Genomic DNA, 56,686 nt, shown 5'->3' with positions numbered 1-56,686 from the left:
CGTCTACTCTGCCGAGGAGGGTGCAGGTCTGCTTGGCGTTGTCGACAACACCACCGGAAGGACCTACGCGCTCAACCTGCCCAATGTCTTTCAGGTCGTCGTCAACACGGGCGACACGGTCGTACTCGCCATGGTTCGCAACTCGAACTCCCTCTATCGCGTCATCAAGCTGAACGCCAACCAATACCTCACCTCGACCGCAGCCATCGCAGGCATCGGCGCGGTCGACTGCCAGCCCTTCAACCTGCCAATCTACTGCGTCATCCCGGTGAACAGCGTGAATCCCGCCGCTCCCACCGCAAGCACCTTCGACCGTCCTGTCGGAGCCTATGTCTCGCTGGACGGCAGCGTCGTTTACGTTCTCAACTGCGGTGCCGAGTGCGGCGGAACTACCTCCAGCGTCACCTATCTCTCCCCCGGCGCGCTTCAGGTCAATAGCTACACCGACAGCACCACTCCAGCTCAGCAGAATCCAAACTCCTTCCTCTCCAATGTCCCAGTCAAAGGCGGAGTCACAGCCGCGGTCTCTGACGGGACGACCCTCTACGTGGCTGGCCAACAGCTCCAGCCCGATGGTCTCTTCGCCGGCAACCTTTCCACCATCAGTCTTGCCGCCAATACCGTCACCAGCACTACCTCCATATCCGACGGCAGTCACACCAAGATCCTGCTTGCCGACGACAACACGCTCTGGATCGGCTCTCAGTTATGCGCCAGTGGTGAGCGCGCAGCCCGTGCCGCGCAACAGATCGCAGCAGGACAGGCCACCGACCAGACTGCGAACTACAACTGCCTCACTGTCGTCACCCTGCCCTCAGGCTCTACCGGCATCAGTGCTGCCATTGTTCCGGCAGTTACACAAAATGGACCCTCGCCGGTCGTTGTTCCTTATCCCAACACCAACCAGAACCAGTTTTACTACGGCGACCTGACCGGCCTCTGCTGGGTCCAGGGTCAGCACAAGGTCTACACCGCCTACGGTGGTCAGGTCCACGCCTTCTACACCGGCGGAACGATCACCGCCCCGAACGATCCCGCCATTGGCACAACACCCGCCGCCGGCTCTGAGATCAACAACGCGAACATCATCGTTCAGGGCACAGCCCTCGACGTCGCCTACATGGACGCCGTCACCGACGCAGCAAACTAATGCAAATGAAGGGCTCAGGGAACAGGGCTTAGGACGTCTCCAACCGAGCCCTACCTCAAAGCCCTAAACCCTGAGCCCTTCACCCTATGTCCTCACCCCAGCAACTCGATATTCTTGCCATCGCAGCCCATCGCGACGACGTCGAACAAACCTGCGGCGGCACTCTGCTGGCGATGCACGCCCGTGGCTGGACTACCGGCATCCTCGATCTCACGCAGGGAGAGTCCGGCACCCGCGGCACCGCCGCCGACCGCGAGGCCGAGGCCAACTCCGCCGCACGCATCCTCAATGTTTCCCATCGCGAGGCGCTCGACCTGCCCGACGGCAACGTCGAAAACACGCTGGTCAATCGTCTAAAGCTGGCCGCCGTCCTGCGCCGTCTGCGTCCCCGTGTCGTCATTCTTCCCTACTGGCAGGGCCGGCACCCTGACCACTACACCACCGCCACGTTGGGCTATGAAGCCTGCTTCGTCAGCGGCCTCGCCAAAGTAATAACCCCAGGCGAATCTAACCTTCCGCATCGGCCCTTCAAGATTCTTTACGCCAGCCTCTATGCCGACGTGCGCCCCAGCTTTGTGGTCGACATCACGCCCTTCGCCGAACAGCGTCTGCAATCTCTGCTGGCCTATCGCTCGCAATACGGCACCCAACCTGAAGGCACCGGCCTGTTCGTTCCCGAAGAAGAGATTCGCGAACGAACCTTCGCTACTGCCCGTCACTACGGCCTGCTGGCTGGCGTCCGTTATGCAGAGCCCTTCGTTCAAAAAGAAGTCGGTCTGATTGATGACGTAGTACTAATTCCGGTTCAATCGATCTAAGTAATATTCCCAATATTCCCTCAAATCCATTACACTCCTCCGTACGTCATCAAAATATAGATGCAACTGCAGTACGTTCTAAGGAGAGGTTAATTGTGGAGAAAAAGCTAAACGACCTTATTGATAAGGCTCTGTCACGTCGTCAGTTTCTGGCAGGTGCAGGAACGACTGCGGCGGCAGCGCTCGTAGTTGGGTGCAACAGCAGTACAACCACGCCGTCGCCAACACCAACCCCGACGCCGACCCCGCTCGATATTCCCGACAACGACATTCTGAACTTCGCCCTCAACCTCGAATATCTTGAGGCCGAGTTCTACCTGTATGCCGCTACCGGCTCTGGCCTCTCCACAGCCGATGCACTCGCCGGCGCAGGCACCACCATTGTCCCGGCCAATACTGTTGCCGTTCCATGGACGACGCCGGCTCAGTCGCAACTCGCCGCAGAGCTCGCCCAGACGGAACTCGATCACGTTCGCTATCTCCAGGGTGTGATCACAAAAAACAGTGGCACCCCTGTTCCACGCCCCGCAATCGATCTCACCTTCTTTGCTCCACTCGCGGTCGCCGCTGGCATTACCAATCCGGCGACATTCAACCCGTTTGCCGATCCCAACAGCTTCCTCGTAGGTGCCTTCACGTTCGAGGATGTGGGCGTTACCGCCTACGCCGGTGCAGCTCCCTTGCTCATCAGCAATATTATTCTCTCAGGCGCAGCCGGCATCCAAGCGACTGAGGCCTACCACGCTGGCACGATCCGCACCCTCATCGCGGGGAATGCGGCAAACACTGGCGACGCAACCTTCCTCAATGACGCCAACGCAGTTTCTGCACTTCGCGCCACCCTTGGCGGAGGAAACGAGACCGCACTCAGCCTCTCCAGCATCGTTGCTGCTGATCCCACCAATGCCATCGGATTCTCGCGCACAACCGACCAGGTCCTGCACATTGTGTACGGCAAGGGTGGCGGAGCAGGCCTGTCCAAAGGCGGCTTCTTTCCCAATGGCCTAAACGGCAGCATCACAACAACGGCATCCTAAGGACGGAGAGATCATGGCAACTCTAGAGACACAGCAGCTCGACGAAATCATCGTAAATACCCGCCGTAAGATGCTCACCATGGGAGGCGCCGCTCTCGCCGCGCTGGCCTTTGGCGGTACAACCAAAGCACAGGCGCAGTCGACCACCACAGGCGATCAGGACATCCTCAACTTCGCTCTTAACCTCGAGTACCTCGAAGCACAGTTTTACAACCTCGCCGTCTCCGGCGTCACCATCGACCAACTCCCGACACCGATTCCTGTCGCTGTCAACGGAGGAACAGCTGGTAGCGTCACCGTCAAGTCCAACCCCAAGGTTCCGTTCTCATCTTCCATCATTCGGTCGTATGCGGCAGAGACGGCCACCGAAGAAGGCAAGCATGTCCTCTTCCTGCAGAAGACCCTCGGTTCCGTCGCAGTGTCGATGCCCGACATCAACCTGCTCGATTCGTTCAACGCACTCGCAGCTCTGGCAGGCATCGGCAGCACCTTCGATCCCTTCGCCAATGATGCGAACTTCCTCATCGGCGCTTACATCTTCGAGGATGTTGGGGTGACGGCCTATCATGGCGCTGCTCCTCTGATCACGGATAAGACAGGTATCCTCCCAGCGGCTGTTGGGATTCACGCGGTCGAGGCCTACCACGCTGGCCTGGTCCGCACCACAATCAACGCCGTAGACGCTTCCGCTCAGTTTGCACCGGTCGGAACGCTCATCGGCTATACACAGGCGATCTCGGCAGCTCGCTCCTCGCTGGCGAATCCCGATCCCAAGAACCCAATCACGAGTCCCTTCACGACGTTTGCCAACTTGACGGCAGACGATCAGGGAGTCCAGACCACTGCGGTCAGTCTCAATGGTTCGTCGGCGTCCTTTACGGCATCCACGATTGCTGATACTGACGTCAACGCTTTGGGCTTCGGTCGCAGTACTACCCAGATCCTGGCGATCGTCACAGGAAATCCCGCGACCGCCACGTCCTTTCAGGGAGCGTTCTTCCCAAGTGGTCTCAACGGCAACATCGCATAACCTTAACCATCCGCACCAAACAAGAGCCGCAGGCGATCCCAGCCTGCGGCTCTTTTGTTTTGGACACAAATTAGACGGCGGCCCTGGTCCGCAGTCGCTCTCTCACAAATCTCACAACTTCCTCAGTCACATAAACCGGCGGGCGCATTGCCAGCACCGGGGTGCCCGCCACCAGTTTCAACGAAACTCCCTTCCACTCGGGCCTTCCCAGGACACCTTCCACAACCAGCACCGCGTCGGCCCTATCCAGAAAATACTTCGCCGACTCTTTGAAGTCCGCCGTCTCGGGATCGAGCACGCTCAGGTAAAGATCAGGTCCTAGAAATCGCATGATGCTGTTCGACTCGATCACTGCGTTCTCCGCTCGTTCAATCTCTTTTCGAATGCGCGGCATCGCCTCCGACAAGTCTCCAGCCCGAGTCCTCACCCAGAACGACCGCACCGCTCCCGCCGCCAGATACCGTCCGGAGTCAGTTTTAGCGTCCCCACCGACACGCTCCTCACTCACTGCAACCGTATGCTCCGCCGTTTCGCAGTCACACGGCTCCCCGTTTGCCGAGCACATCCCATGGCCAAACTGCGTAATCTTAAACGCGGTCCAATGCATCTCCGGTATCGCGGCGATCAGCCCCGCCACCACGCTCGTCTTGCCGATATTTCGCGTATGCCCGCCGACCACAACAATCGCCATCACTCACCACACCAATCCGCCGCGCATCACCTGTGCTTCAACCTCGCCAGATCCCGCAGATACTCCTTCAAGGGCCGCGCCGGCCTTCCCCAGAAGACCTCTCCAGGCCCTCGCATCTTCTTCCCACTCAGCACCCCGGCCCCACCGCCGAGAATCACGCCAGCACCAACCGTTGCGTGCTCTCCAATCCCAACCTGCCCACCAAGAATCGCACCATCCTCGACCACGCTCGACCCCGAGATCCCGGTCTGCGCCGCGATGATCACGTTCTTTCCGATCACGCAGTTGTGTCCAATGTGCACGAGATTATCGATCTTCGTCCCCCGCCCGATTCGCGTCTCGCCCAGCGCTCCACGATCGATCGTCGTATTCGCACCAATCTCCACATCGTTTTCGACGATCAGCTTTCCCTGCTGCGGAAAGATCAGGTACTCCCCCGTCTCGTCGCTGCGCACATATCCAAACCCCGTTGACCCCAGCACCGCACCCGCCTGCACTACCACGTGATCGCCCAACACCGTCCCCGCGTAGATGGTCACCCGCGGACCAATCTCGCAACCACTCCCAATCATCACGCCATCTCCGAGCACAGCGCCGGGGCCAACTGAAGTCCCTACGCCAATCGTTACCTTCTGTCCCACCACCGCCGAAGCATGCACTCCCTCGCGCACACCAGCGCCGGCAAGCCTGCGCGCCACCACCGCAAAGGCATACCTGGCATCCTTCACCCACAAGACCCGCGGATCGAGCGGAAGGTCCGCCGACTCTAGCTTTCTGCTGGCAAGAATCACACCAGCCTTCGACGCCAACGCGCGCCCAAGCGTCTCGCCCTCGACGGCGAACACAACCGAGTTCTCCTGCGCGCTCTCGATGCTTGAAACCGCCGCAACCTCCACCTCCAGCAGCGGTGCGCTCACCCCAACCCAATCCGCTACTTTGCTCATCGTCGCCATCAGTAGATTCCCTCTTCTCCCGGCGGCCGCGTCTTCCATCGCCTATGCATCCACAGCCACTGATCAGGATACTGCCGGATCGTCCGCTCAATCGCCGCAGTAAACGCCGCAGTATTTGTAACTACATCCGTTTCAGAATCCCCAGTACAAACCACCTCAAGCTCTTTGGCAAAGCGCAGCACGTACTTCTGCTCGCTCTCCTCCCACAACAGAAACCCCGGTACCACCGCCGAGCCTGTTTTCGCCGCAATTCGCGCCATCCCCGATGCCGTACACGCCTCCACTCCAAAGAACGGCACAAACACCCCTTGCGGCGGAGTCATATTCGTGTCCATCAGAATCCCTACGGTCTCGCCCGCTCGCATCGACGCAATCAGCCCCCGCGCAAAGTCATCTTTATGAATTACCCGATTGCCATGCAGACATCGAATGCGGTTCACAAACTCATCCACCAATCGATTATCCAGCCGGCGAATCACCATCCCCATCGGCATCCCCATCAGCGAGTGATAAAAACTCGACAGTTCCCACGCCCCCAGGTGTCCGGTCAACACCAACACGCCCTTCCCGCGCTTGCGGGCCGCCAGATAGTTCTCGAGCCCCTCATAGCGAATAAACCGGCTCGCCCCCTCCGGCGTATATCCCGGCATCAGGCAGAACTCCGCCAGCAGCCTCCCCAAATTGCGGTATACCGACCGCAAAATCTTCTCTCGCTCCCCTTCCGGCATTTCCGGAAATGCAAGCTTCAGATTCTGCGTCCCCACTCCCCGCAGCCGACCCAACAGGTGAAACGCAATCCCAGCGATCCCTGTGCCGACCAACCTGGCAAATCCCCACGGAAGCAACCGCATGAAGTGGACCGCCAACCATACGACGGCAAACTCAACCCGTTCGCGGAAGGTTACGTCCGCGTCAATCTCCTCTTTTTGCGTGACTTTGCTCAAGCCTCTAGTCTACCGATTCCAACCCCTGCCGCAGTAAAAACAAGAAGGGACGGCCATGAGCCGCCCCTCTGCAATCAAACAGGAACTTCGTTACTTATTTCGAGCAGCGACAAAGTACTTGGCCACCGTACGGACAAAAGGACGAGCCTCGACCGGCGTCACCTGCTTGCCGCCGAGAATCTGTTCGAACTGAACATCCGATCCATACAGAGCGCGTGTGTCATCCTGGTTCTGCGACAACACCGTGCCATCCAGATCAATACCCGCAAACAATCCCTTGCTGCGCGAATAAGTCAGGAACTCTGCATTGAGCTTCCAGTCCGTGCCAGCCTGTGCATTACGTCCCACAGGTCCCGCCGAAGCCGCAGCATCCGCGCCCAGCTTGAACTTGTTCTTCAGCATGGCCTGCAGACCCTGCTGATTCATCGCGATCAGCACCAGGTCGGTTGCCTGTCCGCCGATTTGGAATCCAAAGCTGCCACCGGCCAACTGAACACATACCGGGGCGCTCCACTTTCCACTTGGCGTACGGCACGTCGCAACGCCCTGTCCATACTGGGCACCGACAACGAACGCGCCCTTCTTGTAGCTAGGAATCACCACAACGCAGGAAGCTCCGGCTAGAATGCCGCCTGGAATCGACTTATCCGGTGTCGCCATGATTTGGTCAATCACCAGCCCCGCAGCCGTAAAACGGTCCGCTATCTTCGCCTTATCACTCTGCGCCTGTGCCGACAGAGAACCAGCAATCATCGCCAAGCCACACACAGCCACTGAAATTTTCTTGAGCATTATCGTTATCCCTTTCACGTCTAATCGTTCTATATTTTGGAGGGGGGCCCAACAAACTGCCTATTTCCAACAATATATAAGACGGGGAAAAATCGTTCGAGGTTGTACCCCTGCGCGACGGGATTAGCATACGCCGATACACAACACACACACGCAAAAAAATGGGGGTTGTAGAGATAATGTCGGTAGAACTCCGACGCTATCTCTACAACCCCTCTCCCAGGTCTGTGTTGCTTGTTAGTACTTTGCCCCACATTACCTTCGATCACAACGGTACGAAGGTGGGTACACCTTTGAGCAGGTTTTGTTAACTCAATAGTTAACAGAAACTGAGCGCCGAAATTAGCGTAACTGGATCTTTACCAACACTTAATAGAAATTCAGCAAAAGGGGAAGCGCCACGCGACCAAATTCTTCAACAGAATCTAGGTTAACTGCTTCAGCAACAGCTTCTCGTTTACCACCTGAACCGACAACGCGATCCGGTTATCAACCCCCACCTTCCGCATCAGGTTGCCGACATGCTTCTTTACGGTATTCACGTCGATCCCAAGCGCACGGCCGATTGCCGGATTAGGATGTCCCGCGGCCAGTAACCGCAGCACCTCCAGCTCCCGCTTGGTGAACTTAGGCGCCTTCGCGGGCTTGGCAGTCGCCTTTGATTCTGCCGAAGTCGACTCCAGCAACCGCGCCATCACCTTGCGCGGAGCCCACACCGACCCATCCTGAACAATATCGATAGCCATCCGGATCTCGCTTTCCTTGGCAGAATGGGCCAGATATCCCTTCGCCCCGGCGCCAATAATGCGTTGGATATGATCGTGGCTCTCATCAAGACCCAGCACGATTACCCTGAACCGCGGACGGCTTCTACGAAACGTCTCCAGCAGCTCGAAGATGTGCTCCGTACAAGCCGAATCGATCAGGATCAGCGATACGCCCGACGCATCGAGCGCCCCCGGGACCGACAGAGGAACGATCTCCACCGTGCCCCCGTCGGGGAAGATCGTCTGCAAGCCCAAAACCCGCATTGGATCTGCCGCCACAAGACCGACGCGCAGACCCCCCTTGTCCTTCTTAACCTTCTTGTTCTTCATCGACTGCGCAGCCCCTTTACTCAGCATCCTGCATTTAGTAGGCCGTCATCAGCGCTTCAGAAGATCGTAACCCGTCTACAACTTCGGCAAAACGATTCCCTGCTGATTTTGATACTTTCCTTTACGGTCCGCGTAACTCACCTCACAGACCTCATCGGACTGAAAGAACAAAATCTGACACAGCCCTTCGTTTGCATAAACCCGAGCTGGCAGCGGAGTTGTGTTCGAAATCTCGAGCGTCACAAAACCCTCCCACTCCGGCTCGAATGGCGTCACGTTTACGATAATTCCGCATCGCGCATATGTGGACTTACCAACGCAGATCGTGAGCACATCGCGAGGAATCTTGAAGTATTCAATCGACCGAGCCAGCGCAAACGAGTTCGGAGGAACGATCACGCTATCGGCCTGCACCGTCACAAACGAGCGCTCGTCAAAGGCTTTCGGGTCAATGATCGCGCTGTTGACGTTGGTAAAGATCTTGAACTCGTCCGAGACCCTCAGGTCGTAACCGTAAGAAGAGAGCCCATACGAGATAACACCCTCTCGAACCTGTTTTTCGCTAAATGGAGAGATCATTCCGTGTTCGTTCGCCTGCTGGCGAATCCAACGGTCGCTTTTAATTGCCACTCTGGTGTTCCCCTTCGGTCCTGCTTTTTGAAATTTCTTCAATTGTCGCAGAAGGTGGTATCCCTAATTGTCGCAGAAGGGTGTAAATTGGGTGCGTTGGTCTCCCAGGTCCCATTGCGTCATTAGATTCTTCATCTTACGGTAGCGTTCTTTCGTTGACAATCTGAGTCTGAGTTTCTAACATCACCGTACTACCAGGTCAGCACCCAGCTTCAAAAAATTACAGCCCAAGGGCGGCCCAAATGATTAAGCAGGATCTCATACAGAGGGTGGTAGAAAGAACCGGCCTTCCAAGGACAAAAGCAGAGTCGGCTGTCGATGCGATCTTTGAAAGCATGAAGGCGACTCTCATTGCGGGCGACCGCATTGAACTCCGCGGATTTGGTGTATTTACCGTCAAGCCGCGCAAAACCGGAATCGGTCGCAACCCACGGACCGGAGCCGAAGTCACCATCGCTCCAGGCAAAGCAGTCCGCTTCAAGCCGGGCAAAGAGCTCCACCTGCTCGACTAAGCACCTCATCAACCACCCGCCGCGACAGCGACCGGGTTGTTCGCAACAAACCTCCCCAACATTTCAACGCAGTCGATGCAGGGTCACATCAGGTGAACCGCATCCACGTCGACCACAAGGTTCCGACGCGCGATTCCCTGCGTCTCGGCATACGCAAGCATCGCCCGCAGCGTCTCGCCCAGCGTCTGCCGCCGCTCCGCCTTCAATACAAAGTGAAAACGATAGATCCGCTTCAACTTCACAATCGGCGCGGCGGCCGGACCCAGCACCCTCACCTTATCCAGCCGGGCTTTTTGAAACCACCGCCCCAACGTTCCCGCCCACGCTGTAGCTTCCTCCAGCTTCTCGCTCTGTATTACCACGTTCGCAAGCACCGCAAACGGCGGATAGTGCATCCACCGCCTGTACTGCATCTCCTTCGCAACAAACCCCGGATAGTCATGCTTGGCCGCAAACTGAATCGCGTAGTGATCAGGATGATAGGTCTGCACCAGCACCTTCCCGATCAGATCCCCACGCCCGGCCCTGCCTGAGACCTGCGTCAGCAGTTGAAACACCCGCTCTGCCGCACGAAAGTCCGGCAGCCCCAACGCAAAGTCCGCCCCAATCACTCCCACCAGCGTCACTCCATGAATGTCATGCCCCTTGGCGATCATCTGCGTGCCCACCAGCAGGTTGATCTCGCCTCCATGAAGCCTTGCCAGCAGCCGCTCCATGTCGCTCCTCCCGCGCACGGTATCGCGATCCATTCGCCCAATCCGCGCCGTCGGAAACAGCTCCTGGAGCCGCTCCTCTCCCTGCTGCGATCCCGCTCCAAGAAAATAAAGATGTTCGCTCTCGCACTTCGGACAAGCCTTCGGCACCGGCCTACGCGACCCACAGTAGTGACACTCTAACCGCTGTCCCGGCTGCGCAATCGCATCGTTGCCGCTTACGGGCTTGTGATAAGTCATCGACACCGCGCAGTTCTCGCACTCGATCTTCTCCCCGCAACTGCGGCACAGCACCGTCGACGAATACCCCCGCCGGTTCAGCAACAAAATCACTTGCTCTCCACGGTCCAACGTAGCCTGCGTCTCTTCAATAAGCCTCCGCGAAAAGATCTGTTCCTGCCCCGTCTCGCGAAACTCCTCCCGCATATCCACCAACTCCACCAGCGGCATCGGCCTGTCCGCCACACGCGCGCGCATCTCCACCAGAGCGTACCGACCCTTCTCCGCATTCGACCAGCTCTCAAGCGACGGCGTCGCCGACCCCAGCACCACCACCGCCTCATTGAACTTCGCCCGCATCACCGCAACATCGCGTCCGTGATACCGCGGCGTCTCCTCCTGCTTGTAGCTCGAGTCGTGCTCCTCGTCGACGATGATCAATCCCAGGTCCACCATCGGCGCAAACACAGCCGACCGCGTCCCCACCACGATCCTCGCCTCGCCCCGCCGAATCCTGTGCCACTGCTCAGCCCGCTCATCCGGCGTCAGTTGCGAGTGCAGTAGCGCCACCTCGCCCGCAAACGCCGCGACCATCTGCCCCGCCATCGCGGGCGTCAATCCAATCTCGGGCACCAGCAACAACGCCGACTTCCCCGCATCCAAAGCCCTCTGCATCGCAGCAAAATAAACCGAGGTCTTCCCGCTTCCCGTAATTCCGTAGAGCAGATGCGGCCGAAACCCACCCTTCTCCATCGCCGCCGCAATCGTCCCGAGCGCTTCCATCTGCGCTTCATTCAAAGCGTGTTCATGCGCATGCTTCTTCCCCTGCACCCCCACGCCGCCCAGGTGAAACTCCTCCGCAACTTCCTCCACCACCACCAGTCCACGCTTCACCAGCGTCCCCAACGTAGACTCCGGCACTCCTGCACGCGTCAAACTCAGCCGCAGATCCCGCACCCGCATTCGCCCACCCACCGCCGCAAGCTCTGCCAGAATTGCTGTCTGATTTTCATTTAACTTCGGCAGCCGGGCCTCAGCAACCAGCACCGCCACCTTCTCCAACCGCCGCGCGTCTCGCTCCTCCGCCACCACCTCGCGCACCAGCCACTTCTTCCTGACCATCCCCTCCAGCAATCCTTTATTAGCCCCCGTTGCCGAACGCAGCGCCGACATCTTCTCCGCCTCACCACCCTCCAAATAATTCAGCACAGAGTACTCGCGATTCTGTTCCTCCACTGTCAGCTTTGACCGCCGCGAAGAACCCTTCATCGCGCCCTCATACAGCACCTTCCTCCCCTGCTCAGCGATCCGATAAGAAAAGTGCCGCTTCACCTCCGCCGCCAGCGGTAACATCCCCCGCAGCACTTCACCCAGAGGCGCGACATAGTATTGCGCGATCCATCCCGCGAGCTTCATCAACTCTTCCGGCAGCAGCGCGGCGTCATCGAGCACCTGCTGCACCGGCTTGATCTCAAACTCCTCCACCGGCGCATCCTCATGCACCCTCACCACCACACCCATCAGCCTCTGCCCGCTGAACGGCACCAGCACCCGCGCGCCCACGACTGGCACCACACCGTTCACCGCATAGGTAAACGTCTGGTCCAAAGGCACCGGCAAAGCAACATCGCAAAACAAAGCCATCCCACCAGCCTAACCGACCAGCCCCACAACCGACCTTCACCCAGCCCGCGCAGAATCTAAGAAAGAGCCTTCTCTCGCTGCGCTCCCCGCCAGTGCGCCGGCGGAACACCCTCCCACACCCGAAACGCCCGCACAAACGAGTTCGAATCCTCATAGCCCAGCAAGTGCGCTGTCTCGCTCAACTCCAACAGAGAGTTTGTAAGATAGTGCCGCGCCAGCTGATGCCGCGCCTCCTCCAACGCCTTCTGAAAGTTCAAGCCCGCATCCTGCAACCGCCGCTGCAGAGTCCGAGAGCTGATATGAAGCTCACGGGCGATCTCCCCCATCTTGGGACGACTGCCCGTCAGCTTCCGCTGAATCGTCGCGCGAACGCGCTCAGGAAAACTCTCCTCGCCCTTATGCTGCTTCAAGTCTTCGTCCAGTTGCGGCGCAAGCATCGCCAGAAGTTCCGCATTGCGAGTCACAAAGCGTAGCTCAGCGTCCGCCGCACGAAACACAATCGCATTTCGCGCCGCGCCAAACACAACCGGACAGCCAAAGTGTCGCTCGAGCGATCTTGCACTCGCACGCGGTCGTTGCAGTTCAAGACGCACCGGCGAAATCCGCATTCCCGTGCCATGCCGCGCAATCGAAAGCACCCACGCGAAACAGAGATCGGTCAGCACCGCAGGCTCCTCTTCATTCGCCAGCAGCCAGCGAAACTGGATCGTCCACTCCTGATCCCCCGGCTCAAGCACAACCTCTTCCGGGCAGGAGAGTTGTTTGTACCGGGCGATCTGCCGCATCGCCTCGCCAAAATTGCCCGCCGAAAGAGCAGCGAGCACTACCGGATCGAAGTGTTCCGACTTCTCCGCCGTGCCCAACGCAAGCCCAATGGCGGGGTCCGGACTTACCTGCCCGATCCCCCGCCACAGCGCAAAAAACTCTTCTGTCGTTACGAGAACGCGAGGTTGATCGAGCAGGCCCGAAGGCAACCCCGCACTCTGCAATACAGAAGACACATGAACTCCCGACTCTTTCAACTTCGACGACAGACGGCCGGGAACCCGAAAGTGCTTACTCATCGAAAACTACGCCCCGCCCTTCAGAGATGCCATATCGATCACGAACCGGTACTTCACGTCAGACTTCAGCAACCTCTCATAAGCGTCGTTGACCTTCTGAATCGGAATGATCTCCACGTCAGAAGTAATGTTGTTCTTGCCGCAGAAATCAAGCATCTCCTGAGTCTCCGCGATGCCTCCGATCGGCGAACCCGACAGGCTCTTGCGACCGAATAGCAGGCCGAATGCAGACACCGCCAACGGCTTCTCAGGTGCGCCCACCAGGCAGAGATTCCCATCGCGACGCAGCAGATTCAAATACGCGTTGATATCGTGGTCAGCCGAAACAGCATCTAGGATGAAGTCGAAGCTACCAGCATGCTTCGCCATCTCATCGGCATTGCGAGAGACCACAACCTCATCCGCTCCCAGGCGAAGAGCATCGTCCTTCTTGTTAGGCGAGGCCGTAAACAACACGACGTGCGCACCCAGCGCATGAGCGAACTTCACACCCATGTGGCCAAGGCCGCCAAGGCCCACAACACCGACCTTCTTGCCCTTCGTCACACCCCAGTGGTGCAACGGAGAGAAGGTGGTGATTCCCGCGCAGAGCAGAGGCGCAGCGCCTGCAGGATCAAGATTGTCCGGCACTCTCAGGACAAATCGCTCGTCCACAACAACGCTGTCCGAGTAGCCTCCATACGTGACGCCGTTCGTATGCTTGTCAGGAAAGTTGTAGGTGAGCGTTAAGTTGTGGCAGAACTGCTCCAGACCCGCCTTGCACTCCTCGCACGTACCGTCGGAATCGACCATGCAGCCAACCGCGACAACGTCGCCGGTCTTGAACTTCTTCACAGCGGAGCCGGTCTTGGTCACACGCCCTACAATCTCGTGGCCCGGAACGCAGGGGTAAACCGTGGGCATTACACCGCTCCACTCATTACGGGCCTGGTGCAGATCAGAGTGACAGATTCCACAGAAGAGAATCTCAATCTGCACGTCTGTTTCGGTTGGATCGCGCCGCGCGATCGTAGTGGATGCAAGCGGCGATGACGCACTGGCAGCAGAGAATGCTTTTGCGTTGTACATGGTTCAAATGTAGACCTTCACCGCAGGTCCCTGATATGCGAAACACGCCATTCTATATGCAGAATACGCCGTCATTTTTCGATTCAAAAATATTCCAATAAAACGGACGGACGCAGTCCGCGCCCCGATAAGGCGAACGAATGACAAGCCCTGACCACTGCCTCCGAAGACAGAAATGCAGAACCAACGCATCGGTCCTTCGCTGGCGTGATCCCCTCACAAACGCTATCCTTCTCCCACTATGAAGAAGAAAGCCGCGCCCTCGCTTCTGATCCTTCTTCTCCTCACCGCCTGCAACCCGCCCCCTCGGCCAACGCCTGAGCCTACCCCCCGCCCCACTGCGGCAGCAGCGCAGACGATCGAACCTGCAACCGCCGCCCAGCCCTTCGACTACTACCTCCTCAACCTCTCCTGGTCGCCCGAGTTCTGCCACTCGCATCCCAACGCAACCGAGTGCACCCAGCGCCCAGCCTTCGTCCTCCACGGCCTCTGGCCCCAGAACACCAACGGTGGCTATCCGCAAAACTGCTCCACGGACCCCGGCCCACGCAATCCATCTTCCTTCTCCGATATCTACCCCGACCCCGGTCTCCTCCGTCACGAGTGGCGCACCCACGGCACCTGCTCCGGCCTCTCCCCCGACGCCTTCTTCACCCTCGCCCGCACCGCCTACAAATCTTTCTCCATCCCGCCGACGCTCGCCCAGCTCGACCACCAGATCTCCCTCACCCCCAACCAGCTCATCGACCTCTTCCAGACTGCGAACCCCTCGATCCCCGCCGCCAGCCTCGCGATCAGCTGCGGCAACAACTACCTTACCGCCGTCGAGGTCTGCCTCGACAAGCACGCCCAAGCCACCCCATGCGGCTCCATCCGCTCCTGCCGAGCCAACTCCGTCCGCATCACTCCGCCATAATCTCGCGGCGAACACCTGCAGTCGCAATCCATCGTCTCTCGCGCGGACAACGCACTACTTCGCTACAGGCACTGGAGCATCAAGCTCCTTGAGCTTTTCCGTAGCCTCAGAGTTATTCGGGTCCTTCTTCAGCGCTTTGTTGTAGTTCTCACGAGCCAACTGCTTATCACCCGACCTCGCATAAATCTCACCGAGAGTCGTATAGGAGCTACTCGAATCAGGGTAATTCTGGATATTAAGCTTGATCAGCGCAGTCGCTTCAGACAGGTGCCCACTTTGCATGAGGTGATACGCCCAGTCATTCATCGCGCTCTCGTCGAGTTTGAAATCCGGCTTCTCCTCTTTCATCGATGCGTAGATCTCAGAGGCATGATCGAACCCCAGCCGCCCCAGCTCTGCGCGAAATGAATCAAGCGATGCTGGTATTCCCTTCGCGGCCCGAAAATCCACTTTCAGCAAGTGCGGCGGTGCTCCGTTCTCCGCTGGCGTCTTCTTCAAAAAAGCGAGCGCAGTCGCATCATGCTTTAGGTAAGCGTCGAGAAAATTGACCGTATAACGCGATATCCAGGCATAGCCAATGATTCCGTCTTCGCGGCTGTAATCTCCCTTTTGCGCCTCGGCGTAGCCCTTCCAGATATCTTCGTTTCGTTGAAACATCGAGCTGTGTTCCGTGTGCGTCAGAGCAAGATCGTGAACCGTGATAAGGTCGCCATGCGTCCACGCGTTAAGAGCGTTGGGGCCTGTCTGCGAAGGACCAGAATGATTCCGTTCGATATTTTCAAGCGAGATCTCACCCTGCGTAAAGAACAGCAACGGAAGAGTCATGTCGTCAGGGTGCACATCTCCCGAATCCTTGATGAGTCCAGGAAAGTAACGCATCGAACCGTCGAGTGCCACAAGCGCATCAATTCGCGAATCTTGCGCAGCGGCAAAGAGATTCGAAAGCCCTCCCCACGAAAAGCCTGCTACTGCGACCTCTGACATATCGGTGTCAGGTAACGTCTGAGCGTATCCGATAAGAAAGGAGATATCGCGAGCCTGCGTGCGCACGCCGGCTACGTCACCCGACATATCGCGAGTCGTAGTGCCCATATCAGGGCTTGCGATCACAACATATCCGTGGCTCGCAAGATACTCGCACAGGTCCGCGTTCTCCCACGACATCGAAGAGAAGCTCGGCGCGTAGATCACAACCGGAAAGCGTCCTGCGGCAAGCGGCGCATCGCGTCGAGACCACATGGCGTCTTTCAGCGTAGGCTTTATCCCGTCAATCCACTCCTTCCAATCAGGCGACAAGTCGGGTTTGCCGAAGCTGGTCTCGGTCGCCGCCAACTGGGCATAGTCGCCTACGGTCATCGCCTTCTCAGAAGTTGATTGTGCGGGATACCAGATAAGCGTCTGAAGCGGTCGCGAACGTTCTCCGTTCAGTGGCTTGCCAAGCTCATTGGTCGCGGGCCGATAGGTTCGCGAAGTATCGTACTGTTCAACGACCTTAAGACCCACCGCATGTGGACCCGGTTTCTCGGTGAAGTGAAAGGTAGTCTGCGCGCAGGCCATGGAGGCCAACAAAAAGGGAGCGATTCTAATACCGTTCAAGCGCACCGGTTCTCTCCGATGTCCACGGCAGCGAAGGTTGGCATGCGACTCATTCTATAGGCAAAAATCTAAAGTCCCGGTACGTACGTTCGCACCAGAATACCTGGCAGAATACATTTTGAGCTCCGGCGAAATCAAAGTTATCTCTGGTTCCGATCGTGGCCGCCAGCATCGCTGCCAGCAATCGCACCGAAGATCAACGGGAGAATCTCACACTCAGAGTCGCAGTACGACGATTGTCATGTCATCGTGCTGCGTAGCGCCGGCAGCAAAGGCGTCGGCCGCACGAAACAAATGCTGCAGCAGCTCCTCGGCATTCAGGTCCGCGTGCGCTTGCGCCTCGGCGATCATTCGGTCTTCGCCCCACTCGTCTTCTGAGACGTTCATGGCTTCGCTGATGCCGTCAGTGAAGGCCAGCAGAATATCGCCGGAGAGGAGGTGAAGTATCTGCTCCTTGTAGAGCGCGCCGGCGAGCAGCCCGATGACGGGGCCGCCGTCTCCCAGGCGGAGCACTCGCCAGGCGCCGTCTTCTTTGCGCAGCACCGCAGGGGGATTGTGTCCGCCATTGACGTAGTGCAATGTGCGCGAGGCGCAGTCCAGTTCGGCGTAGAAGAACGTGGCATAGCGGTTGGAGTCGGACGCGTTGTAGAGAAGGCGGTTGACATTGGCAATCTTGGTCCCCAGATCGCCAGCGCCACTCAGCACTTGACCGCGCAGGCTGGCGTGAAGGCTTGCCATCAACAGGGCGGCGGACATGCCCTTGCCACTAACGTCGCCAATCGCGATACCCAGACGGTCGCAGCCATGTGCCGTTGTTCCGCTGGCGGAAGAGATGTTTTCTCCGGGCGCATGCCCTGCTTCGGCCAGCGAGCTCTCACGGATGTCGATGAGGTCGTAGTAGTCGCCGCCGACTGCCTGGGCGGGTCTGCAGTGCGCGGCCATCTCTACGCCCGCAACTTTGGGGAAGGTTTGCGGGAACAAGCGCTCCTGCACCTCGCGGGCAATCTCGAATTCGCGTTCCAGCTTGGCGCGGGACAGGGCCTCCTCGGCCAGCGTGGGAATAAGCTTGTAGACGTTGACGAGTATGCCTGACGGGAGAGCCATGGTGCTGCCCAGCGCAAATCCGCGTGGCAGTGATCCGCCCTCGAAAAAGCGTTTGCCTTTGCCCAGCACAATAGGATTGACCAGCATAACCACCTCGTCCGCCAGTCCGTTATCCAGCAGCACGGAAATCAGCGTCGAGCTGCCCGCGACGATCAGGTCCGGGCCTTTCCTGGCCTTAATGCGTCGGACGTTATCCACGAGGTCCGATCCAATGGCCTCGAATGGACCCCATTCCAGACTCTCCGGTCTGTGAGTTACGACGTATTTCGTGGCCGCATTCAGGCGGTCCGTCATCGGACTCTTTGGCGCTTTAGGCCAGAAACTCGCCAGTATGTCGTAGGTTCGGCGGCCAAACAGCAAGTCGCAGGTCTTGCCGTACATCTCGTTTACTATCTGTAACCCGGCAGGCGAACGATACGGCGCGGTCCAGTCGCCGTATGGGAAATCGTCCTCCGGACTGCTGGTCATCTGGATGACGCCATCGAGCGAAATATGCTCGATGATTTTGAGTTTGCGCATATAGATCTCCTATAAATGCCCGGTTTGCGCCTCCGTGAGGGACTACCCAGGACCGAATGAACGAAGAGCAAGAGCCGGCGGACAATAGTTCAACGAGGCTTTCATCGCCAAACGCGGCAAGTGACAGACTGTGCGAACTGGATCCAGCGAACAACGAGACAACAGCTTCGACCAGCAATTAAGTATCGTATTGCCTTGCAACCAGCGCACCGCCGTCTGATTTCTGGACTGATGTACATCCTCAGCGGCTGTGCATCGACGGACATAGTCGAAGTCTACTGGCGGCGGTCCGCTGACTTCTCTCCATAAACGCGCTTGTGTTTACTAATTCGACCGGGGTTCCCGCAAAATCGCGTTCTCGGAAACGTCGGGTTCTCATTCCAAACTGACATTAGTTTTCAGATTCCAAATATGGTCTTACCTAGTGGTTCGGTATCGACAATAGATGGCGCGCTCGCCCCGTTCCCATCAAGACGAAAACATCTGTCAAGCCCCATAAGCCCATAAGCTAAACCGAATCATAGACATAGGCGTGGCGTATCAGTTACCTCCAATCACGTAAACTGGATAGAGATGGAAAAAGCCTGAGCTTCTGCTCGGGCTTTTCGTCATTCATCCCTAAACCCTTTGATTGGACGAATTTAGCCGCAACCCTTTTATTTAGACGAATTTAGCGAGGCGATGAACGTGTATATCATTCAGAATAAGCAACTTATACGCAGGCAACCAGGGGGGGTACCCCACCCTCAGCCTCGACTCGCGCCTTTTAGCCCCATCTCCGCCATCACCCTCTGCAGATCCTTCCACGCTTCACCCTTCATCCCCGGATCGCGCAGGAGGTATGCCGGATGGTACGTCACCGCAAGCTTCGCTCCCCTGCAGCTGTGCCATTTGCCCCGCAGGGCGCTCAGGGACTGCTTGACCCCGAGAAGGTACGTCGCAGCCGTAGACCCCAGCGCCACGATCACCTGGGGCTGCACCACGTCGATCTGCTGCAACAGAAACTGATCGCAGGTATTTGCCTCGACCGGCTCCGGAACCCGGTTCGCCGGCGGCCTGCACTTCACGATGTTCGCAATATAAACCTGCTCCCGCTTCAGGCCCATCGCCTGAATCATGTTGTTGAGCAGTTGCCCAGCCTTGCCGACGAACGGGATTCCCGAGGTATCTTCATCCGCGCCCGGCCCCTCACCGACAAACATCAACCGCGCATTCGCATCGCCATCGCCGAAGACAATCGTTCGCCTGCCCGCATACGCCAGCGGGCACCGCGTACAGTCACCAATTTCAGCACGAATGGCAGTCAACGCCTCCGCCTTATGCTCCGCATCAACCCGAGTCGCAGGCAGGGGTACAAGATCGTCGAAACTCACAAGCTTCGCAATCGGAGGCTCCAGAAATTGTGGTCGACTTGGGACAGGAGAACTTTGGGCAGCAGCAATTGGAACAGAAGCAACTTGATGTTCGACGACCGCCGCCTTCGTGGGCAGCGATTGCGTCTCCACCATAGATTCGACAACGGCAGCTAGATCGACTGTCGCGACCGAAGGAACAGCCGTGGCACCACCGTACACCGGCTCGCCCTGACGATAGAAGTCATGGACGCCCATGTCGCGAAGATATTCCACGTAAGCCCGCAGCTGCTGCTCTGCTTCACCTGCCATGGCTCTATGGTATCGCGGTTATTGCGGAGGAAGATCGAGCACTGGCTCTACAACACGCTCCGGCAGAACAAACTTCACATGTCCCTGCTTGATCTCATCCTGTGCTACGCGGCAAGCCTTCATCGACTTGGCCACGATCAGAGGAGAGGCGCCGGACTGTAGCTGCCGCGCACGACGCGCGGCACCTTTAACCAGGCTGTACTTATTGTGGAAAGCATTTTCAATCGTCATGCGTTTCACCCCGATGCAGAAGTTATAACTCACCACAGTAAAAAGCCATACACAATTCGTAGTGGATAAGTAGCACTTATTCGTGAAAGGTACTCAATGCAGCTCGTAGACGAGGAGAAGCAGCGTCGGTCCTGCAACTCGATGCCAGCGCCTGCACTCCGTCCCGCTCGCCGCGCTCGCACAAAACAATCGCCCGCATCTCTGAAACAGCCTGGTCGAGAACATCATTCACCAACGCATACTTGTAGTCCCACATCCGCTTCAACTCTGTCCGAGCCTCGGCCAACCTGCTCTGAATCACCTTCTCAGAGGTCACATGTTCCGCCTCGCTCCGGTTTCGCAGTCGCATCTCCAACACCACAGGACTCGGCGGAAGAACGAAGATCGATACCGCGTCCGGCATCTTCTTCATCACCTGCATCGCGCCCTGCACATCGATGTCCAGCAACAAGTCTTTCCCCGCATCCTTCGCATGCGCCAGCGCGGACACTGCCGTCCCGTAGTAGTTCCCGAAGACCTCCGCCCACTCCAGAAAGTCTCCCTCCGCAATCATCCGCTCGAACTCCTGCCGGGTCGTAAAGTGATACTCGCGTCCGTCCGTCTCCGACCCCCGCGGCGCACGCGTCGTATACGAAATCGAAAAATCCAACCCCTCCACCAGCGTCCGTAGCTGACTCACAAGCGTCGACTTCCCCGAACCCGACGGCGCCGAAATGATAAAAAGTATTCCTGCCATGCGCCTCAATCACCTATTCAACTTGTTTCTGCCAGTCTAACAATCGAATCCAAAGAACTACTCCAGATTCTGAACCTGCTCCCTCGCCTTCTCGATCTCCGCCTTCATCTCGAGTCCCAGCTCGGTAATCCGCAGACTGTTCTCGCCCGCCGCGCCGCTGGTCTTCGACAACATCGTGTTCGCCTCACGGTTCAGTTCCTGTAACAGAAAGTCCAGCCGCTTGCCTAGCTCTCCGCCTTCGTCCAACATCGCCACAAAGCGCTCCACATGCGTCCGCAGACGAACGATCTCCTCCTCGATATCGCTCTTCTCCGCCAGCACTGCAGCCTCCGCCATCAGCCGCTCCGCACCTACCGGAACGCCCTGCGTCAACTCCATCAGCCGACTACGCAGCCGTTCGAACTGCGCCTCGCGCACTCCATTCCTCAAGCCAGCCATCTCCTCCGCAAACGCCTGCAGCCGCAACATCGAAGCCTTCAACTCCGCAGCCAGCGAAGCACCCTCCAGCGCTCGCCCCTCGTTCAGCTTCAAAATCAACGGCACAACCTGCGATAGTACTGCCGCTTCAAGACCCTCAACCTCGGCCGCTCCACCGACGCTCTCAGTGCTCATCACACCAGGTATGCGCAGCATCGCATTCAGGTCCGGCTCGCTTGACACACCATGCATCGACGCAGCCTCGCGAAAGGCGTGTACGTAGGCCTCCAGCAATCCCGGGTTCAGTTGAATCTCGACGTTTGCCCTACGCTCCACCTGCAGCGTCACCTCGATATGCCCCCGCCGCAGATTCTCCTTCAACAGCCTGCGCATCTGAACCTCCAGTCCGTCGCAGGAAGAAGGCAGCCGGAGATGAAGATCCAGAAACCGGTGGTTCACGCTCTTCATCGTCAACGTAAAGGCGACGCTATCCCGCACCGAACCGCGCAGATTGGCGTACCCGGTCATCGAATAAATATCCTTCACGCAATCCCCTCCAACCCGACCTGCAAAGCACCTTCGCTGCTGGCAGGCGCAATGTCATCCTCGCTGAACTGCATGTTGTAAAGCCGTCGATAGGTCCCCGATTGTTGCATCAGCTCGTCATGCGTACCAATCTCCGTGATTCTCCCGCCTTCGATCACTGCGATCCGAGAGGCTCGACGCACTGTCGACAGGCGATGAGCAATCACGAACACTGTCCGTCCCTGCATCAGATTTGCCAACGCCGCCTGGACAAACTGCTCACTCTCCATGTCGAGTGCAGACGTCGCCTCATCCAAAATCAAGATCGGCGCATTTTTCAAAATCGCCCGCGCAATCGCGAGCCTCTGGCGTTCTCCACCACTCAGTCGAGTCCCCTTCTCACCGATCATCGTGTTGTATCCATCGGGCATGTTGAGAATGAACTCATGCGCGAGCGCCATTCGCGCCGCTTCTTCCACTCTGCTCATCGGAACATCCGGCTGACCATACGCAATATTGTTCCGCACCGTGTCATTGAACAACACCGTCTCTTGCGTCACCTTCCCAATCTGTTGCCGTAGCGACGCAATCGTCACATCGCGGAGGTCGTGTCCGTCCAGCAAAATCCTTCCTTCGTTGACATCAAAGAATCTAGGAATCAGGTTCACCAGCGAAGACTTCCCTGCGCCACTCGGCCCTACAAACGCAATGACCTCCCCAGGCCTCACGTTCAAATTGATCCCTTGCAGAACCTGCCTCACCTCTCCATCGCTTTCATAGGCAAAGCCGACATCTTCAAATCGAATCTCTTCTTCGAATCCCTTCAACGCAAAAGCGCGCTTCTTCTCCTGCACGTCATCCTGCGCATCCATAAATTTGAAGATTTCTTCGCTCGCACCCAGCGCCTGCTGAAAGCTGTTATAAAACAGAGCGAACTTCCGCACCGGATCATATAGCGTAAACACGGCGATCAGAAAAGAAATAAACGACCCAATCGTCATCGAGCCGCTCTTGATGCGCTCGCGCCCGAGCAGTAGTAACAGCGCTATCGCAACCGAGCCCAACCCATCCATCAAAGGAGAGCTAATGGCCTGCACGCTCACCGACCGCAAGTTGGCGCTGAATAACCGCCTTGCGGCGCGCCGAAAGCGGTTCATCTCCCACAACTCCATCCCGAAGGCCTTCACGATTCGATTGCCCGTAATCGTCTCGTGAAGGATGTTTTGTATCTCCGCCAGTTTGTCCTGTCCCTTGCGCGTAGTCTGTCGAACCCTCCTTCCAATACGTCGCGCCGAAGAGATCACCACGGGAACAAACAGCAGCAGCACCCAGGCCAGCTTCCCGCCATAAAAAATTGCTACGCCGATCATAAAAATCAGGGTAAAGATCTGCTGCAGAAATTCACCGAGCACACTCGACATTGCCGTCTGCACGCGCTCTATATCGTTGATCAGCGTCGACAGCAAAGTGCCGGTCGTATGCTTCTGAAAGAAGCCCACCGATCGTCTCAACACCGCGTTGTATAGGTCATTGCGCAGGTCGGTAATCATCCCGAAGCCCGCATAATTCACAAGGTACGTGCCTACATAGTCACAGACCGACTTCACCAGCGCAGAGACCACCAACGCGTACGCCACCACCGTCCACGCATTATGAAACGAACTGGGAACTAGAAAGTGCAGATTCAGAGGTCTTCCAAGAATGGGTACGTGAGGAAACACCAGCACATCATGCGTATAAGCATCCGGACTAAGCACATTGTCGAAGATCGGCTTCACCAGCAGGACGCGGAATGCAGCCATCGCGCCTACCACTGCCATCAAAACCACCGACGCCAGGGAGTAAAGAGCATACGGACGAACGTACAGCAACAATCGCCAGATGCGCTTCAAGCCGTCACTCTCCCGATCATTGCCATCGCACTGCGCATCTTACTATTCTATTGCGCTTCAGAAATTTGCGGTCTGCTACTTCGGCATATCGCGGTGAGCGGTGTTCACGCGATACCCCTCTTGCGCCAATCTCTTTTTCATCTCTTCCGCAATAAAGACCGACCGATGCTGCCCTCCTGTACATCCAAACGCCACCGTTAAGTAACTCTTCCCTTCCTTAATGTAGTGAGGCAACAGAAACTTCAACATCTCCGTAGTCTTATCTAGGAACTCCTTCGTCTGCGGAAATTGCAGCACGTACTTCGCCACCTTGGGATCTTTTCCCGTCAGCTTGCGAAACTCCGGTACAAAATGAGGATTCGGCAGAAAGCGCACGTCGAATACCAGATCCGCCTCTGTGGGAACACCATTCTTGAACCCGAAGCTGTTGGACGAGATCACCAAACCCCGGCCAGTCTCCTCGCGTTCGAACTGCGAATTGATATGCGCCCGAAGATCATGCACGTTGAACTTGGTCGTATCCAGCACGATATCGGCTACGTTGCGAATCGGGTCGAGCCGCTTGCGTTCCGCTCGAATAGACTTCACCACCGTATTGCTACGTCCCATCGGGTGCGGCCGACGGGTTTCAGAAAATCGCCGAATCAGCGCGTCCTCACTAGCCTCCAGGAACAGCACCCGTGTCGGAAGCACCTTGCGAACCTTCTTTAGAATCGCCGGAAACTCATCCAGCCGCATTCCCTCACGCACATCAACCACCAGCGCTGCACGTTTGATCTCTACGGACTGCCTCACAAGATCCGCGAAGCGAGGCACTAACTCAAGCGGAAGATTATCTACCGAGTAATAGCCGAGGTCTTCAAAGGTCTTGAGCGCCGACAGCTTTCCCGACCCGGAAAGCCCAGTCAGAATAACCAACTCTCCCTGATGTTTCGGAAGCACGGCCGCTATGACCTTCTTGCTTGCCTTCGCGGACGACCTCACAGAACTCTTCGTGACCTGCTTCCTCGCCATGCAGAAATCCTAGCACCTCGGTCTAAGGAACTTCGATCAGCTCCATCTTTCCATCACGCTTGCGATAGAGCACCATCGCTTGCCCCTTGTGGTCACGAAACACAAACACCTCACGGTCTCGAAACGCGGCCTCCTTTACCGCCTCCTCTACCGACATAGGCCTTAGCGCAACGGCTTCGTTCGAACGCACCACATGCGGCTCCGCAAGCGGCGAGTGCGACGGAAAGGAATGCACCAGCATCGGCACCGCCTTGCGTCCCACGCTGGTCTTAGTGGCCACCTTTACCAGGGCAGCCTTACGCGTAGGCGACGCCACAACCTCAGCCGCCGCGGACTTCGGATCTGACTTCGGATGCCGCTTGATCGTCCCATACCTCTTCTTATGGCGGATCGCCTGTTGTTCTATCTTCGCGAGCGCGTCATGCAACGCGACGATCATCTCCGTATCCTCGCACCGCGCCACCATCTTCTGGTGCTTGGTTTTCACTGTCACTTCGGCGATCTGACGATATTTGTCCGTGGAAAGAATCACATGCACGCTGGCGGAGTTGCCGACGATCTTTGCAACCGCAGCCAGCCCTTCCTCCGCCTGCAACTTCAATTTCTTTGTGATGGTGGTCTGTCTGCCGGTGTACTCCACGTCCATACGTTTCACCTCGTCCCTGCGATCGATCCAGATCTCTCGCAGACGATCAGCGTACACGACGTTGGTGCGTGCTTGGAATCTGCATATCTTCCCGGTACTTCGCAACCGTTCTTCGGGTCACCTGAATCCCCTGCCGCTGCAGTTCAGCCGCCAGCTGATCATCGGTCAGAGGCTTCCGCTCATCCTCTTCTTCAATCAGCTTCTTCACCTTGCGCTTCAACAGAACCAGCGGCAGATCGCCGCCCTCCGGCCCGTTCACTCCTTCGGAGAAGAAAAAGCGCAGTTCGAATACGCCCTGCGAAGTATGAACATACTTGTTCGCCACCGCGCGGCTGACCGTCGAAGGATGCACTCCTATCTCCTCCGCAACCTCCTTGATCATCATCGGCTTCAGCGCATTCACCCCGTGCTCCAAAAACTCCTGTTGCCGCCTGACGATCACTTCGCAAGTCCGCACAATCGTATTCTTCCTCTGCTCAATATTTCGCAGCAGCTGGATCGCCGACTTGTACCGTTCCTTCACATACTCTTTGACTTCCTTCTCCGTCTGCTTCTGCTGCAGCATCTTGCGATATCCCTGATTCAACCTAAGCGTAGGCATATCCTCTTCGTTCATCAATACGACATAGACATCATCGCGCTTCACAAACGCAACATCTGGCTCTATTAGCCGCGTTTCGCTTTGGTTATAGCGCTGCCCGGGTCTCGGATCGAGCGTCCGGATAAACTCAACCGCAGCATTCACGTCATCGGCCGTGCGTCCGCAGCTCCGTGTCAGCTCGCGCATATCTTTCTTCTGCAACAACGGCAAGCAGTTCGTCACAATATGCGTCGCGATGCTAAACACGTCTTCGCGACCGGGGTTGTCGACAGCTGCAACCACCTCTACCGCGCCATAGTCCTCTTCACTGGCCTCATCGTTTTTTGCAGCCGCAGCTGCCGCGTGAGCCTGGCGCCGCCGAAGGACCAACGATGCCTCACCCTGCTGAGCGCATATCTGAATCAGCAAACATTCGCGCAAATCTCTCGATCCCACGCCCACTGGGTCGAGAAAATTCACCACTTTCCGCGCCTCGCGGACAGCAGCTAAAAGCGCCCCGACAGTCTCATCCGACGCTGCCGCTAAATCGACCGACCCGTCCTGCACAGCGTTGTCTTCGCCCTCAGCGCCCTCCGGAACATCCCACACGTGCGGTGGCCTGCTCTTGGTCCCGCGTTCAAACGGAATCGGCGCCGTCCGTTCGGGCTGTTGCATCTGCATGAGAGCCTCGACCAACTCTTCGTCGCTGGCCGTCAAGTAGCCATTCTCATTCAGGTTTCCCACGACCAACTCCGCCGCGGCTCGAACCTCCGGACTGAGCGTCAACGAACCCAGCTGCCACGCCAGATGGTCGCTCAAGGTACTCGGCTGTGAAAGAAAGTTCTCGAACGACGGCTTGTCATACTCTTCAAAGTTCGAGGCGGTACGAAAACCCGGATCGAGATAATCCTGAAAGTAGCTGCCAAAATCGATCTCATCGAACGGGTCTTTTTCTACCCTTTCGCTCTCCGCCGCAACCTCTTCGGCCGATCGCTCCCGGTCTCCTTCAATCCCCGCTCTCTCGTCGAGCGAGACGACCGTCTCCTCCAACTCCTCCAGCACCGGATTCTCCACCATCTCGGTGTTAATCATCTCCCTGAGCTCAAGCTTGTTCAGCGCGAGCACGCTGACCATCTGCACCAGTCCAGGCGTCAACACCTGTCTTTGCGAGACTTTCAAGTTCAGCTTCGGTTGCAGCAGCACTTTAACCCCTCTTCGACTAGATCACTTCGACTCTGTTCTGAATGTGCCGTTTGGCACGTCTCGTGCTCATTGTGCAATTAATTACAAAAGAGCGCTATTCCCTGGGCTTTGCCATAGTCTACCGCCTATCTCGATCTCGCTGTAAGTCTAACCCTGTCAAAGGCTCAGCGCCCTCCACCGATAGCATCTCAGTCTTACAACAGAAGTTGTAAGATCGCAGTCTCTCAACCCATCGAGAAGTTTTCACCCAGATAGATCCGCCGCACCTCAGGATCCCGTCCCAGTTCCCCAGGCGTTCCCGTCTTAAAAATCTTCCCTTCCGCAATGATATAAGCGCGATCTGTCACCGATAGCGTCTCCCGCACATTGTGGTCGGTGATCAGCACCCCAATCCCACTCTTCTTCAATCCGAAGATAATCTCCTGCAGATCCAGCACCGCAATCGGGTCGATTCCCGAAAAGGGCTCGTCCAGCAAAATAAAAGCCGGCTCGATCGCCAGGCACCGCGCAATCTCCACCCGCCTGCGCTCTCCCCCACTCAGCGCATAACCCCGTGTCTTCCTCACATGCCCCAGATTCAGCTGTTCAATCAGCTTTTCTGTCCGTGTGCGACGACTCTCCCAGCTCAACTGCTGCGCCTCCAGCACCGCCAGAATATTGTCCTGCACCGTCAGTTTGCGAAACACCGAAGGCTCCTGCGGCAGATAGCTGATGCCATAGTTCCTCGCCCGCAGATACATCGGTAATCGACTGATATCGTGGCCATCCGCCAACACTCGCCCGGCGTCCGGCCGCACCAGTCCAACGATCATATAAAAGCTCGTCGTCTTCCCCGCACCGTTCGGGCCCAGCAGCCCCACCACCTCGCCCTGCTCGATCTGGAGGCTCACCCCCTTCACCACCTGGCGGCCGCCGTACGACTTGCCTATCTCCTCCGTCGATAACGTCTTCATTACTTGTTCTTCACCCGCGTCTCCGTGCGCACTCGCTGCCCCACGCCACTGTCTCCTTCATTAGAAACCACGACGTTCTCATCTCCCGCATGGAATTGCAAAGACGTACCCGTCACGGTCCCTCGCTGGTCGTCCACAACCTTCGGCAGCACCTTCGCTGTTCCAGTCAAAACAAACATGCCATCACTGGCCGTATACACAAGCTGTTCTCCGCTCGCGTGCCTGCCGGGCTGCTGTATCTCGATATGCCCACTCGCCACGACTCGCTCTACACTGCCGCCCATAAACCCTTCCCCAGCAGCACTGTCCGTCTTCTTCACGCCGTCAGCAGAAACACCCCCCGTCTTCGCCGCCTGTAGATAAACCACAGCCCGCTCCCCCCGCATACTCCCATCAGCGCTCTCCACCTGCATCCCGCCCGTGAAGTCTGCCCTCCGCGCTTCATCCGAATACACCAGCTGACGGCTGACCACCCGCAACACGCTCGTCTTCCCCCCACCCACCTGCTTGCCAGCCTTGGCGGCCTCTGGTTTCGCGCCAGGCCCGCCACTCACCAACACCGTATGCACTGCCCCGGGGGCACCAAGCCCCGCGCCATGCGCCAGCAGTCTCTTATCTTTCTGTTCAAACTCAATCACCGGAGCATCGACCTGCGAAGCCCCCTGCCACAATCGCGCAGGCTTGCCAGCCACTCCGTAAAATATCGCCACTTGCGAGTCATGCTTCAGCTCTGCTCTTGCCGCCAGTACATGCGCCGGCTCTTGCGCACTACCCGCCTGACTAAAACTTGCCTTGACCGAACCATCAGCGGTGGCGTCCCCCGTCTTCTGCTCGCTCACCACACGATCCGCCCAAAGCACACTCGTTCCATCGCTCACCTGCACATTCCCGGTCAACGTTGTCCGCTCCAGTTCCCCGTCGTAAACCGCTCGCTCCGCCGTCACGCGTTCTTCAACCGGCGCGGCAGAATCCCCCGGCTTCTTCACCGGCAGCTCCGTCATCACGACATGCCCCTGCTCAGTTGCGCTCGAAATCTCATCTGCCCCCTGCCCCTTGCTGGCAACGTCCGAGCCACGCGCCGTACCCGCAGTCACTGGACGGAAGTACGCCACCAGCGAATCCCCAGAACTCGTTTCGACCACTCCCTTCGCATCCACTCTGTGCATCGAGGTGTGTCCATCTCCATGCACCTCCGCAAGATGGTCTGCATCTCCCACCCTCACAAAATGAGACGTCAAAACGTCCCCCGCTAAGGCGCTGCTAGTGGCCCCGCCACCTCTGACAGCCGGATTCATCACCTTCAACTGCGCATTCCCCGTGGCCTTCGCATCTCGCAGCAGCGTTTTCCCCGCCTTATCCGAGGACAATGCCACATCCATCTGTCCAGCGTTCAACTCGCGCTCTCCCCATTCGTCACCCATCGCATCCGTCCGAACCCGCTCCTTAAAATGCACCGCACCAGTCATCACCACATGCTCCGGGTGACCCGCCTTGTCAAACGCAGTCCGTACTTCAGCCGCCTCGCCCTTACCTTGCCGCAGCTCTTCGTCCGCCGTGTACTTCACCCCGCCCTGCATAACCGCCGATTGCGGCTGACTCTGCGCACTCAACGTCATCTCCCCCCGCGGAGCCTCCATCGAGCTGCCCAGCCCGTTAGTCAGCTTCACCTCTCCCTCGGCTTCAACCCGCTCAACCGTTCCATCCGGCCTCAAATGCACGACAACATCTCTCGCCTGCGCGGTCTCTCCCGCACCACCCTTGTCGCCCACCGCGACATACTTCGCCTGAGTCAACAAGGCCCTCTCATGCTGTCGGTCCAGCTCCGCCCGGGACGCCGTCAACAGCACCGGCCTGCCACGTTCCAGCCCATTCACCTTCACCGCCGAGTGCAGCACCACTATCCCCGAATCCGAGTTGTAATCCGCCCCCACGGCATGTCCTGTCAGTCCACCTGTCTCAAACTCGATGTCATTGTCCGTCGCCGCCACACCCTGCTTTTGCGAAAACACCAGCCCGCTCGTCGTCACATGAATCAGCCGCCCATCCTTAGCCTCATGCTCTTGCTTTTGCTCAGGCGTGTGATGCAGATCCTTTCCTGCCGAATAGTCCATCTTCGCGTTCGCATCTGCCGCCGCAGGGGCCTGCAGATCGATATGCACCTCCCCGTCGGCACGTATGACCTCGTTCTTCTGGTCATACTCAAACTCTTTTCCGTAGATCCGATCGGCCCGATCTTCCTTCCGCCCATACAAGACGATTCCCACGTCATGCAGCGTCACCTTGCCATCCGCACGTTCCACCGCCTTGGCCGCATGAATCGTGTAGATCGTCCGGCCCTGCACCGACTGCGAGTACGTAAACCCATTGGTCTCTCGGCGGACGTTCACTCCAAGCTTCTTTGGCAGATTCGTCAAAAACCGGTGCGCTCGATAGTGCGCATACCCCAGAAAAGAAGCGATCACCAGCACCAGCAGGCCAGCGCCCGCCAGCAACCAGACCCGCAGCCGCTCTACCGAAACGTTCATTCACCTTCTATCTTCTCATCCCTACGTGTCTTGCTAGACGGCCCACTTACGCGTGGGGCGGTCACTTCGTGGCTCTCCACTGGTCGGAGCAAAGATGGAGCCGACCAGCGGGAGGCCCGATGCTGCTTATCTTGCCCAGACGGGTATACGCGTCACGAAGTGACCGCGCCACGCGCAGTGGGCCCGTCCGGCAGGACAAGTCATCACACGACTAAAAGGACTAAACTAGACCCATGGCCGATCAGCTCTACCTCAGTCTCTGGTTTCCCAACTTCCGCTTCGAAACCCTCCCTGCGACGATGGTCTCGGTCATGCGCCAGTTCGCGCTCATCAGCGGAGAAAAGCGCGTAGTTGCGGCCAGCGTCTACCCCATCAGCTTTACCGAGGCCCCAACCTACCAGCGCATCTACGTCAACGACGACCGCGCCGAAGAAAATCAGGATACCTCCGGCTCCATCATCGAAAACGCCGTCGCCGAAGCCACCGAGCAGCTCCACGACGACATGGCCTACGAGTTCGAGATGCACTGGAAGCTTTGGTCCCCCGAAGTCACCTCCGGCTACCCCACCATCAATCCCGAATCCGACCCCGACTACGACACCGATCCTGAGTACGAATCCGCCTCCCTCGATCCGCTCTGGAAACTCCAGCCCACCACCGTCCGCATCCTCGGCTTCGGCCCGCAGTTCGACGACGCCAGCTTCGACCAGAACGGCCATATCCGCATCGACTTCGGCCTCGACACTCCCTGGCTCGCCGAAACCCTCGAAGACGAGCAGCTCGATGAAGACGCCACCAAGCACATACAGCAAAATGTGGAGATGCTATTAGCCTTCACCCTCTCGGTAGAAAAAAACTGCGGCATCAGCAGTCGTCTCCTGTGGACCGAGTCCGGAGAGCCCCTCGCCCAAAAGCTAATCGACCGTCTCCAACGCGTCAACTAGCGCTCTCGACCACAGCCGCCTGCCCTTGTGCCGACGCATTCTTCGCTGCTGCAGCCGCGGCTTTCGCCTCCCTGCGCAACCTCACCTCCCGCATTGCCACAAGCATCAGCCCCGCAAACGTAAGCGACAGCATCCCATAAGCCCGAGCACCATGCAGCTGAGGCACGTCCTCATACAACAGCGTCAGCCCCACGAAGACAAAGAACACATGCGCGCAAAACACTTGCAGTGAAGCCTTCCCTAGTGTCAAGAACGGTTCGACCGAAATTAGCTTCACCAGGTACCGGCGCATCCAATACCCAACAATTAGAAACGCAGCCAGATTGACCACCCGCATCGGTCCGATCTGCCACTTGTCCAATCCAATTCCCAGCGACTCCTGCGTCAGTACGGGCCCAAGCCAGTGATGCCGCACCGCAAGAAAGAACACGCAAACCACACCGCACACAGCCACTACATATCCCGGAACCCGCTTCAGCGGCATCTCGCCCTGAGCACTCTTCGCCCCCAGCCATAGCCCCGCGATCCAAACCCCTTGCCACGCAAACAGATTAAAAGCGCCAGTCTCCTGCAGGGGAATCTGCAGGTGCGTGATCCGCATGATCCACGTATGCACCAGCTCCCTCAATCCGAACTGTGCTGCAGCCCAAAGCAGCGCGCTACCACCCAGCACCCACCTCCAGCCATAGCGCACGCCCACCGCCAACGCAATCGGAGTCAGAAACATAAACAACACATACATCGGCAAAATATCGAGCAGCGGAGGACAATAAATCAGCAACACTCCTCCGATAATCGCGGTCTTCGGGTGCGCCAGATAAAAATTGATCAGGTTATAGATCGCCGCCCGGTGCGTCTTCTCTGCAAACAATGCAGCCACGGTAAACGCGAACGCCAGCATCAACAGGTGATAGCCGTAGATCTTCAGCGTCCGTCGCCATAGCTTCACAATCACACCGGAGACGTCCTCCATCGCCTCCCGCAGATAGACCGTGCCCACCAGCATCGCCGACAGAAACACAAACCCCTCCGCCGAAGACACGAATCCAACCGGCTGATTCACAAGGTCGCTGAAGTGCGTCGGCATATGGGTGAAGGTCATCCACACCAGGAACAGCCCGCGCAGCGCGTCCAGCTCCGGCCTTCTCTGCGTCTTCGGATCACTCACAATCACAGGTCAAACCCTCGCCGGAAAAGAGGCACACCTTCAGCATAGGCGACTAGGCAGCAGAGCCATCGTCACAAATTCACTTCTTATTTGACCCGGCTAAAAGCCACTCCGCCTCTCAAATGAGACGGTCGAACAAGCAATCCGCTTCAGCCCCCCGAAACCTTCAATCCCAATTTCAAGACCCCGACGGCACTAGGAAACGAAGAAAACAAAGACGAAGTTCTTTACGAACTTCATCGAAATCTCTTATGCCATCTTTACGAAAGCAGTGCTGAAATATATCAAGTCGACGAGAGCAAAAGCCGACAGGAGAGTTTGATGAACACCTTCCGTACCCGCAGACCCCTTCTCGTAAATGCAACCCAGTGCCTCCACCCCACCCTCATCCTTACCGACTCCGGCCAGCGCAAAGCCTATCCCGGCGACTGGATCATCGAAGGCGAAAACCACGAGCGCTACATCGTAGACAACACTTTCTTCCAGCGCACCTTCGCCCCCATTCCCTGGGAGTCCTCAAGCGAAGGCCGCCACTACGGCAGCTAAGCGACTCCTCCAGCCAGAAATCCAACCGTAACCTTCACCAACCGGCCCCGGCCCACGATTCACCAAAGAGAAAAGCGCAGTGTCCTATGGCATTGTCCCCTGTATTAGAACCTCCGAGCTCCCAATCCCCCATCGCGTCAACAACAACACAGATTCATTTCACCCCGCCGCAACACCGCTCCGCCACCCTCCGCAGTGACCTCAAAAGCATCTTCCTCAGAACGCGCAAGGCGCAGTTGCAGGACGCCAGCGCCATCCATCAGCTGATCGACAGCTTCTCCCACGACGGCACTCTTCTTCCCCGCTCCTACGCCGAAATCTGCGCCAACATCCGCACCTTCACCATCGTCGAAACTCACACCCATCAGTTCCTCGGCTGTGCCGCCCTCCACGTCTATGGCCCGCATCTCGCCGAGATCCGCTCCATCGTCGTCCGTCCCGATATCAAAGGTTGCGGAGCCGGGGGCCAGCTCGTCCACGAGCTCATGCGTCAGGCCGAAGCACGTGGCATCAAGTGTGTCTGCCTCTTCACCCGCATCCCCAACTTCTTCGAGCACTTCCACTTCAGCACCTACGATCGCCAGGCCTTCAGCGACAAGGTGCTCAAAGATTGCCTCCACTGCGCCCGTCGCCATGCCTGCGACGAAACCGCGATGGCATTCGGCGAGCTTCCAACCCCACAAGATCTGTCACGAACCGACTTCTTCCCGCACTATCAACCCACAGAGCTGGTACAACTGCAGGTCTGACCACTCACCCGGAAGTGTCATTCAAGGCACTGCCTTTTCAGGTTACCCTTGCCGTCAACAGTTTGCGCATGCATCATGACAAACAACGTAAAACCCGCGTAGAATGGCAACCTTCACTACATTCATCGCATCTCGCATCCAGTACCTTTGTGCGAAACGAACCTTGCAGTGCTTTGTTTAACCGCTCTGCCGGAGCAACGAATTTCAAACAGGAAAATAAAATGAACTACATTGACTCACAACAGATCCCACCCACCTTCCAATCAAACTCCCGCGCCGAAGACGGTCAACTCGACGGCAATCGCTGGAGCGGCCTCTGCGAAGGTGTCCTCATTCCCTTGGGCTCGCTCTTCGCAGTCTTCCTCTTCATGCTCGGCGTCATGCTCATCACCACCTAGCCTGAGACCACAATCTCCGAAAAGTCCGCGATCCCTGAGAAGTCTCCCAGCACCTTCTCGAGCAGCGCCAACCGATTCGCCCGCACTGCCTCATCGGGCGACATCACCATCACCGCCTCGAAAAACGCATCCACCTGCGGTCGCAGCGTAGCGATCTGTTCCAGCGCGGCAGAGTAGTTCTTCTGTGCTCGCAGCGCGGAAACCCGATCAGCCAGTTCTGCCGACTTCTCCGCCAGCGCCTTCTCAGTCGGCTCCGTCAGCAGCGCACGGTCGACAGTGGCTCCGGAAGCAATACCCTTCTCCTTAGCCTGCGCCAAAATATTCTTCATCCGCTTGAAAGCCGAAGCCACGGCAGTAAAGTCCTCGCTGCTGCGAACCTCCGTCACCGCCTCCGCACGCGCCACAGCATCCCGCACATCGTCAGAGCCTGTCGCCAGCACTGCCTTCACCACGTCATACGACTGTCCACGCGCCTCCCGCAGATAGAACTCCAGCCGCTCCGCGAAGAACGCGCCGATCGTCTCTCCCACGGCCTCGAAGTCGGCAGATGATCTTGCAATCAACCATAAACCCAACGGCACTTTGCCCTCTGCCAGAATCTTCACAATCCCATTGGCCGCCCGTCGCAACGCAAACGGGTCCTTTGAACCGGTAGGAACTAGCCCCAACTCAAACATCCCCGAGATCGTATCTGCCTTATCCGCAATCGCCAGTAACTGACCCTCGGCGGTATGTGGGATTCTGTCCTCCATCGATGTCGGTCTGTATTGGTCATAGATCGCATCGGCCACAGCGACCGAGAAACCTTGTGCCCGCGCATAAAGTCCACCAACCTCACCCTGTAGCTCCGTGAACTCCTTCACCAACTCCGTAGTCAAGTCGGTCTTTGCCAAAGTCACGGCCTCATCAAGCACCTTCGCATCAATCTCCGCGTCACCCAACCGCTTTGCATCATCGGCCCACCGTGCAGCTAGCACCCGCACCCGCTCCGTCTTCGCAAAGTAGCTCCCCAGATCCTTCTGGAACGTCACATTCTCCAAAAGCGCCACACGATCCATCAACGGCACCCTCTGGTCGAACTCCCAAAAGAACCGGGCATCATTGAACCGCGCCCTGAGCACCCTCTCATTCCCATGCCGAATCACCGCAACCCCCGCGTCATCGGCCTCGGTATTCAGCACCGCCAGAAAGTGCGGAGCCAGCCTCCCATCCTTATCCTCCACCGCAAAGTAGTTCTGGTGATCCCGCATCACCGTCACCAGAACCTCCTCCGGCAGCGCCAGATACTCTTTCTCAAAGCCACCCAGCAGCACCGAAGGCCACTCCGTCAACTGAGTCAGTTTATCGACAAGCTCATGATCCTCACGCCACAGAAGCCCCGAACCCGTGGGGTCGCCAGCCCGTGTCACCCTATCCAGAGCTTTCCGAATCTTCTGCCGACGCGCCTCCACCTCCGCAATCACAAAGCCGCCAAGCAGCGCGTCCTCATAATCACCAGGATCCTTCAACTCGATCTCCCGGTCCCCAAACAACACCCGATGCCCATACGTAACCGTACCAGCTACATATCCACCGAACTCCACCGGCACCGTCTCAGCACCCAGCATCGCCACCATCCAACGCACGGGCCGCACAAATCTCTCCGGTCGCCCAGCGCGCCAGTACATATTCTTAGCCCAATAGATCCCCGCCAACTCCTTCGCCATCTCTGCGGCAATCACCTCCACCGCACCCCGCCCAGCCTTCACCGAGGTCGCCGCAAGATACTCTCCCTTGGCATTGGTAATCGTCTTCAACCCGGCAACATCCACGCCTGCCTTCTTCGCAAACGCCAGCGCCGCCGGCGTCGCCACACCGTCCTTGTAAGCCACCTTCACCGAAGGCCCCACCAACTCCTCAGCCATATCCTCTTGACGCTCCGCAACACCGGCAACCCGCACCGCCAGCCGCCGCGGCGTAGCGAAACTCTTCGTCGCCGCACCCGAGCGCACCAGTCGTTCGCGCTCCAGCATCTTGACCACACGCTGTTCCAACTCCAACTGCGCCCCTGCAATCATCCGCGCCGGAACTTCTTCCAACCCAATCTCAAACAAAAAATCCGCCATGCGCTACGCCACTTCCCTTCCTGCCGCACGCAATTCGGCGGACAGCTTTCGATCCCTACCTGCGTAACAAATCCAGTCAATACAAATGACTGATAGGACATCGCACACGTTCACACAAATTTCCAGTACGACCTCGCCCATCGCTAACCCACTTCCTGAGTTTGCAACGACGTCAACGCTTCACGCTGCGCCGCATACGCCTTCGCCACTCCAACCACAAGCGCGCGAATCCGCGCCATCACACCAACCCGCTCCGTCACAGAGATCGCTCCACGCGCATCCAGCAGATTAAACAAATGCGAGCATTTCAACGCCAGCTCATACGCCCCCAGCACCGGAAAGCGCTTCAACTTCAGCTCGTCCATCTCGCCAAAATCCTTCACCTGCGACAACAGCCCCAAACATTCAGCCTCATACAAATTCAAATGCTCCCAAAGCTTCCCCACATCCGCATAGTCAAAACTGTAAGCCGAAAACTGCTCCTCCTCAGCCAACCGCATCTCGCCATAGGTCACCTTACGCCCGGTATCCGGCTCCACTGCCCACACAATGTCGTAGATAGAATCCACATCCTGCAAAAAGCCCGCGATCCGCTCCAGCCCATACGTAATCTCCCCGCAGATCGGATCGAGATCCATCCCGCCGCACTGCTGGAAGTAAGTGAACTGGGTAATCTCCAGCCCATCCAGCATCACCTGCCAGCCCACGCCCCACGCGCCACCGACAGGCCACTCCCAGTTATCCTCTTCAAACTTGATATCGTGTTCCTTCAGGTCGATCCCAATCGCCACCAGCGACTCGAGATACATCTCCTGAATCCGCACCGGCGGCGGCTTCAAAATCACCTGCAGCTGCGTATGCCGAAACAACCGATTCGGATTCTCCCCATACCGCCCATCCGCCGGCCTGCGCGACGGCTGCGCATAAGCAATCCGCACCGGCTTCGGCCCCAGCACCCGCAAAAATGTATCCGGAGACATCGTCCCCGCCCCAACCTCCACATCGTACGGTTGCTGCAGCACGCAACCCCGATCCGCCCAAAATCTCTGCAGCGTAAACAAAAGCTCCTGAAACGTCAGCGCGCGCTTCTTCTTAGCAACCTCAGAAACCGATCCAGTCATATATCTCTCTTCGATATCCGCAATCCTTCGATTCTAACCGCTCAACGGAGGCACCTCCCAAAGCAACGCCTTCGTCTCCGGTGACATACCCACCCCTGACGGCCCACTTCACCGAGGAGTTTCGAGTATGTGCCGGGTTCCTTCCTCGGGCGCCGGATTTCCATCCGAAGGAGTCACAGTCGTAGGATCGGCCAGCGCCTTCGCGTCCGGTAGAGGCACGGAAATCCCCGTCGAGCGAATAAATGCCTTACTTTTATCGATGGTCACCACGAACTGGTGCTGCCCCTTCGTCGAGTTGCGCGGCCGGGGAAACTCGACGATGTAGCGCCCGCGAACCATTGCCACAAAACCTTGTAGCCTCTTCGCCACATCGGTCCTATTCGTCGAAAACACCAGGCCACCACTCAGCTCACAGATCGAACGAAAGGGATCCTCCATGGTGTTGCCCATAGCTGGAGAGTCATCCGAAAGCCAAGGCACATATCTCATGCCAAAGACCGCAACTGCACTATTCTGCGCGAACGCCCTTACCTCATTCCATTTATGTTTGCTTCCTTTATCCTGCCCATCACTCACCGCAAGAATCACCCGCCGCCCAGAAAGCCCGGACAGTTGATTCGTCACGAAGGCCAGAGCATCCCACAGGTGCACCTGCGACTCGCACTTCGAACCGTGTTTTACATGTCGTCGGTCACTCGCAGCCTGCAGCGCCTCATGAATCGACTTCTTCAAGCGCTCCTCATCTGCTGGCATGTCACTCGCATACTGCGTGAACTCGCAATCCAGCCCATAGATGGAAACATGATCCTTGGCACGCAGAGACAGCGGCGCAAGCTCAGCAATCGCGTTCTCAAGCTTCGTTGATAGCTCCAGCTCCGACCCGCTCATATCCAGCAGAATCGCGAGCGAAATCGGATCGTCTCCCTCTAGACGAACATGCGAGGCACGAAACGGAGGCCCACCATCGAAGGTCACCTTGAACCTATCCGGCGCGATCGGCGCAATCCTCCTTTGATCCTCCCCAAGCACCAGCACAGGAATCTGGATCGTGTTCGTATAAACATGCAACGTTAAAATATCCGTATCCTGAGCCCTCGCAGCAAAGCTCCCTGCAATCCATAACAAGAAGGCCCAGGCACAAAACCCCGTCACCGTTCCCCGCCCGAACGCGAACCAGCTCTCCTTCGCCATCCCAGAAGTATGCCAGAGCTAGCCCGAACATTCTCTACAAAGAATCCCGCTGCCAGACCTCATTCTTCTCAAACGCAACCCGCGCCCGTTCAATCTCCTGACCATGCGTCTCCGCCCAAATCCACACCCCACAAAACGCCTCACCAAGACTCGACCCAAGCTCCGTCAACTGATACTCCACCCGCGGCGGAATCACCGGGTGCACCGTCCTCGTCACCAGCCCATCTCTCTCCATCTGCCTCACCGTCTTGGTCAACATCTTCTGGCTCACACCCCCCACCAACTCCCCCAGCCGCGTAAACCGCACCACGCCATGCTCCTCCAAAACCTCCAGCACCAACATCGTCCACTTGTCGGCCACGCGCGCAATAATCTCCCGCACCAGGGCCTCGACCTTCGGATCGTTCTCCGCCGGATACTTCGGCCCTCCCTTCACCGCGCGCTTTTTCTCAACGTTCTTTTTGCCTTGACTCTGCGCCGCAACAATCGTTTTTCCCATAAATCTCTTCACTCTCCTTTTGGTAAGTATAGATATTTTGGGTGCCTACTTCCCAATAGATACAAACCATCCTACTATCAATTCAGGAGAAAACCATCACCATGAACACCACCGGCAACACCATCCTCATCACAGGCGGCGGCTCCGGAATCGGCCGCGGCCTCGCAGAGGCCTTCCACAAACTCGGCAACCACGTCATCGTCGCCGGACGGCGCAAACAGGTCCTCGACGAAACCGTCGCCGCAAACCCCGGCATGTCCTCCGCCGTACTCGACATCGAAAACGCCGCCAGCATCCGCGCCTTCACCGCAAAACTCGTCACCGACTTCCCCGACCTCAACGCAGTCATCCACAATGCCGGCATCATGCGTCCCGAGAATCTCCTTGACCAACCCGAAGAACTCACCGACGCCGAGGCCATCATCACCACCAATCTCCTCGGCCCCATTCGCCTCACCGCGGCTCTGCTCCCTCACTTCCAAAAGCTGCCGCGCGCCACCATCCTCACCGTCACCTCCGGCCTTGCCTTTATTCCCCTGGCGATGACCCCAACCTACAACGCCACCAAGGCCGCCATTCACTCCTACACGCAATCCCTCCGCTATCAGCTTCAGTCCACCAACATAAAAGTCATCGAAATCGTCCCACCGTACGTCCAGACCGAACTCATGGGCAGCCAGCAGGCCTCAGATCCCCGCGCCATGCCACTCGTCGACTATCTCAACGAAACCATCAACATCCTAAAAACCCAACCCGACGTCTCCGAAGTCCTCGTCGAACGCGTCAAGCCCCTCCGTTTCTCCGAGCAAAACGGCCCGGAAAAATACACGGCATTCTTCAAGCAGTTCAACGACGCCATGGCTGCTCCTCACTAAGGCCGCAGCACCTATTCTCCAATCAGGTGCAACACAATCTCCCGCCGATGAGGGCGGACTCGATGCTCAAAAAGGTAGACACCTTGCCAGGTCCCGAGCGCGAGTCCACCCTCAATCACCGGTATCGATAATTGCACCTGAGTCAATGCTGTCTTCAAATGCGCGGGCATGTCATCGGACCCTTCGGAGTTATGCCGATACGGCCCACCTTCAGGTGCGATACGGTCGAAATAGGCTTCGATGTCGCTGCGCACACTCGGATCGGCATTCTCCTGGATCAAGAGTGAGGCTGAAGTATGTCGGCAAAAAATCGTCAGAAGACCAGTTTGCATTCTCTGTTGCCTGACCCATTCGCTGACGGCTGACGTGACCTCATAGAGTCTCCGGCCACGCGTCGAAATTTCAAGAGTATGCACTGACTGCTTCAATATCCCTCGCCTCTTCTATCTCAAAGGTGCCGGAGCTAATAAGCCCTTAGATGCTGAACCAGCTCGTGCGCTTCAGGCAAGACTCAATCCGCCGCATTCGGAAACCTGGCGCCCCGTATCTCGATTTGAGATGTGGGCATTCGCACCCTCCGCGAACCGTTCCCGCAGCTAACCTCGAACACCGATTAGAGAATCGGAAACCGCATCACGACGAATCCGACCACGCACCCGAGCAGCGCAACCGCCCCACCCAGCCGTAGACTCGTCCGCCAGTCCAGCTGCTTCCCCAAAGCACTTAGCGAATAAACACTCACCGGCCCCAGTGTACATAGCAACACTGCAACATACGGAGTCGGCACACCCGCGTGGTAAAGCACGTAAGCCAATGCCACATCGAGCGCCATAGGCACCGGCAGCAGCGTCCCCAGTAGCGCCACGAGGACCACTCCTATCACAGAAACCGGCATACGCGTTCCATAAGCAGGAATCATCTCAGCCGCCATCGCTCCCACCACTGCTGCCAGCAACATCCACGGCAACGTCAGCACCGTCAATCGCAATAAATTCCGCACATAAGTTCTGCAAAACGCAAGCAGACGCGCTCCCAGCCCCTCACCCGTCGAAACTCCAAAGCTCCTCACCACCAGCTCATTCTCGCGCACCAGCCACGGCAGAGCAGCCAGTAACAACGCCGGAGCCACCACTCTCATCGCGGCTAGCGGCAGGGGAAAAAGAACAAAGGTCATCGCCACGACTACAGGATTGAAGCTCGGCGAACTGATCATCGCAGCCACCGTCAGCCGCGTGCTCGCTCCACCCACCAACAGGCTCTGAGCCACAGGAGTGGCGCAGTTCGCACACACCCCCATCGGCGCGCCGGCCACCGCCCCGCAAAGCACATTCCCCGCAGCCGAAGAGAATCGCCTCGGCGTTCCGACACCCGCCAGCAGCGTCATCATCGCCGCACCAAACGGCACGGCAAAATACATCCCAAATCGATTCGTATACAGCCAGTTCACGCTGGTTCGCATCACTCTCGTCGGCGCGGGCATCGCAGGCGTCACCTTCAGCAATGCATCAAACGAGATCGGCCCCGCGACCTTAATCGCCGTTCCCGCATGCAGCTTCTTCAGTAACGCGGGATACCGCTGTTGACTCCAAAAAACAAGAATCACCCCCACAGCAATCAGAGCCGCCAGAGAAACCTCCAGCGACCGTCGAGAGGAAGTCGATGCTGCAAATCCGGTTGAGCCCATGAGGGAGCCAGTCTAGCTCACCGCCAGCACCTCCGAACATCCACCAAAAGGTTGACCAACCCACCTCATCAATCGGGTTTCCACACTCGAATCTAAGATGCGGACATCCACTCCACACGCAAACCCAACCCCTAGGCCCGCCCCAACGCCCGCGCACTCACCAGCCGCCGCTCCAGATGCCGCTCCAGCGTCTCCACCGCAAACCTCCGCAGATCGGCCACCCGGTCCTTCGGCCAATCCTCCTTCGCCAACTCCCCCACCGTCCCGCGAAAGATCCTCACCGCCTCCCCCGCCGAAGCCGCTGACAGCGCCACACTCCCACCCCGCCGGTCATCCGCGCAAGTCACTCCATCGCTCGTAGCCGAATACCAAACTGTCCCACCCCGCAGATCCAACCCACACACGACGCAATGTCCCAGCTCTGGCATCCACCCCATCAACCGACTCATCCACAGCGAAAAATACGTCACTGGCAACCACACCTTGCCCACCTGTATCTGGTCGAGCACCGCCAGCACCAGCCGAAACACCGCATCCTCAGGAGCCTGTTCCGGCAGCGCCTCCTCCACTACCTCTGCCACAAACTGCAGTGCCGCCGTCCGCGCATAATCAATCGGCCGCGAAAGCGGAGAACTCAAAATCTCAAACGCATCCAGCCGCATCAACTCCTGCTTCGGCCTCTCCGCATATGTCGCTCTCACATAAGTCATCGGCTCCAGCGCCCCGCCAAACCGCCGCCGCGACCGCATCGCATGCCGAGCCACTCCCTTCACCCGACCCTGCTCCCGAGTAAAAAGGCTCACCAGCAGGTCCGCCTCCTGGAACGGCCACACCCGCAACACGATCGCCTCTCCCTGCCGCTCAATCATCCCTACCAGACTATTCCACTGCTAACGAGAAGTCCGTCGAGACGCTAAGATCCTTCCATTTCCTATCGGACTCCATCGTCGCCAGAGCAGTCTTTTCCGCCGCCGCATAGCAATCGCTCCCAAGCAACAACCGCAGCGGAGGGTCCGCCATCGACACGAGCTTCAAAACAGCCGCAGCCGCCTTCGACGGATCGCCCGGCTGCTTCCCGTTGTAGTTCCGCTGAAACCGCGCCGTCGCCCCCACCGTCGAGTCGTACTCCGCCCGCCCTTCGCGAAGCTCCGTAGACGAGCCCGCAAAGTCCGTCCGAAAACCACCAGGCTCAACAATGGTCACCTTCACTCCAAGCGGCCCGATCTCTTTCGCCAGCGACTCCGAAAAACCCTCAACCCCAAACTTCGCAGCAGCATAGGGAGCACGGCCCACCGGACCCAGCCGCCCTGCGATAGAAGTCACCTGAACAATATGGCCCGCTCTGCGCTCACGAAAATAAGGAACCACCGCCTTCGTCATAATGATCACGCCAAATAGATTCGTCTCGATCTGCGCACGAAACTCCGCAAGCGTCGTATCTTCCACAGGCGAAACATTCCCATAGCCCGCGTTATTCACGAGCACGTCCAACCCACCAAAACTCTCGATCGCCGCATCCACAGCGCTCTTCGCCTGTGCCTCGCTCGTCACATCCAGAGACACCGCACGAACCCGCTCCCCATACTTCTCCACCAGATCAGCAAGCTGCGCCGGATTCCTCGCCCCCGCCACCACGCGATCGCCCGCTTCAATCGCCGCTTCCGCAAACGCCCGTCCGAGCCCACGAGAACTTCCCGTAATCAACCAAACCTTCGACATAAAACCTTTCTAGAGGAACCAATCCACATCTCCAGACAAGAACCTGGCACCTCTAATTGATTCAATCGAACGATTGAGGTTTCCAAATAAGCGCGAAATAGCTCTCTTCCAGACATGCCAGGTGTAGGATTGCGTTCGGCGAGCAAACCCTCTGCCGCCCGCAACACTCTGGAGGAATAGCGTGAACAAAACACAACGACTCTTTATTGCAGCCGCAATGACGGTTTCCTTAATCGCAATGGCAGAAGAACCAGGGTCAAACATCAAAGTCACCGGCTGGGTCATCGACTCGGCATGTGCCTACACCAAGGGCCTTAGCAAACCCATCAGCGCAGGGTGTGCAAAAGGCTGCGCCAAAAACGGATCTCCTCTTGTCATCCTGCAGGATGACGGAACCATCTATCTGCCCATCGACAGCGCGACACCCTCAGCATCGCAGAACGCCAAGCTCCTACCCTACGCAGGCGAGCACGTTACGGTCACCGGCAAGGACTACGCCAGAAACGGCTCTCACGGCCTGGTCATCGACACCATCACAAGATGAGCACTTGACCTCATCTTCAACTGAACCAGACCGTCATACAAAAAGAGACGCGCAGCCCATAGGCCACGCGTCTCTTTTCAAATCACCAACCGAAATTTACCGCCCGTAGTGAGCCGCATTCTTGGTCTGATACTCCGCCCACTTCTCCGGCAGGTCGTCCCCCGCATAAATCGCCGACACAGGGCACACCGGCACGCACGCGCCGCAATCGATGCACTCCACCGGATCGATAAACAGCTGCTCCGACTCGCCGAACCCCGTTTCATCCTTCTTCGGATGGATACAATCCACCGGGCAGGCATCCACGCAAGCCGAATCCTTCGTCCCGATGCACGGTTCCGCAATCACATAAGCCATCTCAAAAGTCTCCCTTATTCACGTCTAAAGTCGCCGCGCAAAAACATGCTCGTACCAACGATTTTAGCAGCACATCTACTCTCATCCGCAACTCGCTCTTCAATGCAACTACGACCGCTTTAGCCCCTGTTTCGCTCACTTCGACCACTCTGCTCCCGCATCCGCTCCGCAAGATTCTCCGGAAAGATCCTCTCCTGGGACGAAGCAATTTCCTTTTCGCTCCACCACCGAATCTCGCGCATGATCTCCCTCTCATCGGCTGTAACTCCCATCAGTTGAGGCTCCTCGCGCCGACACTTCGCCCGAAAAAGAAAATCAGTATTGTCCTGCATCTCCCCGCGATGAAGAAACTGATTCCTGTCGCAGTAAACCGGCCCCGTCACCGCCAGCTCAAGTCCCAGTTCCTCTCTCACCTCACGCGCCGCAGCCTCAATCTCCGTCTCGCCCGCCTCAATCTCACCTCCCGGCAAAGCCCAGAAGACAAACTCCCCATCCTCCCGTGGCACCACAAAGCGAATCAGCAAAACATCTCCGGCCTCTTCAAACAACATCACCCGAGCCGTCCGCCTCTTCCGCACGCTACTTCGCTCCCTATGCTATGAATTAGATTTCTTGCAGGGTGAATCATGATGCTTTGCGCTTGAAAAACACACGCAAGATAAGCCAGCATCCTCCCACAACCTCAATCGCGCTGAAAATGACAGCACTTGCATTCCCAGCTGCCAAATATGCCCGATATCGAATAATCTCAGGCAAACCTTCATACAACAAGATCAAGCCGAGGCCAACACCAAGGATTCTCCAGACCTCAAATGGTCTTTTTCCTGCCTCTTCCTGTTTAACCGAAAACTTATTCAATACAGTCCCGGTAATTCCAAAAACGAGGACTCCACAGGCAGCAAAAAAGCCGACAAGCAACCCCATAGAGGTGCCCAATCCACATTGGCCATCCTGCTGGCCGGGCTTGCAGTCGACCGCTCTACCACATCCATAACCAAACAGCTGAGCGCAACTAGCCATACTCACAACGATGAGCAGTTGTTGCCACAGCTCTCTCCTGAGCCAAAACCGACGCAACCTGAAGAGAATGGATGGTCGAGATTCATACTCGGGAGCGTCCATCAATCCCATCTACTTCGCCACCGTTCGCCTCGCTGCAAACTCTGCCGCCGAAGGGATCGCCGTCAACTCCCGCCCCGCAAACATCTCCGTAAACAGATGCACCATCTCCTTCTTGATCAATCCATTCGTAACCAGCGTCTCGCGGCTATCCATCGTGAACTTCCCTCCATCGAAGTGAGTCACGGTCCCGCCAGCCTCCTCCACCAGCAGATATCCCGCCGAAGTATCCCAGGGATTCAGATTGAACTCCCAAAATCCATCTAGCCGCCCCGCCGCCACGTAAGCCATATCCAAAGCCGCACTACCCGCACGCCGCACTCCATGCGACCGCAACGTGATCTCGTTGTAGAAATGGATATTCGGGCTTTCGTGTCGCTTCTTACTCGGGAAACCAGTAGCCGTCAGCGACTCCTGTAGCGAAGCCGTCTTCGACACCGAGATCTTCCGTCCATTCAGCCACGCGCCCTTACCCCGCTCCGTTGAAAACATCTCATCCCGCAGCGGATCGTAGATCACCCCGGCAACCATCTCGCCATCTGCATCCGCAGCCAACCCAGCCTCACGCCTCTCCAGCCCCAGCACCACGCAAAACGCCGGGAACCCATGCGCAAAGTTCGTCGTTCCATCCAGCGGATCGACATACCATCGATACTCGCTCTCCAACCCACTCCGCGTCCCCTCCTCGCCATAAACTCCATGCGCAGGAAACGCCGCCTTCAGCTTCTCCACAATCAACTGCTCGCTCGCCCGGTCAGCCTCCGTCACCAGATCCACATCGCCCTTGTACTCGGTCGCCACACCCTTCGCATAAAACCCACGCAGCAACGCCCCCGCCTGCCGCGCAATCCCCTCGGCAATATGAGCAAACTCAAACTTCTTCACAGTAATCCTCCATCGACCGCAGCCGTATCCAGTGCTATCGTTGTCCTCCAGAGTATCCTGTGCCGCGCCGAGCTCGCTCGAACTCCATCTCAATTGAGGTCAGTCATGCCGAAATTTCTGATCGAACGCGACATCCCCGGAGCCGGTCACTTCACACGCGAACAACTTGTCGCCATCTCCGAAAGCTCCTGCCGCACCCTCCGAGGCATCGACCTCGAAGTACAGTGGCTCACCTCCTTCGTCACCGACGACAAGATCTTCTGCATCTACATTGCGCCCGATGAAGAAGTCATCCGCCGCCACGCCTTCGAAGGCGGCTTTCCCGCCAACAACATCACCCTCATCCACAACGTAGTCGACCCCAACTACGCCGATGCATAATCCTCACCGCGCGTCCGCATAGTACCCCGACCTGTAGCGCAAATCGTACTTGCCCTTCAAATCCGCATCCGTCATCCGCACCTTAATCTGTCGAAAAGAATTATCCGTCCCACGCCTCGGCGCGTAATACCCCAGCAAATACTGCGTCCTCAAATCATCCGACACATGCGCAAACGCCGGCTCCAGATCCTTCGGGTCCACGACGTAGTAGTACTTCCCACCCGTATCCTCAGCCATCTGAATCAGCGCATGCTCCCCACCTTCATTCCTCCCCGCATCCGCATAGATCGGCACAATGATGATCGAGTACACCATCGCGCCTGCCCTCTGCGCCTGCTCCAGCGCCTGCGTATACCGCGACCCCTTCACCGTATCTCCGCCATCGGTGATCAGCACAATCACCCGCCTTCGCCCATTCGCAGGCGAGGTCCCCGCCAGCCTGTCCGATGCCAGGTAGATCGCGTCATACAACGCCGTAGCATCGCCATGCTGAATCTGATTCAGCCCGGCCTCGATCCTTTTCGGTTGATTCGTAAACGGCACAATCTCGCGCACCACATCCGCGAACTCCATCAGATCCAACTCATCCTGCTCCCGCAGCAGCGCCCGTACAAAGTGCTTCGCCGCCTCCTTCTCCAACCGCTCACTGCTCAACACAGTCTCGCTCGCGTCGATCGCCAGCACCACAGACAGCGGCGTCGTAGCCTCCTTCTCAAACACCGCAATCTTCTGCGGCTTCCCATCCTCCAGAATCTGGAAATCATCCCGTCCTAGCCCACCCACCGGCGAACCCTTCGCATCGACCACGTTTAACGCCACATTCACCAACCGCGTCTCCACCTTGATCGTCGGAAATCCACCCGCAGGAGAACCACCCTGCGAGCCATTCGTCTTACCGCCGCCCGTCTGCGTCACAACCACCGGCGGCGTCTGCACATCGTCCGGATCCTTCGGAGCCTGCGCTCCATCCACAGGAGGAGGTTCCCGCACCACGGGAGCCTGCGAAAGCAGATCCCCTCGCATAAACAGCAGCCCCGCACCTAACACGAGCCCCGACCACTTCATCCCTGTCTCTCCGGCCCAGCAACCGCAATCTCATCAGGAAACGGCTCTCCATCCGCCCAGATCGCCCCATCCACAAACTGTTCTTTCTTCCAGATCGGCACCGTCTTCTTCAACGTATCGATCAGCCATCGGCAAGCCTCAAACGCCGCGCCACGATGCGCCGAAGCCACCACAATCAGCACGCTCGTCTCCCCCACAACCAGCCGGCCCAGCCGATGCACTAGCGCCACCTCCCTCACGCCGAACCGCTCCACCGCCTCGTCCGCAAGCCCCCGCATCTTCTCCAGCGCCATCTCCCGGTAAGCCTCGTAGTCGAGATAAAGCGTCTTCCTTCCCCGGGTATTATTCCGCACGATCCCGTCGAACACACACACCGCACCATCTTCGCCGGCCTTGATCTCCGCGACGATCTCCTCTGCCGCAATCACCTCATCCGTAATCTCAACCCGCATCGACTCGCCCTTGCATTTCTTGTTGTCATCCCCGAAGGGGATCTGCTGTACCGCCCCTTTGTTCTACTACCAATCAAATCCCCCACTCACCGGGGGCAACAAAGCCACTTCATCTCCCTCCCGCAACACCATCTCCGCCCGCGCATACTCCTGATTTACCGCCACAGCCATCGAGTCCCAAATCTCCCTCACCCCCGCATACCGCCCACGACAAGCAGCAATCAAATCCGCCACCGAAGCTCCTTCCGCCAGCTCCATCTCCTCAACGCCCCGGCCAAACGCATCCTTCAGCACACCAAAATAAAGAACTCGCACCCGCATATCCCATCAGAATACGCGAGCACGAGTCTTTGACGTCACCACTAGCTCAAACATCACCGCACAACGGAGCAACTTCGCCCTTCCAACGGAGGATCGAATCACATTCATCTCTTCAAGGGCAAACCCGCCACAACCGTCTAGGCAAAATCCGCAGTCACCGGACCGGCTCATAGTGCAGCAACACATTGCCATTCCCAAACACACGATGCTTCGTCAGCTTCAGCCGCTGCTTCTCCTCCAGCCCTTCAAACATCGTCCTGCCGCCACCCAACGCCACAGGAATCACCGCGATCAGATACTCATCAATCAGCCCCGCACCCGCCAGTTGCGCAACGATCGTCCCACTCCCGAAGATCACAATCCCCTCCCCGGCCTCCGACTTCATCTTCCGCACCGCTTCCACCGGATCGCTCTTCACCAGCGTCGTATTCTTCCACTCCGCCTTCTCCATCGTCTTCGAAAACACCACCTTCTTCGCGCTATTCATCTTCTCCGCTACCTCAGGCATCATCGCAGCTGCGACGGGCGTCGGCCAGAAGCTCACCATCAGGTCATACGTCTTCCTTCCAAACAAAAGCATCCCACCGCCTTTGGCATTCCCCCGCGTAAACTCATTCCACTCTGCGTCCTCATTACGAGCAAAGCTCATGTCGCCCTTATCATCCGCAATGTAGCCATCCACCGACACATTGTTGAACACCATCACTGTCTGCATTCCGCTCTCCTCTATCTCCGCCGTCGTCTTTATCTCTACCGCCGTCTTTGCCTTTGCTTCGTTGTCGTCTTCGCCTTTGCCGCAGCCTTTGCTTTGTTGTCGTCTTTGCCGTTGCCTTTCTTGTTGTCATCCCCGAAGGGGATCTGCTGTTGTCCTTGTCTTGCTATTGCCGTTCTTGTCGTCATACCGCAGCGCAGCAATCTGTCGTCTTTGTCTCTTCTAACCCAACAAAAAACGTCATTTCGACCGAAGCTGCTCACGGTTTCATCGTGAGCAGCGCAGCGGAGAAACCCCCGCATTTCGCCTTTGCTGTTGCCTTTATCTTTCTCTCTGTCATTTCACAACGGAGAATCTAACGTCGTCTTCCTTCTCTTCCAGGACAGAACCTACTTCGGCCCAACCACCGCAAACAAAGCTCCCTGCGGATCGATCCCCTGAACAATCCAACTTCCCCCCGGAACCTCATGCGGCCCCATCAGCACCTTGCCGCCCTTCTCCTTCACTCTCCCCGCCGCCGCATCCGCGCTCTCCACGTTGAAGTAATAAATCCAACCCGGACGATTCGCCTGATCCATCGCCGTCATCATCCCGCCTATCGTAGGCCCGTCCGCCGCAAACATCTGGTAGACCCCCGACGGCCCCATATCCATCACTTCGGCCTTCTTCCAGCCGAAGATCCCCGAATAAAACTCGAACGCCGACTTCCCATCCACCGCATGCAGCTCATGCCAGCTCGTGTAACCCGGTGTCCCCGCTGGCGGCTGCTGCGGCCTCTCAGCTCCCGCCTTCGCCTGAAACAGTACAAACACTGTCCCCTGTGGATCAGCCACCACACAAAATTGTCCAACCTCCGGAATCTCACTCACCGGCTTGTGCACCTTCCCACCCGCCGCCTGCACCCGCTTCGCGTACGCCTCCACATCATCCACGCCGATGTAGCCCATCCATCCCGGCTTTGCCCCACCGGAAAAGGCCTCCTTAGGCTTCGTCAAAATGCCCGCAACCGGCGCCTCCCCAGCCTTCAGGATGGTGTAAGACGCTCCCGAGGTCATACCCGGCTGCACGTCCGCCCCCCATCCCACTACCCCGCGATAGAACGCCTCAGCCGCCTTCGTATCCGGAGTCATCAACTCATACCACACAAAATTCGAGGGCCCGCTTTTCCCATTTTCAAGCGTCATTGTCTTCTCCTTTTCGTTGGTTGAACTTCATTGCTCGAACAGAAGTCACCGCACCGGTCGTCGCTACACCGGGCCGAACCCAGCCAGCAACATCTTCACGAAGCGCCATCTTGCAGAACTACGCAAGAACCCGAATCAAGTTCACTCCCCCAGGGACGCAAACTACACCCGCAAATTCTGCAGATCACCATACCCACCGGTAGGTACCCAGTCAAGGCTGCACCCAGAATCAGCTGCCACCTCCTGACACCCCGAAACGAAACGCCCACGCTGTCATTCTGTGACAGCGTGGCAGGGAGCCTTCACAATCTACTGAAATCGCAAAGACTTGAACGAGACCGAAGCAGTTGCTACTCCGGTAACGGCCCAAGAATATCTATCTGATACTTGGCACAAAGGCGCGTGAGCTTCTCCAAATCCGGCTGCCTCGGTTTTGGCAAGACCCTCTCCGGTGCAGGCTCTGCCATCTCTTCCATCATTCCGACGAACCCGGTTCCGGGCGTCGCCAGGATCAGGATAGTCGCGGGAACAGAACCACTCGCACGAATTCCGTGAGGAATTCCCCGTGGCAGAAACATATAGCCCCCCGGTCCAACAACAGTCTTCACCCCATCGCAGATAAACGTGTACTCCCCGTCCAGCACATAAAAAGCTTCATCTTCGACATGATGAAGATGGTAGGGAGTGGCATGCCCCGGTGCCGCAATCTGGTACACCATCGAGAAGGCTCCGCCGGTTGACTCCGTTGTCGCTTTGACGATGCACAGATTGTTGAGGAACCAGAACGCAGGTCCTTCTGCCTCGGCAACACTTCGCGGTAAAAGTTCAGTCAGCATAGTTCTCTCCAAACGGTAGATAGATTATGAATCATCATGAGTGATCTGATGTTCAAGAATTTCCCACCGAAAGCTGCAAAATAAATTCGGAGACGTGTTCGTGCAACGAAAAGGAAGGGCCTGTCAAAAAGATCAGGCCCTTCATCGTTTACAACGCGAGATAAGAGCCGAAGTCGCCGCGGCGATGGCATTTAAAAATCGAGGGGTGCGAAACAAGCCACCCATTATCCGGTTCCCGTCCTCACCGCGCGGCGCCCTTTAGTCGTCGCTGCTCGCTCCTCTTAATCATTTCATTCAAATCGCCGGCTGGACGTATCTCGAACAACGCTCCATACTTCAGGCTCGGATGCTGCGAAACGAGCTGAATCGCATGATTCATGTCCCACGCCTCAAGCACACCAAAGCCGCCGAGCTGTTCCTTGGTCTCCGCATAGGGACCGTCCGTCGTCGCGACTTTCCCGTTCTTCCAGGACAAGGTCAACACAGTTTCACTAGGCTGAAGAGCTATTCCAGCACCAGCGTACCCGTTGGCGCGCAGATAGTCGTCGTACTCGAAACCTTCGTCGAACATTGCGTTTCGCTCGTCCTCGGTCATGTTCGCGTGTTTTGCTGGATCGTAGTATCCCAGACAGATGTATTTCATTGAACCTCTCCTCTTGTCGGTCGGCAACGCAACCTTGCGCCCTGAGTCGGCCACCTTATAGTCGTCGAGCCTGGGAAAATCGACAGCAGAGCCAGCTTCTATTTCAACTCCCGCAGCCGCCCCGCGAGGAAGCGCCGCTCCGGCTCCTGCCCCGCCAGCGCCAGCGCCTTCTCATACGAAGCACGCGCCTCCGAAAGCCGTCCCAGCCTGCGACACAAATCCGCGCGGGCCGAGTGCGCAAGGTGATAATTGGCGAGTTCCTCGCCCGCCAGCAAGTCATCGATGAGACGTAGACCCTCCTCTGGACCTTCGCACATGGCGACGGCAACTGCGCGGTTGAGTTCCACCACCGGAGACGGCTGAATACGAATCAGCCGGTCGTAGAGCAGCGTGATCTGGCGCCAGTCCGTCGACGCCGTCGACGAAGCCTCGGCGTGAACCGCCGCGATGGCCGCCTGCAGGCTGTAGGCACCAAAGCGGCGTGATGCAAGTGCGCGCCCCGTGAGCGACACGCCCTCCGCGATCTGATCCCTGTTCCACAACAAGCGATCCTGCTGCTCCAGCAGAATCAGCTCTCCCTCCGCTGAGCTTCGCGCAACGCGGCGCGACTCCTGCAGCAGCATCAGCCCCAGCAGGCCCATCATCTCGGGTTCCGGAAGAAGCTCGAGCAGCAGTCTACCCAGACGGATCGCCTCGCAGCTCAGTTCAGCTCCTGTTGCCACCGCAGAATAACCCGCGTTGAAGACCAGGTACACAACCAAAAGCACAGCGCCTAACCTTGCCGATAACTCCTGCGACACGGGCACCTGGTAAGGAATCGCCTTATCGCGAATGATGGCTTTCGCACGAACGATGCGTTGCGCCAGCGTCGCCGGCGTAACCAGAAATGCCCTGGCAATCTCCTCTGTCGTCAGGCCGCAGACTTCACGCAGAGTAAGCGCAATCTGTCCCTCCGGTGGCAGTGCGGGATGGCAACACGTGAAGATGAGACGTAGTCGATCGTCCTCGATCTCCTCTTCCTGCCACGATTCGTGGATGCGCGTTTCGTCCCTATGCGCTTCAAGGTGCAGCGCAAGATCTCTCTCTACTCCATCAAAGCGCGCTCGTCGGCGAATCCCGTCAATGGCCTTGAAGCGCGCGGCTGAAATCAACCAGGGGCGCGGCTTGTCCGGTATGCCGTCGTGAGGCCACCTGTCCAAGGCGGTGGCAAAGGCCTCGTGCATCACCTCTTCGGCGAGATCAAGATCGCCAAGAAGACCCACCAGTGTAGCCAGAATCCTGCCTGATTCAGATCGGTAAAGAGTCTCTATGAACCTGCTCACATCTTCGGGCGCAGTCGGCGGCATGCATGTCAAACTAGCAAACGGACGGACTCAACACAACTGGCCCGCCAACGCATAAAAATCTCACAAATAAAAATTTCCCGCCACCTTGTCGAATTCCGGCCTCGCCGTTCGTCGTTATAGTGAAGGCCGGGCAGAGAACCCCGCCTGAAGGACTATGACAGGAGAAGACATGCCGCAATATCTGGTTGCTATTCACCACCCCGACGGCTACGACGGGTCCCAAGAGGGCGAAGAGATGGTCCGCAATATCGATGTGCTCAACGAAGAGATGGAGGCTGCCGGTGCCAGGTTCTTCGCCGGCGGCCTGCAATCGGCGTCCCACGCGAAATCACTGCGCAAGCAGCCCGGCGGAAAGGTCGCCATCACCGATGGACCATACCTTGAGACCAAGGAACACATTGGCGGTTTTTGGATACTCGACGCAGCCGACATGGATGAGGCCGTGGCGTGGGGACGCAAAGCCGTCGTCGCCTGCCGCGCATCGGTCGAGGTGCGCGAGTTCCTCACAATGCCAAAAGAATAGAAACTCCAACCCAAACCACGGAGACTCAAATGAGAAAGCTCAAAATCATGGAACATATCTCGCTGGACGGCGTGCTCCAGACCACCGGCGATGGCGGCGGTTTCCCATACGGTGACTGGACCGCGCCCTATCGAACCCCTGCCGGCAGGGACGCACTCTTCGCGGCGCATGGTGGGAACTTCAATCTGCTGATTGGCCGTCGCACCTACGATGCCTGGTCGGGCTTCTGGCCAAAGGCGCCGAGCAGTCCAATGGCGGACGGCCTCAATGCGGCAAAAAAATATGTCGTGACCCACCGTCCGGAGAGTCTTGAATGGGGCCCATTCGAGGCCGTTGGACCGGACACCATCGAGGGCATTCGCCGCATCAAGTCGCAGGACGGCCCGAACCTTGTCCTCTGGGGCAGCTCCACGCTGACATCGACGCTGCTCGAACATGGGCTTGCGGATGAAATCCTGTTCGTCGTCTATCCAGTCCTGCTGGGCACAGGAAAGCGCTTCTTTGCGGAGGGAACCCCGGCACGCTCCTTCGAACTCGTCAAAACGCAAACAACACCCACCGGCGTCATCCTCAGTCACTACAAGGCCGCCGGCCCCTTGAAGACCGCATAGTTGCCGACTCCCCGTTACTAATCATTCTCGATGAGCGCATTGGCGATAATGCACTCATTGACACCCTGTGGAAGATCGAAGGATCGAACTTGAGCTTTACTTCTTGGGCCGCGACTCCGGCGGCACAAGACCTGCGAGGCGGTAGTACACAACGAGCTGGCCGTAGTGTTCTCCGCTATGCTCGATGATGCCGTATGCAATGTCGATAACGCGCGCTTTCTGCTGAGGGTAATAGACAACCTCCGTCATCAGGCCTTTTTCGCCTTTCGACTGGATGGCGGTTGCGCCATCGGCGAAGGATTTCTTGACGAATGCAACGATGTCGGCCTTGGATTTGTATTGCTCGCGCTTCGGATCTTCTGCCGCGGGAGGCTTCTGCCCCATCGCAGGATTCGTGAAGTAGTAGCATGAACCCGCCGCGTGCAGTAATTGCTCGGCGAAGCTCCGCTGCGCGGGTGTCGGCTTGAAGTCATATTTGTCCTCAGGAAAATCTTCGGCCAGCGCCGTCAGCTTGCGGCCAATCTCATTCCAGGAATCGAGCACGACTTTCGATTCCGGATCGGCAGGTTTGACGGTTGCATCTTTCTTCATCGCATCCTGGGCATGGGCGGAAAATGCGAATGCCAGCAGGACGATAACGAGAAACGGTGTTCTTTTCATTTCTTCCTCCACGATTGAGTTTCGCGAATCAAAGCTTCAGTTTCTTATTTCGCCTGCGCCAGCTCCGCAACAACTGCGGCAACTTTTTCGAGTATCTCGTTCCAGCCATCGAGTTGCCCGCTGTTCTTGGCGCTCTCCGTCGGTTCATTTCCAATGAAAGTAAGCTTCGTCTGGCCGTTTCCTAAGTCCTCAAAAAGAGTCACGTCGTAAGCACCCTCGATGGCCTCATCTTCGATTCCCAATTGCGCAGGGTCAATCTTGTTTCCCTCCGGGTCAGAAAAGTACATCAAGGAAACAATCTTCTCGTACGGAACAATCTCGTGGTATTCAACCGCATTCCAGCCCTCCTGCCCATCCGGCGCCTTCATGCAGCAGAGAAGTTTTCCTCCCACGCGAAAATCCATCTTGCAAACAGGCGCAGTAAAACCCTTCGGCCCCCACCACTGCATGATGTACTTCGGGTCTGTCCACGCCTTCCAAACCAACTCGCGTGGGGCATCGAAAACCCGTGTTATCGTCATCCGCTCTGTCTCGTTAACCGTGTTATTTGTCATCTCTGACCTCCTCTTTTTTCATTTGCCTCACAACCTCTTCCAGCTTGTCGAAACTCTCTTCCCAGAACCGGCGATAGCTAAACGCCCAGTCGCTGACCGTCTTAATCGCCTCTGGCCTGAGCGTGCACACACTCTCCCGTCCACGCTTCGTCTTGATCACAATCCGCGCCCGCACCAGGTACGCAATATGTTTTGAAATCATCTGCTGCGAGAGCGCAAACGGTTCCGTCAATCCATGCACAGAGGCAGGCCCACGCGAGAGCCGTTCGATCATCGCCCGCCGCGTCGGATCAGACAAAGCTGCAAATGTCGTACCTAACCTATCCACAACCATATGGTAGTGGATTTCGGTTGAATGTCAATTGATATTGTCGCGAGCCGGATTTCCATTCCCTGGTCTCTGAACCGTTACACCGACGCGTAATAGATCGGCAATGCACTCACTGAACAGGATTGCTACTCTTAGGTCGGCTAGTGTCCGACGACCTTTCCCAGGCGTGACCTTCGGTTGACGCAAACAGATGGGATGAGAAGGCCGGTCTCCAGCGGGATGCGTTAAGCTCCCAGTTATCGACGCGCTGGAAGCGCGGGAGACAAGGAGACCGGCGATG

61 protein-coding genes (1 of these 61 cut by a window edge) are annotated in these 56,686 nt (G+C 57.5%); 15 read left to right on the top strand and 46 right to left on the bottom strand.

Features of this window, described 5'->3' with window-relative positions; translation table 11 throughout:
* The 4 genes from HDF14_RS22405 to HDF14_RS22390 all read left to right on the top strand — a co-directional run.
* Positions 1-1,150: the 3' portion of a hypothetical protein gene (locus tag HDF14_RS22405; protein WP_183980996.1), read on the top strand. 464 nt of this gene lie to the left of the window's left edge; the window shows 1,150 of its 1,614 coding nt (coding positions 465-1,614); its start codon lies beyond the left edge, outside the window; the stop codon is at positions 1,148-1,150.
* A gap of 86 nt (positions 1,151-1,236) precedes the next feature.
* Complete coding sequence (gene bshB1, locus HDF14_RS22400; RefSeq protein ID WP_183980995.1) at positions 1,237-1,968, top strand: bacillithiol biosynthesis deacetylase BshB1; 732 nt, start codon at positions 1,237-1,239, stop codon at positions 1,966-1,968.
* A gap of 95 nt (positions 1,969-2,063) precedes the next feature.
* Positions 2,064-3,005, top strand: coding sequence for a ferritin-like domain-containing protein (locus HDF14_RS22395; protein ID WP_183980994.1), 942 nt, complete (start codon positions 2,064-2,066; stop codon positions 3,003-3,005).
* 13 nt (positions 3,006-3,018) lie between these two features.
* A complete protein-coding gene (locus HDF14_RS22390) occupies positions 3,019-4,035 on the top strand; it encodes a ferritin-like domain-containing protein (RefSeq protein ID WP_183980993.1) in 1,017 nt (338 codons plus the stop codon).
* A gap of 70 nt (positions 4,036-4,105) precedes the next feature.
* Here HDF14_RS22390 and HDF14_RS22385 read toward each other — a convergent pair whose 3' ends face one another.
* From HDF14_RS22385 to dcd, 6 genes are all read right to left on the bottom strand, one after another.
* Positions 4,106-4,726 (bottom strand): hypothetical protein, encoded by a 621-nt coding sequence (locus HDF14_RS22385; RefSeq protein ID WP_183980992.1) that lies wholly within the window; start codon positions 4,724-4,726, stop codon positions 4,106-4,108.
* A gap of 26 nt (positions 4,727-4,752) precedes the next feature.
* Positions 4,753-5,718: a UDP-3-O-(3-hydroxymyristoyl)glucosamine N-acyltransferase gene (lpxD, locus tag HDF14_RS22380; RefSeq protein ID WP_260698500.1), complete on the bottom strand. Its 966-nt coding sequence runs from the start codon at positions 5,716-5,718 to the stop codon at positions 4,753-4,755.
* Positions 5,679-6,530, bottom strand: coding sequence for a lysophospholipid acyltransferase family protein (locus tag HDF14_RS22375; protein ID WP_183981081.1), 852 nt, complete (start codon positions 6,528-6,530; stop codon positions 5,679-5,681). Before HDF14_RS22375 ends, lpxD begins: the two co-directional genes overlap by 40 nt.
* Positions 6,531-6,713: 183 nt before the next feature.
* Positions 6,714-7,415, bottom strand: a complete 702-nt coding sequence (locus HDF14_RS22370) for a lipid-binding SYLF domain-containing protein (protein WP_183980991.1) — start codon at positions 7,413-7,415, stop codon at positions 6,714-6,716.
* A gap of 425 nt (positions 7,416-7,840) precedes the next feature.
* Positions 7,841-8,512, bottom strand: a complete 672-nt coding sequence (locus HDF14_RS22365; protein ID WP_260698499.1) for a response regulator transcription factor — start codon at positions 8,510-8,512, stop codon at positions 7,841-7,843.
* Positions 8,513-8,587: 75 nt separating this feature from the next.
* Positions 8,588-9,142 carry a dCTP deaminase gene (dcd, locus tag HDF14_RS22360; RefSeq protein ID WP_183980989.1) on the bottom strand — a complete coding sequence of 185 codons (555 nt, stop codon included), beginning with the start codon at positions 9,140-9,142 and terminating at the stop codon, positions 8,588-8,590.
* Positions 9,143-9,384: 242 nt separating this feature from the next.
* Between dcd and HDF14_RS22355 the strand changes: the two genes are divergently transcribed.
* On the top strand, positions 9,385-9,654 hold the full coding sequence (locus tag HDF14_RS22355; protein WP_158943184.1) for an HU family DNA-binding protein: 270 nt from the start codon (positions 9,385-9,387) through the stop codon (positions 9,652-9,654).
* Between the two features lie 83 nt (positions 9,655-9,737).
* Here the strand turns inward: HDF14_RS22355 and priA are convergent, their stop codons facing one another.
* From priA to HDF14_RS22340, 3 genes are read right to left on the bottom strand one after another with little or no spacing between them, the layout of a single operon-like run.
* Positions 9,738-12,230, bottom strand: a complete 2,493-nt coding sequence (priA, locus tag HDF14_RS22350; RefSeq protein WP_183980988.1) for a replication restart helicase PriA — start codon at positions 12,228-12,230, stop codon at positions 9,738-9,740.
* A 56-nt stretch (positions 12,231-12,286) separates the two neighbouring features.
* A complete protein-coding gene (locus HDF14_RS22345; RefSeq protein ID WP_183980987.1) occupies positions 12,287-13,294 on the bottom strand; it encodes an AraC family transcriptional regulator in 1,008 nt (335 codons plus the stop codon).
* A gap of 6 nt (positions 13,295-13,300) precedes the next feature.
* On the bottom strand, positions 13,301-14,362 hold the full coding sequence (locus tag HDF14_RS22340) for an NAD(P)-dependent alcohol dehydrogenase (RefSeq protein ID WP_183980986.1): 1,062 nt from the start codon (positions 14,360-14,362) through the stop codon (positions 13,301-13,303).
* Positions 14,363-14,603: 241 nt separating this feature from the next.
* On the opposite strand from HDF14_RS22340, the gene HDF14_RS22335 reads away from it, so the two are divergent.
* Complete coding sequence (locus HDF14_RS22335; protein ID WP_183980985.1) at positions 14,604-15,278, top strand: ribonuclease T2 family protein; 675 nt, start codon at positions 14,604-14,606, stop codon at positions 15,276-15,278.
* Between the two features lie 54 nt (positions 15,279-15,332).
* Here HDF14_RS22335 and HDF14_RS22330 read toward each other — a convergent pair whose 3' ends face one another.
* From HDF14_RS22330 to HDF14_RS22275, 12 genes are all read right to left on the bottom strand, one after another.
* On the bottom strand, positions 15,333-16,874 hold the full coding sequence (locus HDF14_RS22330; RefSeq protein ID WP_183980984.1) for a tetratricopeptide repeat protein: 1,542 nt from the start codon (positions 16,872-16,874) through the stop codon (positions 15,333-15,335).
* 216 nt (positions 16,875-17,090) lie between these two features.
* Positions 17,091-18,497, bottom strand: coding sequence for a SpoIIE family protein phosphatase (locus HDF14_RS22325; RefSeq protein ID WP_183980983.1), 1,407 nt, complete (start codon positions 18,495-18,497; stop codon positions 17,091-17,093).
* 746 nt (positions 18,498-19,243) lie between these two features.
* Positions 19,244-20,161, bottom strand: a complete 918-nt coding sequence (locus tag HDF14_RS22320) for a uracil-DNA glycosylase (protein WP_183980982.1) — start codon at positions 20,159-20,161, stop codon at positions 19,244-19,246.
* Between the two features lie 18 nt (positions 20,162-20,179).
* A complete protein-coding gene (rpoZ, locus tag HDF14_RS22315; RefSeq protein WP_183980981.1) occupies positions 20,180-20,392 on the bottom strand; it encodes a DNA-directed RNA polymerase subunit omega in 213 nt (70 codons plus the stop codon).
* Between the two features lie 76 nt (positions 20,393-20,468).
* Entirely contained in the window at positions 20,469-21,128 is a 660-nt protein-coding gene (gene gmk, locus HDF14_RS22310; protein ID WP_183980980.1) for a guanylate kinase, read from the bottom strand.
* A 57-nt stretch (positions 21,129-21,185) separates the two neighbouring features.
* The gene (locus HDF14_RS22305; RefSeq protein ID WP_183980979.1) at positions 21,186-22,091 is read right to left on the bottom strand and encodes a YicC/YloC family endoribonuclease; all 906 of its coding nucleotides are present in this window, start codon (positions 22,089-22,091) and stop codon (positions 21,186-21,188) included.
* Positions 22,088-23,962, bottom strand: coding sequence for an ABC transporter ATP-binding protein (locus HDF14_RS22300; protein ID WP_183980978.1), 1,875 nt, complete (start codon positions 23,960-23,962; stop codon positions 22,088-22,090). Before HDF14_RS22300 ends, HDF14_RS22305 begins: the two co-directional genes overlap by 4 nt.
* 75 nt (positions 23,963-24,037) lie before the next feature.
* Positions 24,038-24,976 (bottom strand): RNase adapter RapZ, encoded by a 939-nt coding sequence (rapZ, locus tag HDF14_RS22295; RefSeq protein ID WP_183980977.1) that lies wholly within the window; start codon positions 24,974-24,976, stop codon positions 24,038-24,040.
* Between the two features lie 22 nt (positions 24,977-24,998).
* Positions 24,999-25,622: a ribosome hibernation-promoting factor, HPF/YfiA family gene (gene hpf, locus HDF14_RS22290; protein WP_260698513.1), complete on the bottom strand. Its 624-nt coding sequence runs from the start codon at positions 25,620-25,622 to the stop codon at positions 24,999-25,001.
* Positions 25,623-25,668: 46 nt separating this feature from the next.
* Positions 25,669-27,405, bottom strand: a complete 1,737-nt coding sequence (gene rpoN, locus HDF14_RS22285) for an RNA polymerase factor sigma-54 (RefSeq protein ID WP_183980975.1) — start codon at positions 27,403-27,405, stop codon at positions 25,669-25,671.
* 224 nt (positions 27,406-27,629) lie between these two features.
* Positions 27,630-28,358, bottom strand: a complete 729-nt coding sequence (gene lptB, locus HDF14_RS22280) for an LPS export ABC transporter ATP-binding protein (protein WP_183980974.1) — start codon at positions 28,356-28,358, stop codon at positions 27,630-27,632.
* Positions 28,358-30,883 carry an LptA/OstA family protein gene (locus HDF14_RS22275; protein WP_183980973.1) on the bottom strand — a complete coding sequence of 842 codons (2,526 nt, stop codon included), beginning with the start codon at positions 30,881-30,883 and terminating at the stop codon, positions 28,358-28,360. The genes lptB and HDF14_RS22275 overlap by 1 nt, the downstream gene beginning before the upstream one ends.
* Before the next feature lie 233 nt (positions 30,884-31,116).
* Here HDF14_RS22275 and HDF14_RS22270 point away from each other — a divergent pair, with 233 nt between their 5' ends.
* Positions 31,117-31,827, top strand: coding sequence for a hypothetical protein (locus HDF14_RS22270; protein WP_183980972.1), 711 nt, complete (start codon positions 31,117-31,119; stop codon positions 31,825-31,827).
* Here the strand turns inward: HDF14_RS22270 and opgC are convergent.
* Entirely contained in the window at positions 31,820-33,001 is a 1,182-nt protein-coding gene (gene opgC, locus HDF14_RS22265) for an OpgC domain-containing protein (protein WP_183980971.1), read from the bottom strand. The two genes, HDF14_RS22270 and opgC, sit on opposite strands and share 8 nt — an antisense overlap.
* A 315-nt stretch (positions 33,002-33,316) precedes the next feature.
* Here opgC and HDF14_RS22260 point away from each other — a divergent pair, with 315 nt between their 5' ends.
* From HDF14_RS22260 to HDF14_RS22250, 3 genes are all read left to right on the top strand, one after another.
* Complete coding sequence (locus HDF14_RS22260; RefSeq protein ID WP_183980970.1) at positions 33,317-33,541, top strand: hypothetical protein; 225 nt, start codon at positions 33,317-33,319, stop codon at positions 33,539-33,541.
* Between the two features lie 86 nt (positions 33,542-33,627).
* Positions 33,628-34,290 (top strand): GNAT family N-acetyltransferase, encoded by a 663-nt coding sequence (locus tag HDF14_RS22255; protein ID WP_183980969.1) that lies wholly within the window; start codon positions 33,628-33,630, stop codon positions 34,288-34,290.
* A 221-nt stretch (positions 34,291-34,511) separates the two neighbouring features.
* Complete coding sequence (locus HDF14_RS22250; protein ID WP_183980968.1) at positions 34,512-34,688, top strand: hypothetical protein; 177 nt, start codon at positions 34,512-34,514, stop codon at positions 34,686-34,688.
* Here HDF14_RS22250 and glyS read toward each other — a convergent pair.
* From glyS to HDF14_RS22230, 4 genes are all read right to left on the bottom strand, one after another.
* Positions 34,685-36,793 carry a glycine--tRNA ligase subunit beta gene (glyS, locus tag HDF14_RS22245; RefSeq protein WP_183980967.1) on the bottom strand — a complete coding sequence of 703 codons (2,109 nt, stop codon included), beginning with the start codon at positions 36,791-36,793 and terminating at the stop codon, positions 34,685-34,687. The two genes, HDF14_RS22250 and glyS, sit on opposite strands and share 4 nt — an antisense overlap.
* 143 nt (positions 36,794-36,936) lie before the next feature.
* Positions 36,937-37,914: a glycine--tRNA ligase subunit alpha gene (locus HDF14_RS22240; RefSeq protein WP_183980966.1), complete on the bottom strand. Its 978-nt coding sequence runs from the start codon at positions 37,912-37,914 to the stop codon at positions 36,937-36,939.
* A gap of 108 nt (positions 37,915-38,022) precedes the next feature.
* Positions 38,023-39,105 carry a hypothetical protein gene (locus HDF14_RS22235; protein ID WP_260698496.1) on the bottom strand — a complete coding sequence of 361 codons (1,083 nt, stop codon included), beginning with the start codon at positions 39,103-39,105 and terminating at the stop codon, positions 38,023-38,025.
* A gap of 34 nt (positions 39,106-39,139) precedes the next feature.
* A complete protein-coding gene (locus tag HDF14_RS22230) occupies positions 39,140-39,604 on the bottom strand; it encodes a winged helix-turn-helix transcriptional regulator (RefSeq protein WP_260698495.1) in 465 nt (154 codons plus the stop codon).
* Positions 39,605-39,705: 101 nt separating this feature from the next.
* Between HDF14_RS22230 and HDF14_RS22225 the strand changes: the two genes are divergently transcribed.
* Positions 39,706-40,479: an SDR family oxidoreductase gene (locus HDF14_RS22225; RefSeq protein ID WP_183980965.1), complete on the top strand. Its 774-nt coding sequence runs from the start codon at positions 39,706-39,708 to the stop codon at positions 40,477-40,479.
* 11 nt (positions 40,480-40,490) lie between these two features.
* Here the strand turns inward: HDF14_RS22225 and HDF14_RS22220 are convergent, their stop codons facing one another.
* The 4 genes from HDF14_RS22220 to HDF14_RS22205 all read right to left on the bottom strand — a co-directional run bounded on the left by HDF14_RS22220 (position 40,491) and on the right by HDF14_RS22205 (position 43,882).
* Complete coding sequence (locus tag HDF14_RS22220) at positions 40,491-40,895, bottom strand: secondary thiamine-phosphate synthase enzyme YjbQ (protein ID WP_313899664.1); 405 nt, start codon at positions 40,893-40,895, stop codon at positions 40,491-40,493.
* A gap of 197 nt (positions 40,896-41,092) precedes the next feature.
* Positions 41,093-42,163 (bottom strand): hypothetical protein, encoded by a 1,071-nt coding sequence (locus HDF14_RS22215; protein WP_183980963.1) that lies wholly within the window; start codon positions 42,161-42,163, stop codon positions 41,093-41,095.
* Between the two features lie 131 nt (positions 42,164-42,294).
* The gene (gene recO / locus HDF14_RS22210; RefSeq protein ID WP_183980962.1) at positions 42,295-43,032 is read right to left on the bottom strand and encodes a DNA repair protein RecO; all 738 of its coding nucleotides are present in this window, start codon (positions 43,030-43,032) and stop codon (positions 42,295-42,297) included.
* 10 nt (positions 43,033-43,042) lie between these two features.
* On the bottom strand, positions 43,043-43,882 hold the full coding sequence (locus tag HDF14_RS22205) for an oxidoreductase (protein ID WP_183980961.1): 840 nt from the start codon (positions 43,880-43,882) through the stop codon (positions 43,043-43,045).
* Positions 43,883-44,063: 181 nt separating this feature from the next.
* On the opposite strand from HDF14_RS22205, the gene HDF14_RS22200 reads away from it, so the two are divergent.
* A complete protein-coding gene (locus HDF14_RS22200) occupies positions 44,064-44,426 on the top strand; it encodes a hypothetical protein (protein ID WP_183980960.1) in 363 nt (120 codons plus the stop codon).
* A 96-nt stretch (positions 44,427-44,522) separates the two neighbouring features.
* Here HDF14_RS22200 and HDF14_RS22195 read toward each other — a convergent pair whose 3' ends face one another.
* The 4 genes from HDF14_RS22195 to HDF14_RS22180 all read right to left on the bottom strand — a co-directional run bounded on the left by HDF14_RS22195 (position 44,523) and on the right by HDF14_RS22180 (position 46,787).
* Complete coding sequence (locus tag HDF14_RS22195) at positions 44,523-44,783, bottom strand: 4Fe-4S dicluster domain-containing protein (RefSeq protein WP_183980959.1); 261 nt, start codon at positions 44,781-44,783, stop codon at positions 44,523-44,525.
* Between the two features lie 119 nt (positions 44,784-44,902).
* Positions 44,903-45,361, bottom strand: coding sequence for an NUDIX domain-containing protein (locus HDF14_RS22190; protein WP_183980958.1), 459 nt, complete (start codon positions 45,359-45,361; stop codon positions 44,903-44,905).
* Between the two features lie 46 nt (positions 45,362-45,407).
* A complete protein-coding gene (locus tag HDF14_RS22185; protein ID WP_183980957.1) occupies positions 45,408-45,914 on the bottom strand; it encodes a hypothetical protein in 507 nt (168 codons plus the stop codon).
* Positions 45,915-46,787: an inositol monophosphatase family protein gene (locus tag HDF14_RS22180; RefSeq protein ID WP_183980956.1), complete on the bottom strand. Its 873-nt coding sequence runs from the start codon at positions 46,785-46,787 to the stop codon at positions 45,915-45,917.
* A 105-nt stretch (positions 46,788-46,892) separates the two neighbouring features.
* Between HDF14_RS22180 and HDF14_RS22175 the strand changes: the two genes are divergently transcribed.
* On the top strand, positions 46,893-47,168 hold the full coding sequence (locus HDF14_RS22175; protein WP_183980955.1) for a DUF4242 domain-containing protein: 276 nt from the start codon (positions 46,893-46,895) through the stop codon (positions 47,166-47,168).
* A 3-nt stretch (positions 47,169-47,171) separates the two neighbouring features.
* On the opposite strand, the gene HDF14_RS22170 is transcribed toward HDF14_RS22175, so the two are convergent.
* The 8 genes from HDF14_RS22170 to HDF14_RS22135 form a co-directional block, all read right to left on the bottom strand.
* Complete coding sequence (locus HDF14_RS22170) at positions 47,172-48,233, bottom strand: VWA domain-containing protein (protein WP_183980954.1); 1,062 nt, start codon at positions 48,231-48,233, stop codon at positions 47,172-47,174.
* A complete protein-coding gene (locus tag HDF14_RS22165; protein WP_183980953.1) occupies positions 48,230-48,685 on the bottom strand; it encodes a molybdenum cofactor biosynthesis protein MoaE in 456 nt (151 codons plus the stop codon). The genes HDF14_RS22170 and HDF14_RS22165 overlap by 4 nt, the downstream gene beginning before the upstream one ends.
* A 66-nt stretch (positions 48,686-48,751) precedes the next feature.
* Positions 48,752-49,000, bottom strand: a complete 249-nt coding sequence (locus HDF14_RS22160; RefSeq protein ID WP_183980952.1) for a MoaD/ThiS family protein — start codon at positions 48,998-49,000, stop codon at positions 48,752-48,754.
* A gap of 160 nt (positions 49,001-49,160) precedes the next feature.
* A complete protein-coding gene (locus tag HDF14_RS22155; RefSeq protein WP_183980951.1) occupies positions 49,161-49,721 on the bottom strand; it encodes a dihydrofolate reductase family protein in 561 nt (186 codons plus the stop codon).
* 386 nt (positions 49,722-50,107) lie between these two features.
* Entirely contained in the window at positions 50,108-50,902 is a 795-nt protein-coding gene (locus tag HDF14_RS22150; RefSeq protein WP_183980950.1) for a VOC family protein, read from the bottom strand.
* 350 nt (positions 50,903-51,252) lie between these two features.
* On the bottom strand, positions 51,253-51,738 hold the full coding sequence (locus HDF14_RS22145) for a cupin domain-containing protein (RefSeq protein WP_183980949.1): 486 nt from the start codon (positions 51,736-51,738) through the stop codon (positions 51,253-51,255).
* Positions 51,739-51,979: 241 nt separating this feature from the next.
* A complete protein-coding gene (locus tag HDF14_RS22140; protein WP_183980948.1) occupies positions 51,980-52,381 on the bottom strand; it encodes a YciI family protein in 402 nt (133 codons plus the stop codon).
* A gap of 98 nt (positions 52,382-52,479) precedes the next feature.
* The gene (locus HDF14_RS22135; protein ID WP_313899663.1) at positions 52,480-53,703 is read right to left on the bottom strand and encodes an RNA polymerase sigma factor; all 1,224 of its coding nucleotides are present in this window, start codon (positions 53,701-53,703) and stop codon (positions 52,480-52,482) included.
* Positions 53,704-53,896: 193 nt separating this feature from the next.
* Between HDF14_RS22135 and HDF14_RS22130 the strand changes: the two genes are divergently transcribed.
* Complete coding sequence (locus tag HDF14_RS22130; RefSeq protein WP_183980946.1) at positions 53,897-54,250, top strand: YciI family protein; 354 nt, start codon at positions 53,897-53,899, stop codon at positions 54,248-54,250.
* A 29-nt stretch (positions 54,251-54,279) separates the two neighbouring features.
* Positions 54,280-54,861, top strand: coding sequence for a dihydrofolate reductase family protein (locus HDF14_RS22125; RefSeq protein ID WP_183980945.1), 582 nt, complete (start codon positions 54,280-54,282; stop codon positions 54,859-54,861).
* 96 nt (positions 54,862-54,957) lie between these two features.
* Here HDF14_RS22125 and HDF14_RS22120 read toward each other — a convergent pair whose 3' ends face one another.
* The 4 genes from HDF14_RS22120 to HDF14_RS26165 all read right to left on the bottom strand — a co-directional run.
* Positions 54,958-55,533, bottom strand: coding sequence for a DinB family protein (locus HDF14_RS22120; protein ID WP_313899662.1), 576 nt, complete (start codon positions 55,531-55,533; stop codon positions 54,958-54,960).
* A 32-nt stretch (positions 55,534-55,565) separates the two neighbouring features.
* Positions 55,566-56,075 (bottom strand): SRPBCC family protein, encoded by a 510-nt coding sequence (locus HDF14_RS22115; protein WP_183980944.1) that lies wholly within the window; start codon positions 56,073-56,075, stop codon positions 55,566-55,568.
* Positions 56,065-56,349 (bottom strand): ArsR/SmtB family transcription factor, encoded by a 285-nt coding sequence (locus tag HDF14_RS22110; RefSeq protein ID WP_260698493.1) that lies wholly within the window; start codon positions 56,347-56,349, stop codon positions 56,065-56,067. Before HDF14_RS22110 ends, HDF14_RS22115 begins: the two co-directional genes overlap by 11 nt.
* Positions 56,350-56,433: 84 nt before the next feature.
* Positions 56,434-56,686: hypothetical protein (locus HDF14_RS26165; RefSeq protein WP_221304826.1), on the bottom strand; the 253-nt coding region annotated here is incomplete at its 5' end.

Origin of the sequence: Tunturiibacter gelidiferens, from assembly GCF_014201335.1 — a bacterium.
In the GTDB taxonomy this organism is placed as follows: domain Bacteria; phylum Acidobacteriota; class Terriglobia; order Terriglobales; family Acidobacteriaceae; genus Edaphobacter; species Edaphobacter lichenicola_E.
This window is presented reverse-complemented; position numbering and strand designations above follow the sequence as displayed.

What these genes read in the sequence shown, in the direction of transcription:
- bshB1 (WP_183980995.1), top strand. Translation starts at nt 1,237, where the DNA reads ATGTCCTCACCCCAGCAACTCGATATTCTTGCCATCGCAGCCCATCGC.
- HDF14_RS22390 (WP_183980993.1), top strand. Translation starts at nt 3,019, where the DNA reads ATGGCAACTCTAGAGACACAGCAGCTCGACGAAATCATCGTAAATACC.
- HDF14_RS22385 (WP_183980992.1), bottom strand. Translation starts at nt 4,726, where the DNA reads ATGGCGATTGTTGTGGTCGGCGGGCATACGCGAAATATCGGCAAGACG.
- lpxD (WP_260698500.1), bottom strand. Translation starts at nt 5,718, where the DNA reads ATGGAAGACGCGGCCGCCGGGAGAAGAGGGAATCTACTGATGGCGACG.
- HDF14_RS22375 (WP_183981081.1), bottom strand. Translation starts at nt 6,530, where the DNA reads ATGCGGTTGCTTCCGTGGGGATTTGCCAGGTTGGTCGGCACAGGGATC.
- HDF14_RS22370 (WP_183980991.1), bottom strand. Translation starts at nt 7,415, where the DNA reads ATGCTCAAGAAAATTTCAGTGGCTGTGTGTGGCTTGGCGATGATTGCT.
- HDF14_RS22365 (WP_260698499.1), bottom strand. Translation starts at nt 8,512, where the DNA reads ATGAAGAACAAGAAGGTTAAGAAGGACAAGGGGGGTCTGCGCGTCGGT.
- HDF14_RS22355 (WP_158943184.1), top strand. Translation starts at nt 9,385, where the DNA reads ATGATTAAGCAGGATCTCATACAGAGGGTGGTAGAAAGAACCGGCCTT.
- priA (WP_183980988.1), bottom strand. Translation starts at nt 12,230, where the DNA reads ATGGCTTTGTTTTGCGATGTTGCTTTGCCGGTGCCTTTGGACCAGACG.
- HDF14_RS22345 (WP_183980987.1), bottom strand. Translation starts at nt 13,294, where the DNA reads ATGAGTAAGCACTTTCGGGTTCCCGGCCGTCTGTCGTCGAAGTTGAAA.
- HDF14_RS22340 (WP_183980986.1), bottom strand. Translation starts at nt 14,362, where the DNA reads ATGTACAACGCAAAAGCATTCTCTGCTGCCAGTGCGTCATCGCCGCTT.
- HDF14_RS22335 (WP_183980985.1), top strand. Translation starts at nt 14,604, where the DNA reads ATGAAGAAGAAAGCCGCGCCCTCGCTTCTGATCCTTCTTCTCCTCACC.
- HDF14_RS22325 (WP_183980983.1), bottom strand. Translation starts at nt 18,497, where the DNA reads ATGCGCAAACTCAAAATCATCGAGCATATTTCGCTCGATGGCGTCATC.
- HDF14_RS22320 (WP_183980982.1), bottom strand. Translation starts at nt 20,161, where the DNA reads ATGGCAGGTGAAGCAGAGCAGCAGCTGCGGGCTTACGTGGAATATCTT.
- rpoZ (WP_183980981.1), bottom strand. Translation starts at nt 20,392, where the DNA reads ATGACGATTGAAAATGCTTTCCACAATAAGTACAGCCTGGTTAAAGGT.
- gmk (WP_183980980.1), bottom strand. Translation starts at nt 21,128, where the DNA reads ATGGCAGGAATACTTTTTATCATTTCGGCGCCGTCGGGTTCGGGGAAG.
- rapZ (WP_183980977.1), bottom strand. Translation starts at nt 24,976, where the DNA reads ATGGCGAGGAAGCAGGTCACGAAGAGTTCTGTGAGGTCGTCCGCGAAG.
- hpf (WP_260698513.1), bottom strand. Translation starts at nt 25,622, where the DNA reads ATGGACGTGGAGTACACCGGCAGACAGACCACCATCACAAAGAAATTG.
- lptB (WP_183980974.1), bottom strand. Translation starts at nt 28,358, where the DNA reads ATGAAGACGTTATCGACGGAGGAGATAGGCAAGTCGTACGGCGGCCGC.
- HDF14_RS22275 (WP_183980973.1), bottom strand. Translation starts at nt 30,883, where the DNA reads ATGAACGTTTCGGTAGAGCGGCTGCGGGTCTGGTTGCTGGCGGGCGCT.
- HDF14_RS22270 (WP_183980972.1), top strand. Translation starts at nt 31,117, where the DNA reads ATGGCCGATCAGCTCTACCTCAGTCTCTGGTTTCCCAACTTCCGCTTC.
- HDF14_RS22260 (WP_183980970.1), top strand. Translation starts at nt 33,317, where the DNA reads ATGAACACCTTCCGTACCCGCAGACCCCTTCTCGTAAATGCAACCCAG.
- HDF14_RS22255 (WP_183980969.1), top strand. Translation starts at nt 33,628, where the DNA reads ATGGCATTGTCCCCTGTATTAGAACCTCCGAGCTCCCAATCCCCCATC.
- HDF14_RS22250 (WP_183980968.1), top strand. Translation starts at nt 34,512, where the DNA reads ATGAACTACATTGACTCACAACAGATCCCACCCACCTTCCAATCAAAC.
- glyS (WP_183980967.1), bottom strand. Translation starts at nt 36,793, where the DNA reads ATGGCGGATTTTTTGTTTGAGATTGGGTTGGAAGAAGTTCCGGCGCGG.
- HDF14_RS22240 (WP_183980966.1), bottom strand. Translation starts at nt 37,914, where the DNA reads ATGACTGGATCGGTTTCTGAGGTTGCTAAGAAGAAGCGCGCGCTGACG.
- HDF14_RS22235 (WP_260698496.1), bottom strand. Translation starts at nt 39,105, where the DNA reads ATGGCGAAGGAGAGCTGGTTCGCGTTCGGGCGGGGAACGGTGACGGGG.
- HDF14_RS22230 (WP_260698495.1), bottom strand. Translation starts at nt 39,604, where the DNA reads ATGGGAAAAACGATTGTTGCGGCGCAGAGTCAAGGCAAAAAGAACGTT.
- HDF14_RS22225 (WP_183980965.1), top strand. Translation starts at nt 39,706, where the DNA reads ATGAACACCACCGGCAACACCATCCTCATCACAGGCGGCGGCTCCGGA.
- HDF14_RS22215 (WP_183980963.1), bottom strand. Translation starts at nt 42,163, where the DNA reads ATGGGCTCAACCGGATTTGCAGCATCGACTTCCTCTCGACGGTCGCTG.
- recO (WP_183980962.1), bottom strand. Translation starts at nt 43,032, where the DNA reads ATGATTGAGCGGCAGGGAGAGGCGATCGTGTTGCGGGTGTGGCCGTTC.
- HDF14_RS22205 (WP_183980961.1), bottom strand. Translation starts at nt 43,882, where the DNA reads ATGTCGAAGGTTTGGTTGATTACGGGAAGTTCTCGTGGGCTCGGACGG.
- HDF14_RS22195 (WP_183980959.1), bottom strand. Translation starts at nt 44,783, where the DNA reads ATGGCTTATGTGATTGCGGAACCGTGCATCGGGACGAAGGATTCGGCT.
- HDF14_RS22185 (WP_183980957.1), bottom strand. Translation starts at nt 45,914, where the DNA reads ATGGGATTGATGGACGCTCCCGAGTATGAATCTCGACCATCCATTCTC.
- HDF14_RS22175 (WP_183980955.1), top strand. Translation starts at nt 46,893, where the DNA reads ATGCCGAAATTTCTGATCGAACGCGACATCCCCGGAGCCGGTCACTTC.
- HDF14_RS22170 (WP_183980954.1), bottom strand. Translation starts at nt 48,233, where the DNA reads ATGAAGTGGTCGGGGCTCGTGTTAGGTGCGGGGCTGCTGTTTATGCGA.
- HDF14_RS22165 (WP_183980953.1), bottom strand. Translation starts at nt 48,685, where the DNA reads ATGCGGGTTGAGATTACGGATGAGGTGATTGCGGCAGAGGAGATCGTC.
- HDF14_RS22155 (WP_183980951.1), bottom strand. Translation starts at nt 49,721, where the DNA reads ATGCAGACAGTGATGGTGTTCAACAATGTGTCGGTGGATGGCTACATT.
- HDF14_RS22150 (WP_183980950.1), bottom strand. Translation starts at nt 50,902, where the DNA reads ATGACGCTTGAAAATGGGAAAAGCGGGCCCTCGAATTTTGTGTGGTAT.
- HDF14_RS22145 (WP_183980949.1), bottom strand. Translation starts at nt 51,738, where the DNA reads ATGCTGACTGAACTTTTACCGCGAAGTGTTGCCGAGGCAGAAGGACCT.
- HDF14_RS22140 (WP_183980948.1), bottom strand. Translation starts at nt 52,381, where the DNA reads ATGAAATACATCTGTCTGGGATACTACGATCCAGCAAAACACGCGAAC.
- HDF14_RS22130 (WP_183980946.1), top strand. Translation starts at nt 53,897, where the DNA reads ATGCCGCAATATCTGGTTGCTATTCACCACCCCGACGGCTACGACGGG.
- HDF14_RS22125 (WP_183980945.1), top strand. Translation starts at nt 54,280, where the DNA reads ATGAGAAAGCTCAAAATCATGGAACATATCTCGCTGGACGGCGTGCTC.
- HDF14_RS22115 (WP_183980944.1), bottom strand. Translation starts at nt 56,075, where the DNA reads ATGACAAATAACACGGTTAACGAGACAGAGCGGATGACGATAACACGG.
- HDF14_RS22110 (WP_260698493.1), bottom strand. Translation starts at nt 56,349, where the DNA reads ATGATCGAACGGCTCTCGCGTGGGCCTGCCTCTGTGCATGGATTGACG.